Here is a 56,673-nt window from a genome sequence, read left to right on the forward strand (position 1 = left end):
CAGTACATGGCGGCGTACCAGACCGTCTTCGAGCGGACCTCGACCGAGCACGCGCCCTGGTTCGTCGTGCCCGCCGACCACAAGTGGTACGCCCGCCTCGCCGTCCAGAACCTGCTGCTCGAGGCACTCGAGGACATCAACCCGCAGTGGCCGAAGGCGACGTTCGACGTCGAAGCCGAGAAGCGGCGCCTCGCGGCCACCTGATCCGCTGACGGATCCCCACCGAACGCCTCCCTGCCGAACCGTCGGGGCGTACGGTGGGCCGCCCTTCACTCAGGCGAGGGCGTCGACGATCGGACGGAACTTCACCCGCGTCTCGAGCAGCTCCTTGTCGGGATTGCTCTGGGCGACGATCCCGGCGCCCGCGTGGGCGACGACCGGGATCGTCGCGCTGTAGGTCGCGAGGTTGCGCGGCGGCGGCCCGCCGATCTGCGCGCAGCGCAGGGCGATGGCCCACTCGCCGTTGCCGTCGCCGTCGACCCAGCCCACCGGGCCCGCGTACCGGCCCCGGTCGAAGGGCTCGAGCCGGCGGATCAGGTCCAGCGCAGCCTCCGTGGGAGTCCCCGCCACCGCAGCGGTGGGGTGCAGCGCCGCGACCAGATCGAGCGCCGACGCGTGGTCGGCGAGGTCGCCCGCGAGGTCCGTCGCGAGGTGCCACAGGTTCGGGAGCTTCAGCGTGAACGGCTCGGGGTCGGCGCGCAGGTGGCGGACGTGGGGGCCCAGCGTCGCGAGCACGCTCTGCACCGCGTAGCGGTGCTCGTCGAGGTCTTTGCCGCTGTGCGCGAGGGTGGTGGATGCCTCGGTGTCGTCGTGCGCGTCTGCACCGCGCGGGATCGTCCCGGCGAGCACCCGCGCGGTGACCACGCCGCGCGAGGCCGTCACCAGCGTCTCGGGGCTCGCGCCGATGAGCCCGTCGACCGCGAAGGTCCAGGTGTCGGGGTAGTCGTCTGCGAGGGCACGGACGAGGCGGCGCAGGTCGGCGCCGGCGGGGATGGTGCCGACGAGGTCGCGCGCCAGGACGACCTTCTCGAGCTCGCCGCGCACGATCGCGTCGACGGCCTCGCGCACGGCCGCCTGGTAGCCGGCGGGGTTGAGGGTACCGGGGCCGAGCGTGGCCGACCAGTACGGGCCGTACGGCGTGGGCTCGACCGCCGGGTCGGGGCGCGAGACGTGCGTCTGGCGGATGCGCGTGACCCACGACCGCCCGCGATGGCGGCCGATGACCGCCTGCGGGATGGTGAGGAGGCTGGTCGCCGCCGACCGCTCATCGAAGACGAGCGTCCCGAACGCGACGAGGCCGGTGCCGGGAAGACCCACCGGGTCGTCGATCTCCGCTGTCGCCGCGAGGTGCCGCCAGTGGTCGGCCGGCGACCGCAGGGTGGCCGCATCGACCCCGAGCGGGACGCGGGGGTCGCGCCGATAGCCCCCTACGCTGCCGATGCCGACGATGCCGTCGCCGCGGCGCAGCCAGGCGAGCGGCTCGTCGGGAGAGGCGTAGGCGAGGAGGTCGTCGACGTGCTCGATCTCGCGGGTCTCGACCACCAGCTCAGGCGGGCGGTGCGAAGATGTCACCACTCCAGCCTAGCTTTCGGCGGATCTTCCGCCGCCCCGTGGGTGGGAGCGCATCCCCGTGCCGCGAGGTCGGCCACCGTGGAGGAGGGGGTGGCCGGAAGGCGCTGATACAGCCCTACACTGGGGCGGATGCCGACCCCGATGCAGCGCGCAGACCGCCCGAATCCCACCCGCCCCGAGCCCGGAGCCCCGCTCCAGTTCCGCTGGCGCAAGTGGGACGGCGGTCCGCACTGGGTCAACGACTGCATCTACCTGGGCAGCGACCGCTGGGGCGACTGGGTGGGCCAGCCGTCCGGCTGGCGCAACGTGCGCCCGGGGCTCGAGTTCGTCGCCGACGGCCCCAACGTCACCCTCATCCCGCCGAGCGGCGACTACGCGATGACCGTCCACGGCGCCCCGCGACGCGTGCGCGTGTACATCGACCTCGCATGGGACGTCCGGTGGGACGGCCACGAGCCCCGCGGCGTCGACATGGACCTCGATGTCGTCAAGGCGATCGACGGGCGCGGGCTGTTCATCGACGACCGCGACGAGTGGGACGAGCACAGGGTCGCATACGGCTACCCGCTCGACCTCGTCGACCGGCTCGAAGCGCTCGCCGTCGACCTCGAGCGGCGCGTCGCCGCCGCGGAGGCGCCGTTCGACGACGCGACCCCGAATGCCTGGCTCGCCCGTCTGGCCGCCTACGACGGCGTGGCGCCGCCGCCGCCCGTCTCCTTCGCGGGCGCGGGCGACGCCGGCCCCGGCACAGGCGGATCCGCCGCCTAGACTCGAAGCCGTGGCATCCCACCCCTCCGATCACGAGCCGAACCGCGCCGACCTGCACAAGGACCCGTCGCGCGTGAGCGGCATGTTCGACCAGGTCGCGGCCGGCTACGACCGCACCAACACCGTGTTGAGCATGGGCAATGACCGATTCTGGCGCGCCGCGACCACCCGCGCCGTGAACCCCCGCCCCGGCCAGCGCATCCTCGATCTCGCCGCGGGCACGGGCGCCTCGAGCGTCGCCCTTGCGGGCCGGGGCGCCTCGGTCGTCGCCGCCGACTTCTCGCCGGGGATGATCGCTGAGGGCAAGCGCCGGCACCGCAGCATCCGCAGTCTCTCCTTCGTGCGGGCCGACGCGACCGACCTGCCCTTCGGCGACGACGAGTTCGACGCGGTGACGATGTCGTTCGGGTTGCGCAATGTGAACGAGCCGAAGAAGGCGCTCAGCGAGCTGCTGCGCGTCACGAAGCCCGGCGGCCGCCTCGTGGTGTGCGAGTTCTCGCACCCGCCCTCGAAGGCGTTCAACGGCCTGTATCGCTTCTACAACGACCGCGTGCTGCCGGTCGTCGCGAAGACGGTGAGCTCGAACGCCGAGGCGTACGACTACCTGAACGAGTCGATCCGCGACTGGCCCGATCAGCGCACGCTGTCGACGTGGATCCGCCAGGCGGGTTGGACCGACGTCGCCCACCGCAACCTGTCGATGGGCATCGTCGCGCTGCACCGTGCCACGAAACCCCAGGCCTAGCGGCCCCCGCCGCGCCACGGACCGTGACGAAACGCGCCCCCGGTAGGCTGGACGGGTGACACCGACAGCGCCGGGCTCGCATATCGCGGGCAAGCTGGGCCTCACCGACCGCATCTTCGCGGGCGCGCGATCGCGCGGCCTGCTCAAGACCGTCGAAGCGGGGCTCAAGCGCGTCGACAGCGCGCTCGAGCGCGAGCTGCGGGTGGCGGACACGCTCGCCGACGCGACCAGTCGCTACCTCTACGACGCCGGCGGCAAGCGCATCCGCCCGATGCTGGCGCTCCTGACCGCCCAGCTCGGTGGCGGCGCGACGGACGAGGTGATCGACGCCGCGACCGCGCTCGAGATGACGCATCTGGGCTCGCTCTACCACGACGACGTGATGGATGCTGCCGACAAGCGCCGCGGCGTCCCCAGCGCACACGCCGTGTGGGGCAACAGCATCGCGATCCTCACGGGCGACCTGCTGTTCTCGCGGGCGAGTCAGATCATGGCGCGACACGGCGACGAAGCCATCCAGCTGCAGGCCGACACGTTCGAGCGGCTCGTGCTGGGGCAGATGCACGAGACCGTCGGGCCACAGGACGACGACGACCGCGTCGCGTTCTACCTCCAGGTGCTCTCCGACAAGACGGGCTCGCTCATCGCGGCGGCCGCGCAGTCGGGCATCGTCTTCTCGAACGGGCCCAAGGAGTTCGAGCAGCCGATGGTGACGTTCGGCGAGAAGGCCGGCGTCGCGTTCCAGCTGCTCGATGACGTCATCGACCTGTCGGCCGATCCGGACGAGACCGGCAAGGTGCCCGGCACCGACCTGCGCGCGGGCGTGCCCACCATGCCGTACCTCGTGCTCGGACAGCGGACGGATGCTGCGTCCCTCGAGCTGCGCGAACGCATCGATGACGGTGTCGCACGCATCGCCGACGGCGCCGACCCGGCGATCCTCGACGAGCCGCTCGCGCTGCTGCGCGACCACGAGGCCACCCAGGCGACCCTGGACCTCGCGAACGCGTGGTCGACCGAGGCGATCGAGGCACTCGCGCCGCTGCCAGACGGCGCGGTGCGGGAGGCCCTCACCCGGTTCGCCCAGGCCGTCGCCGACCGCTCCAGCTGACAACGCCCACCCCTCGCCTTCCGTACCCCGCTCGTTGAGCGAGCGAGGAACGAGCGAGTCGAAACGCCCGAAAGGACCCTCATGACCAAGCTCCGGCTGGCGATCGTCGGCGCAGGACCGGCAGGCATCTACGCCGCCGACATCCTGCTGAAGGCCGAGCGCAAGTTCGACGTGTCGATCGACCTGTTCGAGCAGCTGCCCGCACCGTACGGGCTCGTCCGCTACGGCGTCGCCCCCGACCACCCGCGCATCAAGGGCATCATCACGGCGCTGCGCGAGGTGCTCGACCGCGGCGACATCCGCATCTTCGGCAACGTCCGCTTCGGCGAGGACATCACCCTCGAAGACCTCAAGCACCACTACAACGCGGTGATCTTCGCCACCGGCGCCATCCGCGACACCGACCTCGACATCCCCGGCATCGACGCCGTCGGATCCTACGGCGCGGCCGACTTCGTGAGCTGGTTCGACGGGCATCCCGATGTGCCCCGCGAGTGGCCGCTGGACGCGGCATCCGTCGCCGTCATCGGCAACGGCAACGTCGCCCTCGATGTGTCGCGCATGCTGGCCAAGCACGCCGAGGACCTGCTGCCGACCGAGATCCCCGACAACGTGCACCAGGGCCTCGTCGCGTCGAAAGTGACCGACGTGCACGTCTTCGGCCGTCGCGGTCCCGCGAACGTCAAGTTCACGCCGCTCGAGCTGCGCGAGCTCGGCGAGCTGCGCGACGTCGACATGGTCGTCTACGACGAGGACTTCGACTACGACGACGCGGCCCGCGCCGCCATCGCGAGCAACAAGCAGGTCATGGTGATCGACCGCGTGCTGCAGTCGTGGCGCAAGCGCGACTCGGTCAACAACAACGGCGGTACCGCATCGCGCCGCCTGCACCTGCACTTCTACGCCAAGCCTCTCGAAGTGAAGACGGATGCCGAGGGCCGTGTGTCCGCCCTCGTCTACGAGCGCACGCGCCCCGACGGGGAGGGCGGCGTGGTCGGGACCGGCGAGCTGCGCGAGGTGCCCATCCAGGCGGTGTACCGCGCCGTCGGATACTTCGGGTCGCCGTTGCCCGGCGTGCCGTTCGACAAGCGGCACGGCGTCATCCCGAACCGCGAGGGCCAGGTGCTCAGCAAGGACTCGAACCAGCGCGTCAACGGCGTGTACGCCACCGGCTGGATCAAGCGCGGACCGGTGGGCCTCATCGGCCACACCAAGTCCGACGCGATGGAGACGGTGCGCCACCTCATCAACGATCAGGGCACGTGGTGGCAGCCGGCTGATCCGTCGGAGGCGGCCATCCCGGCCCTGCTCGCCGAGCGCGGCGTCGCCTGGACCGACCTGGACGGCTGGCACCGCCTCGACGAGCACGAGATGGCGCTCGGCGCACCCCACGAGCGGGCGCGCATCAAGGTCGTTCCCCGCGACGAGATGGTGACGATCTCCCGGGGCGAGTGACCGCTCGCCCCTAGGCTGAGGGGCATGGCCGGGCCATCCCTCATGTGGGTCCCCGACATCCTCGGGAAGCCGTTCGAGCAGCTGACGCTGCCGCTCGGCCTGGACGGCGAGCACGGGCCGCTCGTGGCGACGCTGGTGCGCAGCGTCCCGAATCCGTTGCTCACGCTGTTCGCACCGCTGCGCGATGTCGACGTGCTCTATGTGCACGGCTGGTCCGACTACTTCTTCCAGCGCGACCTCGCACGCTTCTGGACGGCTCGCGGTGCCCGGTTCTACGCCCTCGACCTGCGCCGCTACGGCCGGAGCCTTCGGGACGGGCAGACGCCCGGGTACATCGACTCCCTCGAGGACTACGACCTCGACATCGCGGTGGCGCTGCACGCGATGGGACACGCGGTGGGGGCGGCCGGACAAGGCCGGCCGGCCGCACCGGACACCCGCTCCGAAGGCCGCAGGCTCGTCCTCATGGGCCACTCCACAGGCGGTCTCACGCTCACGCTCTGGGCCGCCCGGCACCCCGGCGCCGCGCACGCGGTCGTGCTCAACAGTCCGTGGCTCGAGCTGCAGCTCGGCACCCTCGGGCGCCAGGCCCTGGCCCCGCTGGTGGACATGCGGGCGAGACTCGACCCGCGCGGCACGCAGCCCGCGGTCGACTTCGGGTTCTACACGCGGGCTCAGGACGAGATCGGCACGCTGCCCGAGGACGAGCACCGGGGGATCTGGCGGCCCGACCGCGGATTCCCGACCGCTCCGGGGTGGCTGTCGGCCGTGATGGGCGGACACCGCCGGGTCGCGGCCGGTGTCGACGTGGGATGCCCGGTGCTCGTGCTGCTGTCGGCCGGTTCGACGACGCCGCTGTCGTGGCGGGAGTCCATGACGTCGACGGACTCCGTGCTGGTGGTCGACGACATCGCCCGTGCGTCGACCCGGATCGGGGAGCTCGTGACGATCGCCCGCGTCGACGGTGCGATCCACGACGTCTTCCTCTCGCGCCCGAGGGCTCGCGCGATCGCGTACTATGCTCTCGACCGATGGGCTCGCGCGTATGTGGTGCCGGATGGAAATGTCCCCCGAAGAGGGGACAGCGCTCTTGTAGACAGTCGGGTTAAGCTGTAGGGGAGATGTCCCCAGCATCTCAGGGAAGGCCCTCCCCAAGAATCCTTCCCATCCGTCGTCACGCGCCGCTAACCGGGGGGTTGGTGATGCGAGAGCAGACGACGACAGGCCCCGGGTGTCCCCAGCACCCGGGGCCTTTATCGTTCGCGAGGCCTCATGGTCCCGGGGCCGGCCGGTCACTTCGCGCGTCGTGCGAGCACGCGCATGAGGGAGACGTAGGTCGTGAGCGACAGGACGTAGCCGACCAGGTACACGACGAGCTCCTGCGCGAGGAACCGGCTGTAGTCGAGCGCTCCGCCGGTGACGGCCGGCGCGCTCTGGCTCATCAGGTACGCCGCGGTCTGGCCCGCGGCGAGGATGGCTAGCAGCGCCAGCACGGTGAGGAGCGCGAGCCAGATGCGGCTGCGCCACACCCGAGCGGTCGCGGCCATCGCCGTCGAGGAGGTCCAGTCCGGCACCTCGGGGTCGAGCCGCCCGTTCACCCTCGGGACGAGGATGATCGCCGCGATGAATGCGGCGTTGAGGACCGCGGTGCCCACGCCCGCGGCGGAGCCCCCGTCGACGTCGCCGCGGACGAGCGCGGGGACGAGGAGGACGACCAGCACCGGCAGCGTCGCGACGACGGCCGACAACACGGCCCGGAGGAAGCGCATGGCCCGAGTGTAGGGTCAGTTTCCACCGCGACTGAGGAGCAACGACGATGCCCATCACCCCGACGTCCGCCGACGCCATGACGACCCTCCGCCGGCGCACGAGTGAGAAGTGGGGCGCCTACCCCGACGATGTGCTGCCGATGTTCGTCGCGGAGATGGACTTCCCGCTCGCGCCGGCGATCAAGCGGGCCTTGCACGAGGCGATCGACCTCGGCGACACCGGGTACGTCAATCCCGTCGACCCGGGGGCCCGGAAGGCATTCCGTGAATTCGCCGCCGCCGCGTGGGGATGGGAGCCGGATCCCGAGCGGATGGGCATCACGACCGACGTGAGCGTGGTGATCGTGGAGTCGCTGCGCCGACTGATCGAACCCGGCGACGGCGTCGTGATCACGCCCCCGATCTATCCTCCGTTCTACGAGCTCGTGCCGGAGGGAGGCGGGGTGGTGGTCGAGGTGCCGCTGCGCGACGACGGATCCTCGTACGCGCTCGATCTCGAGGGCATCGAGCGCGCGCTGGCTGCGGGCGCGAAGGGCGTGCTCCTGTGCAGCCCGCACAACCCGGTCGGGCTGGTGCACGAGCGAGGGACGCTCGAACAGCTCTCCCGCATCGTGGCCGAGCATGACGGATTCGTCATCTCCGACGAGATCCACGCACCGCTCACTCATCACGGGGTGAAGTTCACCCCGTACCTCACCGTCTCCGACGAGGCCCGGACGCACGGCATCGCCGCCGAGTCGGGCAGCAAGGCCTTCAACCTCGCGGGGCTGAAGACGGCGCTGTTCGTGTCGGAGGCGGACCGCATGACTGATCTCATCCGCTCGCTGCCGGAGGAGGTCACCTTCCGGGCCGGTCAGTTCGGGCTGATCGCGACACGCGAGGGATTCGCCCACAGCCGGGACTGGCTCGACGGCACGGTCGCCGCCGTGCAGGCCAACGCCGACCATCTCCAAGCCGAACTCGATGCGCATCTGCCTGCGGTGCGGCTTCGCCGGCCGTCGGCAAGCTATCTGGCGTGGCTGGACATGTCCGCCCTGGGCTGGGGAGACGACCCCGCCGTCATCGCCGAACAGCACGCGCGGGTGGCGCTCTCGAGCGGGCCGAGGTTCGGCCGGCAGGGCGCGGGGTACGCGCGGATGAACCTCGCCTGCTCGCCTGACACGATCACCGAGGCGGTCCGTCGGCTGGCCGCCACATGACCGCCGACTGGGTTAGGCTGGCGATGTGCCCGAGCCCGACGACCGTCCCCGCGTGTCCGCCACGCGCATCGGCATCTGGGTGATCGTCGGAGCCATCGCTCTCTACATGATCATCACGGGCGTGGTAGGCGCCCTTAGTTCCGGCGGCTGACGCGGATCACCGCGCCGGCGGACGCGGCGGGACGTCGCTCAGACCGGTGAGGAACCGGACGATCCCTTCCGCGGTCCCGTGAAGCTCCGGCCCTTGTCCCAGCCGCCAGTCCCCGTCCACCGCCACGACGGTGTGCCCGGAGATCGCCGCCCGCCGGTCGAACGGGGCTGTGGTGGACGCGAACATGGCGACGGCACCGAGTGTCAGTAGCGCGATCTCGGCATGCTGGCCCACGGCGTCGGCGAGACGCAGCGCGGCCTCGACCACACGCTCGAGCTCGGCGATCCTGCGCCGATCGCCCGTTTCGATCGCGTCGGCCAGTTCAGGGAGCGCGTCGGCGGAGTCGGCGGGCGGCGCGGGAAGGTGCAGACCCGCGTTGGCGGCGAAGGTCCGCGCGCGGGCATCGCGCTCACCTTCGGGCGTCGACATGGTCAGACGGTGCGCCTCGCGCACGACGGCGGCGATCTCCGCGCGACGGTCACCGGTGACATTTTCTTCATTCCCCGGCTGGCGCTGGCTGAGAGGGAGATACTTCGAGAAATCCATCGATGCCCTCCTTGGCATGTGACGATGTGACGATCCAGTCGCCTGACGAACGGCTCATGTGACTGTCACATCCCCATTCTGGGCTTCGAGCCCATTTTTGTGCCAGTCTGTGTGTGACCGTACACATACCTCGACGGAACTGAGATGAGCGACGACGTCAACGGCCGCCGGCCGAGCATCCGGGATGTCGCGCGCCTGGCCGACGTGTCGTACCAGACCGTGTCCCGCGTGCTCAACGATCACCCCAGTGTGCGCCCTGAGACGCGGGATCGCGTCACCCAGGTGATGGCCGAGCTCAACTACCGGCCGAACCAAGCGGCGCGCGCCCTGGTGACCAGCAGATCCCAGACGATCGGCATTCTCGCGGCGTCGAGCTCGATGTACGGGCCCGCCTCGAGCATCGCTGCGATCGAGGCGGCTGCCCGGATGCGCGGTTACTGGGTGAGCACGGCGAACATCGACGCGTCCGACCCCGGATCCATTCCGGAGGGTCTCGCACACCTCAGAGCGCAGTCGATCGAGGGCCTTGTCGTCATCGCACCGCAGGTGCGGGTGGTTCGCGCCCTCGCCGCGCAGGCCCTCGACATCCCGTACGTCACACTCCAGTCGACCGATCTCGATGTCGACCACATGCTCTCCGTCGACCAGGTCGCCGGCGCACGAATGGCAACGAAACACCTGATCAGCCTGGGACATAGGGGTATCTACCACCTCGCCGGTCCGCAGGACTGGATCGAGGCCGAGGCGCGGATGAGCGGCTTCCTCGATGAGCTCAGCGCCAGCGACGTGCCGACGACGGCACCGATCCTGGGGGACTGGACTGCCGAGTTCGGCTACTACGCCGGGCGCGAGCTGCTGCGGGTGCGGGACTTCACGGCCGTCTTCTCGTCGAACGATCAGATGGCGCTGGGCTTCATCCATGCCGCGCGCGACGAGGGCCTGGACATCCCGAGGGACATCAGCGTCGTCGGATTCGACGACATTCCCGAAGCGGCCCATTTCTGGCCGCCGCTGACCACCGTGCGGCAGGACTTCGCCGAACTCGGTCGTCGCTGCGTGGAGCTGCTGCTGGGGCCGGCCGACGATCTCGAGTCGCCGAGCCCGTCGACGATCACCCCCGAGCTCATCGTGCGCGGATCGACCGCGCCGGCGGCGTGACGATCCTGTCGTTACGAACTCGAGACAATTCGGGATTGACATATCGAGCGGCTTGGTGGCTATAGTTCTTCGATGTGAACGGTCACACGCCGATCACAACCGATAGAGGCTCATTCCAACGAGGGAGACGACGTGACGCACGGCACCGACGCCGAGCTCCGCGAGAGGTACGTGAGCGGGGTGCGCACCGAGGTGGCGATCGCCCGCACACGTTCGGACGTCGCAGCCGCTCACGCTGAGCTCGTCAGCGCGGGTGCCATCCATGCCGCCGGCGGAGCCGTCTCCGGGCGCATCCCCGGAGCCGACCTGTTCGTCGTCACTCCCGCGGGGATCCGCGTGCAGGACGTGGCCCCAGAGAATCTCGTCCTGTGCGACTTCGACGGAGAAGTGATCGCCGGCACGCCCGGAAGCAAAGGCCGACCCAGCCCTCAGGCCGCCACTCACGCTCAGGTGTACGCGAACTCGCCCAGCGTCGGCGGCATCGTTTCGAGCGCTGCTCCATACACCTCGGCCTGGGCAGTCCGCGGTGAGTCGATTCCCTGTGCCCTCGCGACGATCGCCGAGGAGTTCGGCGGCCCCATTCCCGTCGCCTCCGAGGCAGGGTCACGCGACACCGCCGACCGTGCGCTCGCCGGCGCACTCGACGACGGACGCCCGCCCGTGGTGCTCGTGCCCGCACGCGGTGCCATCGCCGTCGGCTCCGACGCCGACGATGCGGCCAGAGTCGCCTCCTTCACCGAAGAGGTCGCCCGCATCGTCCACCTCGCCCGCGACCACGGTGCCGTCGTCGCACTGTCACAGGACGAGATCGAGCGACTCTACGAGTCGCATCGCGCGCCGGCGGCCGCCCCCGCGGATCCCGGCCTGCCGGCCCTCCGCTCCCGCACCTCCCCTTCCACAACTGAAAAACGCTCCAAGACGAAGACGTCAACGTCACGATGAAAGGAATCACAGTGAAAGCGAAGAAGTTGGTGTTTGCCGCGATTGCGGCGGGCGCACTCCTCCTGTCGGGCTGCGCAGGCGGTGCCGCCGGCGACGGCGGCAGCGGCGGCGGCGACGGCGGCCTGATCGGCGTCGCGATGCCCACCAAGAGCTCCGAGCGGTGGATCGCCGACGGCAACGCCGTCAAGGCCGCGCTCGAGGACGAGGGCTACAGCGTCGACCTGCAGTACGCGGAGGACGACATCCCCACGCAGGTCTCGCAGATCGAGAACATGATCACCAAGGGCGCCGAGGCGCTGATCGTCGCCTCGATCGACGGCACCACGCTGTCGGAGGTGCTTCAGACCGCCGCCGATGCCGACATCCCGGTCATCGCCTACGACCGCCTCATCAAGGGCACCGAGAACGTCGACTACTACGCGACGTTCGACAACTTCCTCGTCGGCCAGCAGCAGGCGTGGACCGTCCTCAACGGCCTCGGCCTGACCGACCTCGAGGGCAACCCCACCGAGGGCGCGCCCGAGGGTCCGTTCAACATCGAGCTGTTCGCCGGCTCGCTGGACGACAACAACGCGTTCTTCTTCTTCGACGGCGCGATGGACGTCCTGCAGCCCTACATCGACGAAGGCACGCTGGTCGTGAAGTCGGGTCAGACCGACATCGAGCAGGTCGCCACTCTCCGCTGGGACGGCGAGACCGCGCAGAGCCGCATGGAGGACATCCTCACGGCGAACTACTCCGATGGCACCGAGGTGGACGCCGTTCTGTCGCCCTACGACGGCATCTCGCGCGGCATCATCTCGGCCCTCACCGACGCCGGCTACTCGGTCGGCGAGGACTGGCCGATCATCTCGGGTCAGGACGCCGAGGTCGACTCGGTCAAGGCGATCCTCTCGGGCGAGCAGTACGCCACGATCTTCAAGGACACGCGTGAGCTCGCCAAGGTCGCGGCCGGCATGGCGGTCGCGCTGCTCAACGACGAAGAGCCCGAGGTCAACGACACCGAGACGTACGACAACGACGTGAAGGTCGTCCCGTCGTACCTGCTCGCGCCGGTCCCCGTCATCAAGGACAACGTCGAAGCGGCGCTCGTCGACACCGGCTACTGGACCAAGGAGGACCTCGGCCTCTGAGCCGGGGCATCCGGTCCGCACCGAGACTCGGCGGCGGCGGAGGAATCGCACCCCCGCCGTCGCCGACACCACCACCCCTGTCAGCCTTACGAGGAAGTCGGCGAACGTGACGAACACGATTCTCGAGATGCGCGGCATCACCAAGACCTTTCCCGGCGTCAAGGCCCTCTCGAACGTCAACTTCGAGGTGCAGCGCGGCGAGATCCACGCGATCTGCGGCGAGAACGGCGCCGGCAAGTCCACACTCATGAAAGTGCTCTCGGGTGTGTACCCGCACGGCACGTACGACGGTCAGATCATCTACGCCGGCGAAGAGGTCGAGTTCAAGAACCTCAACGACAGCGAGGCGAAGGGCATCGTCATCATCCACCAGGAGCTCGCGCTGAGCCCCTACCTCTCGATCGCCGAGAACATCTTCCTCAACAACGAGCGCAAGACCGGCGGCCTGATCGACTGGAACAAGACGAACTTCGAGGCGGGCGAGCTGCTCAAGCGCGTCGGCCTCCGCGACAACCCGACGACGAGCATCAATCAGATCGGCGTCGGCAAGCAGCAGCTCGTGGAGATCGCGAAAGCACTGTCGAAGGAGGTCAAGCTCCTCATCCTCGACGAGCCGACGGCCGCCCTCAACGACGAGGACTCCGACCACCTGCTGGAGCTCATCCTGAGCCTGCGCGAGCAGGGGATCACGTCGATCATCATCAGCCACAAGCTGAACGAGATCAAGAAGGTCGCGGACACGGTGACCGTGATCCGCGACGGCAAGACGATCGAGACGATCGCGAAGCTCGACGTCACCGAGGACCGCATCATCAAGGACATGGTGGGCCGCGACCTCGAGCACCGCTATCCCGACCACGAGCCGCAGATCGGCGAGGAGCTCCTGCGGGTCGAGGACTGGACGGCACATCACCCGCAGGACCCTTCGCGCGTCGTCGTCGACAACGTCTCACTCTCCGTCCGGGCCGGCGAGATCGTCGGCATCGCCGGGCTCATGGGCGCCGGCCGCACCGAGTTCGCGATGAGCCTCTTCGGCCACTCGTACGGCAGCCGCATCTCGGGCAAGGTCTTCATGCGCGGCAAGGAGATCAAGACCCGCACGGTCGCGGAGGCGATCGAGAACGGCCTCGCCTACGCGACCGAGGATCGCAAGACCTTCGGCCTCAACCTCATCGAGGACATCAAGCGGAACATCTCGATGGCGTCGCTGGACCAGCTCACCAAGGGCGGCCTGGTCGATGACAACGAAGAGTTCAAGATCGCGAACGACTTCCGCAAGAGCATGAACATCAAAGCGCCGAACGTGCTCGTCAAGACCGGCAAGCTGTCGGGCGGCAACCAGCAGAAGGTCGTGCTCTCGAAGTGGATCTACTCGAACCCCGACGTGCTGATCCTCGATGAGCCCACGCGCGGCATCGACGTCGGCGCGAAGTACGAGATCTACACGATCATCAACAAGCTCGCAGCATCCGGAAAGGGGATCATCGTGATCTCGTCCGAGCTGCCCGAGCTCCTCGGCATCTCGGACCGCGTGTACGCCCTCTCGGAGGGACGCATCACCGGCGAACTGCCCATCGAAGAGGCGACGCCCGAGTCGGTCCTCAAGCTCATGACCATGGAGAAGCCGCGCTGAGCGGCCCAGCAGGAGACGCAGACATGTCAGACACCATGACCAACTCCGGCACCGCCGTCGGATCGAACATCAACCCGCCCGAGAACAAGTTCACGAGCTGGCTGAGCCACGTCCTCAGCGACCTCGGCAAGAACGGCATCTTCATCGCGCTCATCGCCGTCGTGGCGCTGTTCGCGATCCTCACCAACGGCATCATCCTGCGGCCGCAGAACATCTCGAACCTGGTCGTGCAGAACGGGTACATCCTCGTCCTCGCGATCGGCATGGTGATGGTCATCATCGCCGGCCACATCGACCTCTCGGTGGGCTCGGTCGCTGCGTTCGTGGGCGCCTGCTCGGGTGTCTTCGCCGTGCAGTGGGGCCTGCCGTGGTGGCTCGCCGTGCTCCTGTCGCTCGCCATCGGCGCCCTGGTCGGTGCATGGCAGGGCTTCTGGGTGGCGTTCGCAGGAATTCCGGCGTTCATCGTGACGCTCGCGGGCATGCTCATCTTCCGCGGTCTCGCCCTCGTGGTGCTCGGCAACCAGAACATCGGCTCGTTCCCCACGGAGTACCGCGCGCTCGGCAACGGCTTCCTCACCGGCGTCTTCGGCGAGAGCGACCCGGATGTCTTCACGCTCCTCATCGGTGCCGTCGCGATCGTCGCCCTCATCGTGCAGCAGGTGCGCACCCGTGCCGGGCGTCAGAAGTACGGCCAGGAGGTCGAGCCGCTCACCTGGTTCGTCGTCAAGCTCGTGCTCGTGGCGGCGGTCATCGGCTGGTTCACGTGGGCGCTGGCCTCGTACAAGGGCATCCCCGTCACGCTGATCATCCTCGCGATCCTGATCCTCGTGTACGGCGTGGTCATGAACCGCACCGTGTTCGGACGCCACATCTACGCCATCGGCGGCAACCGCCACGCCGCCGAGCTCTCGGGCATCAAGACCCGCCGCGTCGACTTCTGGCTCTTCGTCAACATGGGCTTCCTCGCAGCTCTCGCCGGCCTGATCTTCACGGCACGCCTGAACCTCGCCGGCCCGAAGGCCGGTGACGGCTTCGAGCTCGAGGCGATCTCCGCCGCGTTCATCGGCGGCGCCGCCGTCCAGGGCGGCGTCGGCACGATCGGCGGCGCGATCATCGGTGGTCTGATCATCGGCGTCCTGAACAACGGCATGTCGATCATGGGCATCGGCATCGAGTGGCAGCAGGCCGTGAAGGGTCTTGTGCTCCTCCTGGCCGTTGCGTTCGACGTCTACAACAAGCGCCGCTCCGGCGTCTGATCCACGCTTCGGCCCGGTGCGCCTCACGGCGCACCGGGCCGAACGCATGTCCGCCTCCGCGGACTGAAACCAGGCCCCCGAGGCGGGGTGCGCGTCAGCGGTAGTTGACGAACGGCATCGGGTGGATTGAGTGGAGTGGGGTGCGGGGGAGATCCGCGGAATTCCGCGGATCTGCGGTTGGACGCGGATGCCGGCGTGAGTGGTGGAACGGGGATTCTGCGGACTTTGTGCGGACTCACTTCACCTCCTGAGAGGTGTGGAATCTCCGTCGGGCATGTGGCGGTGCCGCGACAGTTGTCCTGCGACCGGGCGCGCCGCATGCGTCCGCCCCCGGAGCGGCGGGAGCAGTTCCGGGGGCGGACGCGGGGAGCGGTGCTGGTGTTCAGTCCTCGCCGAGTCCCGCTGCCGAGATGGGCTCTTCGCCCTCGGCCTCGAGCTGCTTGTTCAGGAGGGTGAGGTCGAAGAGTCCCTCGATGGAGCCGTCCTTCTGGGTGCCGGCCTGGATGCCGTTGTCGACGAGTGTCTCGAACGTGTCGGCGTGCGGGTCGACGGAGAACGTCACGTGCTCGAGTGCCCGGGTGATGACGGCGTCGGCGAGCGGCTTGCCGGTCTCCTTCTCGATGGCGCCGTTGATCACGGCCGGCGCCTCGTCGGGGTTGTCCGCGATCCAGTTGACGGCCGCCTCGTGGCCCTTCAGCAGGTCGGCCACGACATCCGGGTGCTCGTCGAGGAACTCCTTGCGCACCAGCAGCACCGTCGTCGGGAAGGCGCCGTCCTCCCAGAGGTCGGCCTCGTCCTGCAGCACGTGCGCGCCGGCGTCGATGACCAGGCGCGACACCCACGGTTCGGGCAGCCAGGCGCCGTCGAGCTGGCCGTCCTGGAACAGCGTCAGCGTCTGCGCGTTCTCGGTCGGGGTGATCTGCACGTCGCCGCCGCCGGAGGTGTCGGTCTCGAACCCCTCATCGGCCAGCCACACCCGCGCCGCGACGTCCTGCGTGTTGCCCAGCTGCGGCGTCGCGATCGTGGTGCCCTCCAGGTCGGCCGGGGTGTCGATGCCGTCGCGGACCACCAGCGCGGCACCGCCGGTGGCCGCACCGGCGATGATGCGGGCGGACTCGCCGCCGGACTGGATGAAGGTGTTGATGGACGGGTTCGGGCCGATGTAGGTCGCATCGATCGCGCCCGCCGAGAGCGCCTCGATCGCGGCCGGGCCGGCGTTGAAGACCTGGGTGGTGACCTCGACGTCGCCGAGCGCGTCCGCGAACAGGCCCTCTTCCAGGCCGACCAGCGCCGGCGCGTGGGTGACGTTCGCGAAGTACCCCAGCCGGAGCTCGCCCACCGATGGGCCGGCGTCTGCTGCGGCGGGGGTCTCGGTGGGCGCTCCGGCGGCGGAGGCACAGCCTGCCATCATGGCGGCGACGAGTCCGAGAGAGGTGATTGCTGTCGCGGTGCGTAGTTTGTTCACGGTGTCGCCTTCGGTCGGCATTACTCGGGTTGGGGGGAATTGCGCCGTCGCGCACCATTGGGCAGCGGTTCGCGTCGCCGGGTCAGGACCCTACAGGGACCCACCGGCGACAGTAGAAGCGTCCATGCCGTCGACCTAGCCGGTCGTCAAACCGAGAAACCGAGCGTCATCATCTGTCACCCGAGTTGCATTCGGTATTCGGAGGCAGTCGTGGCTCCAGCGCGGTCGATCTTCACGCTGGGCCCGATTCGGACTGGGCGATTCTTGGACCGACGACGGGTGAGGTGCCACGGAAGCGAGCTGGCGCGGCTCCTCTTGTTCCTATGTGACGTCGCGCGTCGCCCTATCGCGGCGTATTTCGTCGGAACGTTTCACTCGGTCAGCCGCCCGACCAGCATGACCGTATGGTCACCCCACTCATCTCGGCGACCGAGCTCGCCGATCTCATCCGCGGCGGCACACCGCCGCGCATCCTCGACGTGCGCTGGCGTCTCGATCGACCCGAGGGTCGGCCCGATTACCTCGACGGGCACCTGCCGGGGGCGGTGTACGTCGACCTGGACCACGAGCTCGCGCGCCGCGGCGATCCGCGGGAGGGGCGGCATCCGCTGCCGCCGCGCGAGCAGCTGCAGGCCGCCGCGCGGCGGTGGGGAATTCGCGCCGGGGATACGGTCGTCGCATACGACGACGTGCACTCGGTCGCGGCCGCCCGCGCCTGGTGGGTGCTGACACGATCCGGAGTCGCCGACGTGCGCGTGCTCGACGGCGGTCTTCGCGGCTGGCTCGCCGAACGATTGCCCCTCGAGACCGGCGACGTGCTGCCGCGGCCGCCGGGAGACATCGTGCTCGACGAGATCACCGAGGGCGTGGCCGACATCGACGGCGTCGAGGAATGGCCCGACCACGGCCTGCTGCTCGACGTGCGCGCGCCCGAGCGGTATCGCGGCGACAGCGAACCGCTTGACCCGGTCGGCGGGCATATCCCGGGCGCCGTGAACTTGCCGACGACCGTGCACCTGTCGGCCGGGAAGTTCCGCTCGGCGGACGAGATCCGCGCGGAGTTCGCCGCCGCAGGCGTGCGAGATGGTGTCGCCGTGGCGGCATATTGCGGCTCGGGCATCGCGGCGACCCACACGGCCCTCGCCGGCGTGATCGCCGGCGTCGATGTGGTGGTCTATCCCGGCTCGTGGAGCCAATGGTCCCGCTCCCGCGGCCGGCTGGTCGCCGTCGGCCCGGCGCCCTCGCTCGACGTGGTGCCTCTATGACCGCCCCGGTCATCGTCGGTGATGGGTCCGCACCCTAGGGGACCTCGTCACGATGCAGCCGTCCGGTCGCACGCCACCCACCCGTAGACGGCCGTCCGAATCCCGGGGCGCAGCGTCCGTCTGGGCGGGACACCGACCAGGACGCGCCTGATCCATCAGTGACCTGCGAGGTACGGCCCCGGCCGGGGTCACAGAGGCGCACGTCCGAACGAGAAGACCGTCCGGCGCCGGAGCGCGAACCCAAGTCGCTCATACGCCCTGATCGCATTCACGTTCGACGCTGCCGCGTGCATCAGGGCTCGGTCGCCGCGCTGCTGGATATGGAAGGCCACGTCGAGGACGAGCCGAGATGCCAGACCCTGGCGCCGATAAGCACTGTCGGTCGAGACGGCACTGATCTCGGTCCAGCCTTCCGGGTGCAGTCGCTCGCCGGCCATCGCGACCAAGCGACCCTCCCGGCGGATGCCGACATACCGGCCCAGCTCATGGGTGCGGGGCCGGAAGGGGCCCGGCTGGTTCCGTTCGACGATGGCCAGCATGTCGGCGACGTCGTCCGGCCCCAGGACGACGGCCTCGGCATCCGGACGCGGACGCAGCGCGTCGGTCTCGACGAGCTGCACCCCCTCGCCGCCGCCCAGGTCCTCCCAGCCGGCCGGGAACGGGCGTTCGGCGGCGGATAGTCCGACGGGCGCACCAGGACCGACGAGATCGCGCAGTGCGTCCCAGACATCGGGGTCGGACCACGTGCGCACTGCCACGAACGGTGCGACGTCCTCGGGGTACCGCCGGACCAGATCGTTCCCCTCCGCGAAGCCGGCGTGCGGGCCGGTCAGTGAATGCCACGCGGGGTTGTCGAGCACCGTGGCGTCCGCGTGCGGGGCGAGGGCGCCCCCCGGCTTGTCACCGGCGGAAGCTGTCGCGCCGTCGGTGGAGGCGAGGACTGTGTCTGACATGCGTCAAGCGTGCGCGACCGGCGCCGACGTCGCCAAATGCCGGCGTCATCGCACGCAACGGGCACGAGCATCGTTGGGCACCGCGCCATCTATGACGCCGCGCGACCCCGCCGATGGAGGCATTCAGGGGACGCGGTCTATGGTCAGGCACGGCGGAATCGCAGCAGTGGCAGCGAAGTCGCCCGAACGAGCCCCGTAACCGAGGAGACTCCCGTGCCCAGCCAGTTGGAAGACGAGGCGCTGCAGTTCGTCCGCGACCTCATCCGCATCGAGACGGTGAACACCGGGGTGGCGGCCACCATCGGCGACGGCGAGACACGCGCCGCCATCTGGGTGCAGGAGCGTCTCGCCGAGGTGGGCATCGCGTCGGAGCTCGTCGAGTCGCGTCCCGGACGGGGGTCGCTCATCGCTCGCATCCCAGGAACTGATCCGGATGCCGGAGCCCTGTTGGTTCACGCGCACCTCGACGTCGTGCCGGTCGAGGAGAAGGACTGGACTCACCCGCCCTTCGGCGCCGACATCGAGGACGGCTACCTCTACGGCCGCGGCGCCGTCGACATGAAAAACTACGCGGGCACGATCCTGGCCGTGGCGCGTCACTTCGCGCGCGAAGGGATCGTGCCGCGGCGGGACCTGGTGTTGGCATTCCTCGCAGACGAGGAGAGCGGCGGGGTGTGGGGCGCCGGGTGGCTCGTCGAGAACCGCCCCGAGCTGTTCGCCGGCGTCACCGAGGCGCTGAGCGAGGTGGGCGGGTTCTCCGTGCCGCTGTACGCCGACCCCGCCGACGAACGCCGCGCGTACCTGGTGGCCACGAGCGAGAAGGGTGTCGCATGGTCGACGCTGCGCGCCCGCGGCCACGCCGCCCACGGCTCCCGCCCCACCGACGACAATAGTGTGGTCCGACTCGCCCGGGCCGTGGCGGCCGTCGGCGAGCACCGGTTCCCGGTCGTGCGCACGCCCGCGCTGCAGCGCTTCCTCGACGTCTTCGGAGCGGCCCGTGGGCTCGCGTTCACCGACGAGTCGCTCGCTGACGACCTCGAGAGCCTCGGGTTCGTGTCGTCACTCGTCGGCGCGACGACGCGCAACACCGCGACCCCGACGGTGCTCGACGCCGGCGACAAGACGAACATCATCCCGGCGGAGGCGTCGGCGCGCCTCGACATCCGCATCCTTCCCAAACAAGACGACGCCCTCCGTGACGGGCTGCGGGAGCTCGTGGGCGACGACATCGACATCCGGGAGGGCCGCTGGTGGTCGGCGACCGAGGCGCCCGTCGATGCGCCGATCATTGACGTGCTGCAGGACGCGATCTCCATCGAGGACCCTGATGGCGTGGTGGTGCCCTACCTGCTGCCGGCGAGCACCGACAACAAGCACTTCGCGAAGCTCGGCATCCATGGCTACGGGTTCGTGCCGCTGCACGTGCCTCGAGACTTCGACGTGTTCGCCCAGTTCCACGCCGCCGACGAGCGGATCCCCGTCGACGCGCTGCACTTCTCGGCGCGCGTCACCCAACGGATTCTTCGCACCGCCTAGAACGACGGATGCTTCGGCCCTTCCGTGCGGCGAGGGCCGAAGCATCCGTCATTCCGGCGTCGCGATGGTCACTCGGCGCCCGGGGCCTCCGCGGTCGGGCCGCCAGACTCCTTCCACGCGGGGAAGCCGCCGTCGACATGCGCGACGTTCGTGAAGCCCTTCGCGCGGAGCTGCTCGGCGACGGGGCCGGAGCCATTGATCGTGCCGCACACGATGACGATGTCCTGGTCCCAGTCCGTGATCTCGGCGAACTTCTCCGGCGAGTCGATGAGGAACTGCGCGTCGAGGTTGTTGCGGTCGCCGCGGATGGAGCCGGGGATCACGCCGTCGCGCGCCCGGCCGGCGTCGCTGCGAACATCGACGACGAGCGCTCCCGCCGCGGCGCGTCCGGCGGCCTCTTCGGCGGTGATGAGCGGTGCGTCGAACGTGGGCTCGGCCGCGGTGTCGGTGGTGTCGGTCATGGCGGGTGATCCTTTCGGACGGACGGATGTCGGGACGGACGGATGCCGCTCCTCGGCGTCACGCTAAGGGCTCACCGCTGGCGACGGCGCACGGCGTTGTCATACGGCGCCACGATCCGTCATACGCGGATCCGGGATCGTACGGTACCCGCCGGTTCGACGTGATGAGGAGAAGGGAATGCGATCGGCGGGTCAGGCCGCGAGCTCCGCGCGCTCGCCCAGCGCGGGGAGCCCGAGGTTCTCGCGCAGCGTCGATCCCACGTACTCGGTGGGGTAGACGCCGCGCTCCTGCAACTCTGGGATGAGCCCGTCGACGATGTCGTCGAGCCCTTCGGGCACGAGGTACGGCGAGACGTTGAACCCGTCGACCGCCCCCGCGTCTACGTACTGCACGATGCGATCGGCGATCAACGAATAGCCGCCGACGAAGGTGCGCAGCGACGACCGCTTGATGACGAAGTCGCGGATCGAGAGGCCCTCGGCGGCCGCGCTCTCGCGCCACTCGCGCGCCGTCTCGAGCGCGCGACGGCCCTGGAAGAGCGACCCGCGTTGGCCGTCGACCTCATCGACCACCGGGTCGATGTCGGGAAGCGGCCCGTCGGCGTCGTACTCCGACAGGTCGCGGCCCCAGATCGGCTCGAGGAATCGGATCGCGGTCTGCGGCGACACCTGCGCGCGCGTGACCCAATCGGCCTTCTCGCGGGCCTCGCTGTCGGTGGCGGCGAGGATGAACTGAGCCCCCGGGAAGAACTTGAGCTCGCCCACAGCACGCCCATGGGCGGGAAGGCGACGGCGTAGGTCGGCCGCGAACGAGATCGCGTCCTCCAGGCCCGGGTGCGCTGAGAAGATGACGTCGGCACTGGATGCCGCGAACTCTCGGCCCTCGTCGGAGTCCCCTGCCTGGAACAGCACCGGCCGTCCCTGCGCGCTCGGCGGCAGCGGCGCCGGTCCTTGGAACGAGACCAGCTGATCGGCGACTGACACCGGCGTACCGACCCCGTCGGCGCCGGCGTCCCACAGCCGCTGCGCGGCGGCGACGAACTGGGCCGCCCGGCGGTAGCGGTCGGCGTGCTCCAGGTACCCGCCGCGGCGGAAGTTCGCGCCGGTCCACGCGTTGTCGGTCGTGACGATGTTCCACCCGGCGCGGCCCTCGCTCAACAGATCGAGCGAGTTCAAGCGCTTCGCCAGGTCGTACGGGTCGTTGTAGGTCGTGTTCTGCGTCGCGACGAGGCCGATGCGCTCAGTGACGGCCGCCAGCGCCGCGAGCTGCGTCTGCGCGTCGGGACGACCGGCGATGTCGAGGTCGTGGATGCGGCCGAAGTGCTCGCGCAGACGCAGACCCTCGCCGAGGAAGAAGGCTGAGAACAGGCCGCGCTCCGCGGTCTGCGCGATGCGGCGGAAAGACTCGAAGTCGTACTGCGAGCCGCTGCGGTCGCTCGACCAGATGGTGCCGAAGTTGACCCCCTGGAAGAACACACCGAACTGGATACGGCGGGACGTGCTCATGCGAACTCCTTCACGGCGGTGGTGGCGTAGCGGCTCACGCTGCCTTCGAGGCCGAGGGCATCGCGTAGGGCCTCGCCCGCCCGCGGCGAACGGAAGCCGATCCGCTTTCGCAGCGCCGGCAGCACTGCGCGCCCAACCTCTTCGAGATCGACGTCAAGCTCTGCGACGTGCAGACGTACACCGTCGACGGATGCTGCCAGCCCGGCGATCAGGGCGACCAGACCGTCCGCGTCGCCCGCGTAGCGGAGGCGCCCGGCGTCCGTCCAGCCGCCGATGGCGTCGAGCCGCCGAGCCGCGGACACGCCGCGCGCGTCAAGCACCACCTCGACCTCCGCCCACACGAGCGGCGCATCCGCGGCACGCGCCCGGGATGCAGCATCCGTGATCTCCGCCAGGTCGGCACCCGTGACCAGCACGACGTCCGCACCCGCCGTGCCGGCCGGCGCCACCACGACCAGCTGCCCCTGCGGGGGCCGGGGCGTGATGAGCGGACCCTTCACCGAGAAGCTCTCGCCCTCGAAGTCGACGTAGTGGAGCTTGTCGGCGTCGAGGTAGCGGCCGCTCGCTGCGTCCTGGATGACAGCGTCGTCCTCCCACGAGTCCCACAGCCGTCGAGCGACCTCGATCACGTCGTCGCGCTCGCTGCGGAGATCGTCGTCCGAGAGCGCCCCACGACCGTAGGCGGCGGCCTCGCGCGCGGTCCCGGAGGCCGCGGCGATCCAGCCCGCGCGCCCGTTCGAGGCCCAGTCGAGGCTCGCAAGCTGCGTCGCGACGTGGAACGGCTCGCTGAAGACGACGTGCGCGACCGGCACGAGCCCGATGGCCGACGTGAGCGGAGCGAGGAACGCGGCGCGCTGCACGGCATCGAGCCGCGCGACCGCATCGGCGACCGGCAGCGGCGAGTCGTCGAGCGTCACGGCGGTGAAGCCGAAGCGCTCGGCGGTCGCGCCGCGGGTGGCGAGGCGCCGCGGGGAGAGGGCGGCGGAAACAGGCGAAGCCGCCGGGTGGGCGCCGTCGGCGTCCAGCTCGAGGGCGACCGCGAACGGGGTGTCGGACATGCGAGCCAAGCTAGGTCCCCGCCGGCGCACGGGGGCCTGCGTGCGTCGGCGGATTCCGCCGTGTGACGTTGCGTGTCAGATCGTCACAATCCGTGTCGTTCGACGGCGCCCTCGGCTCGGCGATCAGGCCTTCACCGGCCTACCGTCCTCGTACCGGCGCACCTCCCGCAGCCTGAACCTCCGCGCCGCCGACCGAGGAGCACCTCATGACCGACACACTTCCGCGCACCGCCGGCGCTGCAGAGGCCGCGACGCCGCCGTCCGCGGCGGCGTCGTCGTCGCGCGTCGACCTCGGCGATGTTCCTGTCGTCCACACCCGGCACTGGTTCCGGTGGTCGATCGGCATCGTCGTGCTGTTCGTGGTGGCGCAGTTCGCGTGGTCGCTCGTTACCAACGAGAACTACGAGTGGGATGTCTTCGCTCACTACTTCCTGTCGGAGCCGGTGCTGCAGGGCGTGGGCCTCACCCTGCTGCTGACGGCGATCTCGGCATCCATCGGCTCCTTCCTCGGCACGCTGCTGGCACTGGCCCGCCTGGCCAAGTCCCCGCTCCTCAACTCGGCGGCGTGGCTGTTCATCTGGTTCTTCCGCTCGGTGCCGCTCGTGGTGCAGATCATTGTCTGGTACAACCTCGGGTACCTGTACCCGACCCTCGGCCTCGGCACCCCGTTCACGACCGACTTCTGGATCGTCGAGTTCCCGACCGTGCAGCTGATCAGCGCCTTCGCCGCAGCGATCCTCGGCCTCAGCCTCAACCAGGCTGCCTACTCGGCGGAGATCATCCGCGGCGGGCTGTTGTCGGTCGACCAGGGGCAGCTCGAGGCGGCTGCAGCTCTCGGCATCCCGCCCCGCCGACGCCTGACGCGGATCATCTTGCCGCAGGCGATGCGCTCGATCGTGCCCAACGCGACCAACGAGGTGATCGGCCTGGTCAAGGGCGCGTCCGTGGTCTTCGTCATCGCACTGCCCGAGGTGTTCTACGCCGTGCAGGTCATCTACAACCGCAACAGCCGCGTGATCCCGCTGCTGCTCGTCGCGGTGGTCTGGTACACGATCATCACCACGGCGCTGAGCATCGCGCAGTACTACATCGAGCGGCACTACGCCCGCGGCACCGTGCGCGTGCTGCCGCCGACGCCGCTGCAGAAAGCCCGTCACTGGGTGGCCCTGCAGTGGGCCCGTCTCGGCGACGCCGAATCCGCACCCCCTCACTTGGCGGGATCGGATGCTGCGCCCCTGCCCGCTGCGGCACAGCAGAGTTCCGGCAACGACGCGACCTTCGGAGACCGCTGATGAGCATCGACACCTTCACCACCGACACCGACACCGACACCGCCACGCGTGGGCTCGTCGAGATCCACAACGTCCACAAGAGCTACGGCGGCGTCGAGGTGCTGCGCGGCATCGACCTGACTGTCGAGCCGGGCGAGGTCGTGGCGATCCTCGGGCCGAGCGGCTCGGGCAAGTCGACCCTGCTGCGCACGATCAACCACCTCGAGAGCGTCGACCGCGGCTCGGTCACGGTCGACGGCCAGCTGATCGGCTACGAGCTGCGCGGCGACAAGCTCTACGAGCTGCGCGAGCGTGAGGTGCTGGAGCGCCGCACGCAGATCGGCATCGTCTTCCAGAACTTCAATCTCTTCCCGCACCTGACCGCGCTCGAGAACGTCACCGAGGCGCCGGTCGCGCTCGGCCGGCTCTCCAAGGACGACGCCCGAGAGCTCGCCCTCGGCCTTCTCGACCGCGTCGGGCTGGCCGACAAGGCCGAGCACTACCCCCGGCAGCTGTCGGGCGGACAGCAGCAGCGCGTCGCGATCGCGCGCGCCCTCGCCCTCAAGCCCAAGGTGATCCTCTTCGACGAGCCGACCAGCGCGCTCGACCCGGAGCTCGTGGGCGAGGTCCTCGACGTCATCCGCGACCTCGCGCAGCTCGGCACGACCCTCGTCATCGTCACGCACGAGGTCGGATTCGCCCGCGAGGTCGCCGACCGGGTCGTCTTCCTCGACGGCGGCCGCGTCATCGAGCAGGGCCCGCCCGCCGAGGTCCTCGTCACACCGGAGCACCCCCGCGTCCAGGACTTCCTCGCGAAGGTCCTGGCCTGAAACCGAGCTCTCGCACGTCGAGCACTCACCCGAGAAAAGGAAGCAATCACATGGCACTGAGCAAGAAGCAGGGCATCGCGATCGGTGTCGGCGCCGTCGCGGTGGCCGCGATCGTCGGCGGCATCGTCTGGGGCGTCACCCAGAACCAGCCCGCCGAGGCGGCCGCACCGGCCGAGCTCACCGAGGCGAACGTCGCGACCGACGAGATCCAGTGGGTCCGTCTCGACGAGCCCGTCGCCGAGGCTGTCGAGGCGCTCGATGCGAGCGGCTTCGAGCCGGTCGAGCCGGGCAAGCTCACTGTGGCGCATTCCGCCTACGTCCCGCCGCTGGGCTACATCCCCGAGGGCGAGACGAACCCCGCCGGCACCGAGCCGAACATCGGCGCGCTGATCGCCGACGCGCTCGGCCTCGAGTACAACCCGGTGGTGGTTGCGTGGGCGGACTGGCCGCTCGGCATCCAGTCGGGCAAGTACGACCTCATCACGTCGAACGTCACCGTCACCGAGGAGCGCAAGGAGCTGTACGACTTCGCGAGCTACCGCGAGGACCTGCTCGGCTTCTATGTGAAGAGCGACAGCGACATCGAGAAGATCGAGGAGGCCGCCGACATCACCGGCCTCAAGATCGCGGTCGGCTCGGGCACGAACCAGGAGCAGGTGCTGCTGGCCTGGAACGAGGAGCTCGAGGCCGCGGGCGAGGAGCCCGCCGAGCTGCAGTACTTCGACGACAACGCCGCCACCGTGCTGGCGCTGCAGTCGGGCCGCATCGACGCCACCTTCGGCCCGAACGCGACGTCGGCGTGGGCCGCGCGTGAGACCGGCGACACCAAGCTCGTCGGCCTCGTGCCCGGCGGCTGGCCGCTGACAGCGAACATCGCCGCCGCCACGGCCAAGGGCAACGGCCTCATCGAGCCCGTCAACATCGCGCTCAACGCCCTCATCGAGAACGGGCAGTACGACGAGGTCCTGAAGATCTGGGACCTCCAGTCGGAGCGCGTCGAGACCAGCGAGATCAACCCCGCCGGACTGCCCAAGTCCTGATCGCACGACCCCGGCCGGGCCCGCTAGAGCGGGCCCGGCCTCTTTCCCTTTGCGCACACCCAGGAGCTCCTCATGTCCCGCGTCCCCCTCTCCGTCCTCGACCTGTCCCCGTTCGGAGCGGGGCAGACGGCCGCGGACGGGCTGCGCGCCTCGATCGCGCTCGCCCGACACACCGAGCGGCTGGGCTACCACCGCTACTGGCTCGCCGAGCATCACTTCAATCCGGGCCTGTCGGGGTCCGCGCCGCACGTCCTGCTCGCGGCGATCGCCGCTGCGACCGAGCGCATCGGCATCGGCACGGCGGCGACCATCATCGGCAACTACTCGCCCGTGCAGGTGGCCGAAGCCGCGGGCGTCGTGGCCGCGCTGCACCCCGGACGCCTCGACCTCGGAATCGGCCGCTCCGGCAATCGCAGCACGGTGCAGCATCCGCCGATGGAGGATTCGGCCGAGCAGCGGGTGGTGGACGGGCTGCTCCTGCCGCCTCAGCGGCCCCTCGCTTTCGACTCCGAGCGATTCGTCGTCCAGGCGCGCCTGCTCGGGCGCACCGACGACGCCGACCGGTTCGAGCAGGATGTGGCCGACATCCTCGCCTTCATCGACGGAACCTACGCCTCCCCGGAGAAGGTGACGATCCACGCCACTCCCGCCGAGGGAGCGGACATCACCGTCTGGATCCACGGTTCGACGGCCGGGCCGAGCGCCCGGCTCGCCGGCCAACTCGGATTGCCGTTCGGCGCCAACTACCACGTCGCCCCCGCCTTCATCCTCGACGCCGTCGCCGAGTACCGTGCGTCGTTCCGCCCTGGCCGCATCGCAGCGCCGCACGTGATCGTGTCGGTGGACGTGGTCGTCGCGGATACCGATGCCGAAGCCCGCCGGCTCGCCGCGGGTTACGGTCGATGGGTGCACAGCATCCGCGCCGGCCAAGGGGCCGTCCCTTTCCCGTCGCCGCTCGACGCCAGCGTCAACCCGCTCTCCCACGAAGAGTTCGAGGTCGTGCGCGACCGCGTCGAGACGCAATTCGTCGGCTCGACCGACAGCGTCGTCGAGCGGCTGGAGACGCTGCAGCGCGTCACGGGCGCCGACGAGCTGCTCGTCACCACGATCACGCACGACCCCGATGACCGCGAACGCTCGTACGCGCTCCTCGCTGATGCGTGGGGGACCGCCGAGACGGGCGGGCGCGAGAAGCGGGCTGCCCCGGCGGAGGTGCTCGCGTGAGCGTGGGATCGGTCGCCGCGACCGACGACGGGGCCGTGGCTGCGGCATCCGTCCCCGCTGACATCACCATCCGCCTGGTGCGCACCGAGGAGTACCAGCGCGCCGGCGAGGTGACCGCACAGGCGTACCTGTCGAGCTACGGGAAGCTCTCCGACGAGTACGTCGCCTCGCTTCGCGATGTCGCGAGCCGCGTGCGCGGGGGCGACGTGTGGGTGGCGGTCGAGCCGAGCGGCGAGGTCCTCGGGACGGTGTGGATCGCGCGTCCGAACCGGCCGCTCGCGGAGGTCGCCCGACCCGGTGAGACGGACTTCCGGCAACTCGCCGTGGCCCCTGCCGCCCGCGGCCGAGGCATCGGCGAGGCGCTCACCCGCCACGTCATCGACCTCGCGCGCGAGCGTGGTTCGCACCGCATCGTAATGAACAGCGGTCCCGAGATGACCGGCGCCCACGCGCTCTACGCGAAGCTGGGCTTCGAGCGGCTGCCGGAGCGCGAGGGTGCGTGGGAAGTGCAGCCCGGCCGCTGGATCGAGCTGTACACGTTCGGCTACGACCTGGCACCCGAGCCCGCGGACACGCCACCGGCCGAACGTGCGTGGACGCTCGAGACCGTCCCGTGGGACGACCCGCGCGCCGAGGCCCTGCGCTCCGAGATGGACGGCGAGATTGCGCCTCGCTACGCGGATCGGCTGGCCCATGCTGCACCCGTCGCCGAGGAAGCGCAGCGTGCGTTCGCGGTCGACCCCGGCACCATCGTCGCAACAGTGCTCGCCGTCGACGAGTCTGGTGCGGCCGTCGGTCACGCGGCGCTGCGGGATCTCGTCCACGACGGCACGCGCGACCTGGAGGTGAAGCGCGTGTTCGTGAAGCCGCGCGCACGCGGCACGGGGGTGAGCCGGGCACTGATGAGCGAGCTCGAGCGCATCGCGCAGGATCGCGGCGCGGGCCGCCTGATCCTGCAGACCGGTGACCGTCAGCACGATGCGGTGGTCCTCTACGAGCGGATCGGATACCGCCCGATCCCGATCTTCGAGCCGTACAAGGCGTTCCCCTTCTCGCAGTGCTTCGCGAAGGAGCTCGCTCCGTCGGAGTGAGGCGGGAGCCGATGCTCACGTCCGGGTGGTGCTCCGCGAGCTGTCCAGCAGGGGCACCGCCGCTTCAGCGCGTGTGCCCGCCCGCCGGAACACAGGGTCTGCAGACGCGACCAGGGCGACCGCAGAGCCCACCGCACACGTCACCAGCGCAGCCTGCAAGGTCGCGGCGGTCGAGATGCCCGACGAGGTGAGGAGGATGCCGGTGGCCAGGGCGACCAGGAACGTCGCCGCCAATCGCTGAGTGAGCTGAAGGAACGAGGCGGCGACCCCGTGCAGCTCGGCCGGCGCGAACGAGAGCGTGGTGGCGCGGACCACGGGTTCCACGAGGCCGCCGCCGATTCCGAGCCCGATCTGGGCTGCCGCGGCGACCACGAACAGCACCCCGTTCGGCAGCAGCGGCGCCGCGACCGCCAGGCCCGCGAACAGGGCGGCCTGCAGTCCCAGCCCCAGCGCCACCGTCGCGGACGACCCGATCCGCCCGACCACACGCAGACTGAACAGCGAGCCGCCGAGCCGCGCCAGGGCCCCGGGCGCGAACACCAGGGCGATCGCCAGCGCCGAGAGCGCCGGAGACTGCAGGAAATACAGGGTGACCGCCGATCCGGCAGCCATCCCGCTGCCGAACCACAGCAGGGCGACCACGTTGCCCACCACGAAGCCGCGCGATCGCACCAACGCCGGCGCGAACAGCGGGAGCCGCCCGCGTCGGGCGTACCGCTTCTCCCACAGCACGAGCGCCAGCCCGAGCAGCACGGCCGCCCCGGCCACGGCCAGCCCCGACCGTCCCGACAGGCCCGGCTCCACCACCGGCAGGGTCAGGGCCACGACGACCAGGCACAGCAGCACGATCCCGGGCAGATCGATCCAGACCCGCCCGGACGCGGCCGAGGCGCGGGGGCCCGGCATCCCTCGCCATCCGAGCACGACAGCCGCGATGACGAGCGGAAGCGGCGTCAGCAGCACCACGCGCCAGGCGGTGTCGGCGGGAAGGGCCCCGAGGAGGAGCGCGGCGAGAACCGGGCCCAGCACCCCGGCAAGACCGCCGACGGCCGTGTACGCGGCGAGAGAACGCAGCCGCGACGCGCCCGTGTAGAGGTCCTGGATCGCGCCGAGCACCTGCGCGCTGATGACGCCGGCACCGAGGCCCTGGACGAATCGCGCCGCCACGAGCACGACGATCGTGGGGGCGGCGACCGCCGCCACGCCGCCGACGAGGAAGATCCCGAGGCCGACGAGGAACAGCAACCGGCGACCGTAGACGTCGCCGAGCCTCCCCGAGGGGATGAGGCCGAGCCCGAAGGTGAGCGAGAACGACGCGAGCAGCCATTGCACCCCCGCCGTGGACCCGCCGAGCGACGAGCTCACCGCGGGCGCCGCGTAGGTGATGACGGTGGCATCGAAGAGCGTGGCGAAGCCAGCGGCCAGGCACGCCCAGAGCGCGGGCCGCGTCCGGGACCCCCGGACGGCGCCCGCGCCCTCAATCGTCACGAGGCCCCCGGACTCACGCCGCGGCGAGCTCGAGCGATCGCCGGCCGAGGGGGTCGGCATCCGTCCACAGCGCCGTCGGGAACTCCCGCCGCAGCACCGGGGCGACCTCGAGGGCGAAGCGCTCCAGGATCTCCAGCTGGCGTTCGAACGGCACCGTCGTGGGCAGGCTGATCGACTGCAGATCGTGTTCGAGCCGGCCGTGGAAGCGTGCGATCTTGTCGATCACCTGCTGCGGCGTGCCGACGAGCGCGGGCCCCTCGGCGACAGCGTGCTCGATGTCGCGGAACGGGGTGTTGTTGCCGGGCACGTTGGTGGCCGCGACGATCGCGTTATACACCGGGCCGTACTGGGCGATGGCCTCCTGCGTGGTGTCGGCGATGAACAGCGCCCCGGATCCCGCGGCGACGAACGCGGCCGCCGGGTCGTGACCGTGCCGCGCGTACTCCGAGCGGTAGTGGTCGACGAGCACGCCGTAGTTCTCGAGCGGCTGGATCGCGTTCGCGCTGAACAGCGGGTCGCCGAAGCGGGCGGCCAGGCCCGCCGAGAACAGCGTCGTCGCCGAGCCGTGCCACACCCGCGGCGCACCGTCGAACGGGCGTGGCAGGGTCGTGACGCCCGTGAGCGGCCGCGTGAACTCCGTTCCGGGCCACGTCACGTCCTCCTCACGCCACAGGGTGCGCAGCAGCTCGTACTTCTCCGCGAGCAGCTCCCACTGATCGTCGATGTCGAGCCCGAACAGCGGGAACTGCGCCACCTCGTTGCCCTTGCCGATCGTGAGGTCGAGCCGCCCGCCCGACAGCTGGTCGATCGTCGCGTAGTCCTCAGCGACGCGCACCGGATCCAGCACCGAGAGCACCGTGACGCCGGAATTGAGACGGATGCGGCGGGTCCGGGCCGCGATCGCGCTGAGCAGCACCGTCGGCGACGAGGAGAGGAAATGGCCGGCATGGCGCTCGCCGATGGCGATGGCATCCACTCCCAGCTCTTCGGCGCGGATCGCCTGCTGCAGGGTCTCGGCGAAGCGCTCCGCCGGCGAGACCTGGCGGCCCGTGATCGGATCGGCGCGGTAGGGGACGATGTCGAGCAGCTGGAACCTCATGCGGCCACCCCCGGTGCCACGAGCGCGGCGTTCGAGACCACGCGCGACAGCGGCTTCTTCTCGCCCGCCTCGATGCCGATCGGCAGGCGGTTGCCCGCGGGCGGCAGCGGGCAGGTCGCGAAGTCGGTGTACGCGCAGGGCAGGTTGACGGCGCGGTTGAAGTCGATCGTCGTCCAGCCGTCGGCATCCGGCGCATCCACCCCCACCGAGCGGTTCGCGGCGTAGGTGGTGAGCCCGCTCGTCGCGTCGGTGAACAGCACGAGCAGGTCGCCCGGCGCCCTGCCGGCGAACGCGATGAGCGTGAACTCCTCGCCGCGCCACGAGAACTCCAGCACGCCCGGGGCGTCGTACACGTGGGTGAGGCCGTCCACCGCGGCGCCGACCTCGGTCGGGATCGGCGCCTCGAAGGGGCGGAAGCGGGCCGCGACCCGCCAGCGCGGGTTCGGCACGTACGTCGGGGTGCCCGCGTACTCCGCGAGGAACGGGTGGTCGGCCCGGCGCGGGCGCAGGATCGTATGACCGCCGCGGACCGCGATCTCGACCGCCCCGGCGACCTCGCCGTCGGTGAACGTCGGGGTGACGCTGCCACGTTCGGCGATCTCGCCGAACGCGTGCGTGCCCGTGATCGCCCGGCCGTCGAGGGTCAGGCTCTCGCCCTCGGCGAGCTCGACGACCACGCCGTCGGCGCTCAGCCGCCAGGTGCCGGGAGCGCCGGGCACGGTGACCGGGCCGCCGCCGAGCCAGTGCAGACCGGTGATCGCGAGGAAGCCGAGGGAGTCGGCGCGCCGCGTCTCGTGCGTGCGGTGCCAGTCCTCCCAGTCGCGCCCGAACTGCGCGCGGTCGACATCGGTGTTGAGGGTGGTGGTCATGGGTGCTCCTCGTGGGTACAGCCGGATGGCGGATGCCGCGAACTCAGGCCGCGGTTGGGTTTACAGACTTCGCAGATACGCGCGGAGCTCGCAGAGATCCGGCGGTCCGGTGCGAGAAGGGCGCGACCCTGCGAAGTCTGTGAAGCCGGGAGGACACTTCATACCGCGGCCTCCTCGGGAGTGCGGGTGCTGGTCGCGGTGCTCGTGTCGGCGTGGAACGTGCGCACGGCGTGGTCGAGTGTGTCGACCGTGAGGGCGATCGAGTCGAGGTCGATGCGCTCGTCGTTGCCGTGGAACAGGCGGCGGAAGGTGCCGTAGTCCCAGCGCTCGCTGAGCACGCCGAAGCCGTAGGCCGGGATGCCGCGGCGACGGTAGAACCGGCCGTCGGTGCCGCCCACCCCGAGCATCGGCAGGAGCTCCGCCGTCGGGTAAGCGCGGCGCACGGCGCTGCCGAGGGCGTCGAACAGGGGAGTGTCGATCGGCGAGGCCGTCGACTCGCCGAACCAGTCGCCCTCGATCTCGATGTGCTCGATGAGGTCGCCGAGCGCGTCGCGGATGAGCCCCTCGACGTCCTCCCGGGTGACATCGGGTAGGACGCGAATGTCGAGCTGCACCGTCGCCGTGCCCGGAATGACGTTGCCCTTCTCGCCGGCGCGGACGATAGTCGGCGAGATCGTCGTGTGCGTCGAGGCGTGCGCGAACCCGCCGAGGCTACCGAGGTGTGGCAGGCCGTCGTAGAACCGCGCGGGGTCGGTCAGGGCGGTGCGGGTCGCGGGTTCGAGGTCGAGTGCCTCGGCGTACGCGCGCCATTGCGGCGTGATGACTGTCGTGCCGCGGTGCCGTGCGAGGCGGGTCACCGCCTCGGCCGCGATGACGGCGGCATTGCGGGATCCCCAGGGGGCCGAGCCGTGGCCCGGCGCACCGGTCACGCGCAGCAGCCGTCCGGCGCCTCCCTTTTCGCCGACCATGACGCCGAGGTGCGGCCGTGCGCCGGCGTGGGCGCCGCCGGACTCGGTCAGCACGTAGTCGGCGTCGATGAGGTCGAGACGATGCTCGGTGAGCCAGCCCACACCGAAGCGGCTGCCGTTCTCCTCGTCGGCGACGGCGGCGAAGATGAGGTCGCCGCGCGGACGGAAGCCGCCCGTCGCGATGGCCCGGGTCACGACGGCGTAGGCGGCGGTGAGGTTGAGCATGTCGATCGCGCCCCGGCCCCACAGCACGCCGTCGACGATCTCGCCCGCGAACGGATCACGTGACCAGCCCGCCGGCTCGACCGGCACGACGTCGGTGTGGCCGACGAGGGCGAGCGACGGCGCGGTCGGATCCGTGCCCTCGATGCGGATGATGAGCGAGGCGCGGCCCGGATGCGGCTCCACCACCACGCCTTCGACCCCCGACCCCTCGAAGAACCCCTGAAGCGCGCGCACCTGCAGGTGCTCGTGGCCTGAGTCGGGCGTGCCGTCGTTGACGGCCGCGTTGCGGATCAGCTCCTGCAGCAGCTCGGTCGTCTGCAGCGCCAGCGAGCCCTGGGCGCTCATGCCGCGGCCCCTTCCGCGAGCACCGGGGGCGACAGGGTCGACCCCGGAATCGCCTCGATCAGCCGTCGCGTGTACTCCTCGCGCGGCGTACGGAGCACCTGCGCGGTCTTGCCCTGCTCGACGACCCTGCCCTGCTGCATCACCGCCACGCGGTCGGAGATCTCGCGGACAACCGCGAGATCGTGGCTGATGAACAGGTACGACACCCCCGAGTCGCGCTGCACCGTCGCGAGCAGGTCGAGGATCTGGGCCTGCACCGAGACATCGAGCGCCGACACGGCCTCGTCGAGCACGACGAGGTCGGGCCGCAGCGCGAGCGCGCGCGCGATCGCAACCCGCTGCCGCTGGCCGCCCGAGAGCTCGGCCGGGCGCCGCGACGCGGTCCCCGCCGGCAGCGCCACCTGGTCGATCAGCTCCCGCACGCGGCGCGCCCGCTCGGCCTTGTCGACGCCGTACGCCCGCAGCGGCTCGTCGATCACCTCGGCGATCGTGAACCGCGGGTCGAGCGAGGCGAACGGGCTCTGATAGACGAGCTGGAACCGCCGGCGCAGTGCGCGCAGCTCCTCGCGGCCCGCGGCGACCAGGTCCTCGCCGTCGAAACGGATGCTGCCCGCCGACGGCTTCTCGAGGCGCAGCGCCAGTCGCGCCGTCGTGCTCTTGCCCGAACCCGACTCGCCCACGATCGCGAGCGTCTCGCCGCGGTCCACGCGGAACGACACGTCGTCGACCGCGACGAGCTTCCCGCGTCCCGGAAGAGAGAATTCCTTGCGCAGACCCGTGACCTCGAGGAGCGCCCGGTTGGCGTCACCCTGTTCCGTCCGAAGCGGTCGCTCGGCGACGCGCACCGTCTCGCCGCGGAGCCCGGGTGCCGCGGCGATGAGCGCGCGGGTATACGCATGCTGGGGGCTCTCCAGCACCTGGCGCGCGGTCCCCGTCTCGACGATCTCGCCGTTCTGCATCACGATGATGCGGTCGGCGCGGTCGGCGGCGACGCCGAGGTCGTGGGTGATGAGCAGCACGGCGGTGCCGAGCGTCGACGCCAGCGTGTCGATGTGGTCGAGGATCTGCTTCTGCACCGTGACGTCGAGGGCGCTGGTTGGCTCGTCCGCGATCACGAGCTGCGGCTCGGCCGCCAGTGCCGTCGCGATGAGCGCGCGCTGCTTCATTCCGCCCGAGAACTGGTGCGGGAACTGCTTGGCGCGGGCTTCGGGCTCGCCGATGCCGGCGAGGCGCAGCAGCTCGACGGCCCGCGCATCGGCGCCTCGGCGCGTGGCGAGCCCGTGGATGACGAGCGGCTCCGCGACCTGGCGACCCACGCGCTTGACGGGGTTGAGGCTCGTGGTCGGGTCCTGCGGGATCAAGCCGATCGCCCGGCCACGCACGTCCCGCCAGGCGCGGCGCGAGAGCCCGGTGAGGTCGGTGCCGTCGAAGACGATCGAGCCGGCGTCGACGGAGGCGTTGGAGGCGAGCAGGTGGATGACGGCGTGCGCCGTGGTGCTCTTGCCCGAGCCCGACTCGCCCACGATCGCGACGACCTCCCCGCGGTCGACGGTGAAGCTCACGTCGCGGACGGCCGGGCTCGGCCGCCCGCCCAGCGTGTATGAGACCGACAGGTTCGAGACTTCCAGGAGCGCGGTCATCGGATTCCTCCATTGCGTTCGAGGGCGCGCGAGATCCGGTTGGCCGACAGCACGACGGCGACGATCACGAGGCCCGGCAGCGTCGTGAGCCACCACGCCACGGCGAGGTAGTCGCGTCCGCCCGCGACGAGCGAGCCCCACTCGGGCGTGGGCGGTGGCGCGCCGAAGCCGAGGAACGACAGTGACGAGATCGCGAGCACCATGACTCCGAACTCGAGGGCGGCCAGCGCCACGACCGGGCCGGACGCGTTGGGCAGCACGTGACGGCGCAGCACGGTGTACCAGCGCACGCCCGAGACGCGGGCGGCCTCGACGTAGACGGCGGTGGCGATCTGCAGCACCTCGGCGCGCATGACCCGGGAGAAGGATGCGATGCTCGCGAGTCCGACCGCGATCGCGACGTTGAGCGTGCCGAAGCCGAGCGCGGTGATGAGCGCCAGCGACAGGAGCAGGCTCGGGATCGCGAGCAGCACGTCCATGAAGCGCATGATCGCGTCGTCCACGAACCCGCGGAGGAAGCCGGCCAGCAGGCCGAACAGCGACCCGACCGCGAGGCCCACGATCACCGCCACCGAGGTCGCGGCCAGCGACGTCGACGCCCCATAGACCACGCGGGCGAAGAGATCGCGACCGAGGTTGTCGGTCCCGAAGATGTGCTCGGGGCTCGGCGGAAGCAGCCGATCCTGAGGGACTCCCACGTTGGGGTCCCAGGCCGTGAACCACGAAGGCACCACCGCCCACAGGGTCACGAGGGTGAGCACGAGGATCGACGCGACCAGGGTCGGCTGCTTCAGCAGCGCGACGACCGGCTTCAGCGCAGAGCGGCGGGTGGCGGCGTCCGTTCGCTCTTCCTCGAGGGTCGCTGCGTGCGGGCTGCCCGACGGATCCGCGTTGGGATGGACGATCGACTCGACGAACGGGTCGTGCGGCTCGAGGGTGCGCACGGGCGGGGAGAGCACGTTCTCGACGGTCATGGCGGCTCCTGTCAGGCGGCGACGAACGCCGTGCGGGCGAGCGTGATGCGGCGGTCGATGAGGGGGTACACGAGGTCGACGACGAGGTTCGCGACCACGAAGACGAGGGCGGCGAACACGACCACGGCCTGCACGACGGGGACGTCGCGGTTGTTGACGGCGGTGACGACGAGGCGGCCGATGCCGAGGCGCGAGAACACGGTCTCGGTGACGACGGCGCCCGAGAGCAGGCCGCCGATGAGCACGCCGACCATCGTGAGAGACGGGATCGCCGCGTTGCGGAACGCGTGGCCGAGCTGCACGCGGCGCTCGCTCGCCCCCTTCGCCCGCACGATCTCGACGTACGGCTGGGCGAGAGTCGAGCGGAGACTGCGTGACAGCAGCTGCGCGATGAACGCGCCCGAGGGGATCGCGATCGTGATCGCCGGCAGCACGAGGCTCTCGAAGCCCTCGTTGCCCATCGACGGGAACAGCCGCAGGCGGAACGAGAACGCCTGCAGCAGCAGGAGTCCGATCCAGAACACCGGGATCGAGACGCCCAGCGGCGGCAGCGACGACAGCAGGTTGCGCAGCCACTGGGCCCGGGCGAGCGACGCCGACAGCGCAAGGACGATGCCGAAGACCACCGACAGCACGAACGCGAACGCGGTCAGCGCGAGCGTCGGGGGCAGTGACTCGAGGAGCAGATCGGATGCCGGGCGCCCGGTCTGCGTCGACACCCCGAAGTCCCCGGTGAGCGCCTTGCCCAGGGCGACGAGGTACTGCTCCCACAGCGGGCGGTCGAGCCCGAGCTCGCTGCGCAGCTGCGCGACGAGCTCGGGATCAACGGCCTCCTGGTCGCCGCCGCCTGCGAACAGGGTCGCGGCGTCTCCCGGCAGGAGGTACAGGATGAGGAACGAGATCGTGTACGCGGCCCACAGGACGATCACGCCCTGCCCGATCCTCCGGGCGATGTATCGACCCCACATGATCTCGTCCCTCATCCCTTTCGGTGTGCCCGTGCGGGCTTACTCGGCGATCCAGGCGTCGTAGAAGTCCAGGCGGCTGGACGCCTCGAACGTCAGACCCTGCACCTTCGACGCGGCCGTGATCGTGGTCGACAGCTGGTAGATCGGGATCGAGTACCCGCCCGTGATCAGGAGCTCCGCCGCCTCGTCGACGACCTTCTGACGCTCTGCCGGGTCGATGATCGCGGCCTGCTCGTCGAGCAGCTCGTCGATCTCGGCGGGCTCGGTGCGCTTCGTGGCGTTGTTGGTGCCGTCGACCGAGAAGACCGTGCGCAGCACGTCGGGATCGGCCCGCGTCAGGTTGCCGTACGAGAAGTCGTACGTGCCGTCGGCGTTCGCGGCGGTCACGTCGGCGATGCTCGCGAAGGTCAGCTGCAGGTCGACGCCGATCTGGCGCAGCTGCTGCTGCACGAGCTCGAGCACCTCCTTCGGCGACTGCCAGTACGTCACGTGGAAGCTGAGCTTCTCGCCGTCCTTCTCGCGGATGCCGTCATCGCCCTCGGTCCAGCCCGACTCCTCGAGCAGGTCGGCCGCGGCCTCGGGGTCGTACTCGAGCACGTCGCTCAGGTCGGTGAAGTACGGCGTCGACGAGGCGAGCGGCGACACGGCGGGCAGGTCGTCGGGGCCGAGGAGGGTCGCCGTGATCTGCTCGCGGTCGATGCCCTTCTGGATCGCGAGGCGCACGTTCTCGTCGGCGAGCTTCTCGGTCGACTGGTTGGCGTACAGGTTGTAGACCGAGCCCGGGTTGGCGCGGTTGAGCGACCAGAAGTCATCACCCTCGAAGAGCACGGCGTCGGCCGTCGCGATGCCGGTGGTCGCGTCGATCTGACCCGACTGCAGGCTGCCGGTGCGGTTGCCCGACTCGGGCACGACCTTGTACGTGATGGTGTCGAGGTACGCCTCGCCGGTGTGGCCGGCGGTCGACGGGCCCCACTCATAGCCCTCGCGGCGCTCGAGCACGGCGCCCTCGTTCGGCGTGTAGCTCTGCACCGAGAACGGACCCGAGCCGACGAAGTTCCCGAGGCAGCGGTCGGCCTGGCTCACCGCCGCGGTGGCGGGCGAGAGAAGGCCGAGGGTGAACGTCGACGTCGCCTGCAGGAACTGCGCGTTGGGCTCCGAGAAGTTGATCGTGACGGTCTGATCGTCGACGACATCGATGCTCTCGAGGTCGGCGAGGTAGGACGAGCCGAGGGTCGCCTTGGCGCCCAGCGCTTGGATGGCCTCGAAATTCGTCTTGACGGATGCCGCGTCGATGGGCTCGCCGTCGGCGTAGGCGGGGCCGTCCTGCAGTGTGAACGTGAAGCTCGTGGCGTCGTCGTTCACCTCGAAGTCCGAGGCCAGCCACGGCAGGATCTCGCCGGTCTCGGGGTCCTGGATCGTGAGCGACGCGACGGTCTGACGCGCGATGGCGATGGCGTCGTTGTTGCCGACCTGCTGGGGGTCGATGCACTGGCTGTCGACCGAGATCGCGAAGGTCAGGTTGCCGCCCGTGACGGGCTCCGCCTCGGCGGATGCGGTCGGGGCGGGGTCGCCGGCGCCGGTCGCGCACGCGGTCAGCGTGAGCGCGACGACGCCGATCGCCGCGAGCGCGGCGGTGCGGGGTCGGGTGAACGACATGGTGTCTCCAGAAGCTGTGGCGGGAAGTCGCGGCGGGGATGCCGGCTCGTGACCTCAGCGTCTCTGAAGTGCGGCGCCGACCCCGAGGGCGCGTGTCACACGCCGTGAAGGTCGGTTGCGCGCGGTCACACGCCGTCACGCGGCGTCACACAGAGGTGCCGGAGAGGTGGGCGTCGAGCTACGGCGCGACGGGCACGGCGAGGTCGAGGCGGGCCGCGATGGCACCGGCGACCGCGTCGGTCTGCCGCAGCGACAAGGAGTTCGCCGCGGGCCGGGTGAACGCGCCGGCCTCGGTCTGGGACGTGAACGGCCCGATGGCGAAGATCGTGTCGTGCCCGGAGCCGTCGGGTCGCAGCACGCGCCCGTCCTCGGCGACCCGCACGCGGCCGAGCGAGCCGTCGTAGTCCTCATCGGCGACCCGCAGCTCGGTGCCGTGCACGGTCGCGAGCTCACGCAGTGCAACATTCGTGCTGAGTGCGGCATCGGTGGCCGGAAGCCACGCGTCGACGAGCGCTCCGGCGATCGTCTCGCCGGGAACGCGGGCGCTGGCTGCCGCGAACCCCCGTGGCCCGACGGTGACCGTGAGGTCGGGGCCGAGGAAGCGCACCACCCCCGCATCGGCGAGGGCGAGCAGTTCCTCGAGCCGATGCGGCGGCGGTCCGCTCGCCAGGTAGCTGAAGAAGGTGTGCCAGCGGACCGGCAGCGTGTGTGCGCGCGAGCGCGCGTTCCAGCGCTCCTTCGGGATCTCCGACAGCGCCATGAACGACAGGAGCGCCGCCATGAAGACACCCTGGGCGGGGCTGCGCTCCTGGTTCGTGCGCAGCTGCAGGTCGTCCGCGATGTGGGCGCGCACCTGGCGGTGCGCCTCGTCGGTGTCCGCGAATTCCGCGCCGGCGAATGGGCGATCGAATGCGGCCACGTCGAACCGGTCCAGGGGATCGGGCACGACCGCGGCGATGGCGTCACGAAGCGCCGGGTCGTCCCACGCGTGCGTCCGCAGCACCCGCCGGAAGTCGTCCCAGGTGGTGGCCACCCGTTCCGGATGGCCGGTGAACAGCTCGCGGTAGTGGCCGTGCAGCAGTTCGCCGGCGATGAGCGGCCAGGCATCGCGGTCGAAGTCGAGGGGCCGTCCCGCGCGCTGCAGGTCGGTGATCGCCTCGGGCGTGAGCACCTCGCGCAGCGGCGCGTCGCCCTGCAGCGTCGAGGTCACCTTGGAGCGGTATGGCACGCCGCGGCGCGAGCCGAGGTGCAGCCGGGGCTCGCGTCCCGACGCCAGGTAGCGGAGGGCGCTGTCGCCGTCCCGGTCGAACTGGCCGCCGCGTCCCTGGGTGAGGAGCACCACGAGATCGACGGCCGCGAGGCCCATTCCGCGCACGATGACGTCCTCCTGCTCCGGCAGCACGGACAGGTCCGCATCCGCGGTGAACGCCGGGCCCACGTATACGAGCCCCTCGCGCAGCGCGGCCGCCGCAAGCGCTGCAGACGCCTGATCGGGCTCCCGCTCGGTGTGGCCCAGGCAGTAAGCCACAGCATCCGTCACGATTTCGCGACCGCTCGCGAGCGAAACGCGGTGCCGCCCCGACGGCGCCGGCCGCACCGACGTCACCGTGTCCGTGTGCAGACGGATCGTCACACCCTCTGGCGCGCTCGCCGCAGTGCGGCGGAAGAACCAGTCGAGGTAATGACTGTGGAGGCGCCGCGTCGGGAAGCCTTCGGGCGCGAGCGTGCGTGCCTCGGCGGCCGACAGTTCGTCGAGCTCGACCTCTGGCAGCTCGCCCGCGCGCCAGAGCTCGAGCCACTCGCTCAGCGAGGGACCAGGGCGCACCGGTCCGTCGATGGTGCAGCTGTCGTCGGTGAACACCGTGACGTCGCTCGCCATCGAGTTGAGTTTCAGCAGTGGCGACTGCGCGTGGCGCCAGATGCGGCCGGCACCGGGAGGGTGCGGGTCGACGAGGTCGATGTCGAGCTGGGTGTGGCCGTCTGCGCGCGCCAGCACGCGTTCCAGGAGCATGGCGGCCCGGGGGCCCGCTCCGACGAACAGCAGGCGCGCGCGATCGCTCATCGCGCAGCGAGTGCCGGTGCGGGGTGCGGTACCGGGAGGCCGAGCAGGTCGCGGAGCGTCGCGCCCTCGTCGTATGAACGGCGATACGAGCCGCGTTCCTGCAGCAGCGGCACGACGCGCTCGGCGAACTCGTCGAGGCCGTGTGGAGTCAGGTGCCCGACGATCGTGAAGCCGTCGGTCGCGCGCTCCTGCACGAAGCGATCGATCTCGGCCGCGATGCGCGCGGGCGTGCCGACGAAGGTGTGCTGCGCGGTGAGGCGGATGACCAGCTCGCGGATGCTGAGCCCCTCGGCCTCGGACAGCTCGCGCAGCTTCGCGATGCGTGCCCGCACCGCCGCGTGCCGGTTCGCCCAGCCCCGCGCCGTCTCGCTGCCGGTGTCGGGCTCGACGTCGGGCAGCGGCCCGTCCGGGTCGTAGCCCGAGAGGTCGCGGCCCCAGACCTGCTCGACGTAGGTGAGCGCGACCTCGGGACGCACCTGCTGCAGCGCGATCCCGCGTGAGCGCTCGCGGGCCTCCTCGTCGGTGTCCCCGATCGCGAAGGTCGCGGCGGGGAGGATCTTGAGCGAGTCCTCCTGGCGGCCGTACTGGGCGAGCCGCCCCTTGACGTCGTCGTAGAACTCCCGGGCGTCCTCGAACTCCTGATGCAGCGAGAAGATGACCTCGGCGTGCTCGGCGCCGAACGCGCGGCCGTCGGCCGAGTCGCCGGCCTGCACGATCACCGGGCGGCCCTGCGGCGAGCGGGGCACGTCGAACAGCGCGTCGACGTCGAACTGCGCGCCGCGGTGGCGCACGCGTGCGGGCACGCAGTCGTCGAGGAACACGCCGGTCGCGGCATCCGCCCGCACGCCGTCTTCAGGCCAGGAGTCCCAGAGCTCCTTGGCGAGCTGTGCGAACTCACGCGCCCGCTCGTAACGATCGGCGTGGTCGAGGTAGCCGCCGCGGCGGAAGTTGGCGCCGTGGAAGGCGTCGGAGCTCGTCACCGCGTTCCAGCCGGCACGGCCGCCCGACAGGTGGTCGAGGGTCGCCAGCTGCCGCGCGAGCTCGTACGGCTCGTTGAACGTCGTGTTGAGCGTGCCGACGACCCCGACGTGCTCGGTGATAGCGGCGACCGCGGCGAGGATCGACAACGTGTTCGGGCGGCCCAGCACGTCGAGCTCGTGGATTCGGCCTTTGTGCTCGCGCAGGCGCAGTCCCTCGGCGAGGAAGACGTAGTCGAACAGCCCGCGCTCGGCGGTCGCGGCGAAGTGCTCGAACGACGCGAAGTCGATCTGGCTGCCCGCGGTCGGGTCGGTCCAGACGGTGGTGCTGTTGACGCCGGGGAAGTGGGCGGCGAGGTGGATCTGACGGATGCTGCGGCTCACAGCGCGACCTTCTCTCGGACGTAGCGGCTCTCGGGGCGGGCGAGGTCGAGGCGCGCACGCAGCGTGCCGGCGCCGTCGTCCTCGCGCAGCGTGCGGGTGGAGCGCAGCAGCGGCACGACCTTCTCGGCGATCGCCACGACGTCGGCGGGCTGGCGGGCGGGCCGCAGGCGCACCCCGTCGACACCGGCGGCGGCCAGTTCACGCACCGCGTCGGCGACGTCGCCGGGTGTGCCCACGACGATGTGCGCGTCGGAGGTGAGCGGCGCGCCGTCCCACTCATCGAGGCGCTCGGCCGCGCTGCGTGCAGCCGGCTCGGTGTCTTCGATCAGCACGAGGAGGTCGGCGTAGACCCGCAGGCGTTCGTCGCCCGTGCGCAGATCGTCGGCCGCGGCATCCAGTTCCGCGCGGATGGCGTCCAGCTCGAAGCCGGGGCGGCCGCCTGCCTCGTGGGGCGTGGTGAAGACGAGGTCGGCATGCGCCGCGGCGAGCCGGTAGGGCACCGTCTGGTGCGCGAGGACCGTGAGCAGTGGCCGTCCCTGCGGCGACCGCGGCACGATCGATGCCCCGGTGACCGCGAAGAACTCGCCTTCGAACTCGATGTTGTGCACCCGGTCGGCGTCGAGGAAGCGGCCCGTCGCGGCATCCCGGATGATGGCGTCGTCCTGCCAGGAGTCCCACAGCCGCGACAGGACGTCGGCGAACTCACCGGCCTCGCGGAACGCCGCGAGGATCTCGGGGGAGTCCTCGACCCGGCCGGAGGCGGGGATCGCGTCGACGCCCGCGGCGCGGCGCCCGAAGTTCGCCCGCTCCGCGGCGGAAGCTCCCGCGACCAGGCGCACGCCGGCGCGGCCGCGGCTGGCGAAGTCGAGAGTCTGGATGCCCGTCGCGACATGGAACGGCTCGGTGTGCGCCGTCGTCACGGTGGGTACGAGACCGATCCGGCGTGTCAGCGGTGCGACGAAGGAAGCGATCAGGACGGCGTCGAGGCGGCCGCGGACACGGTCACGCCGCAGGCCCTCGAGCGGCTCGAAGCGGTCAGTCAGCGACAACGCGTCCTCGATCGTCGCCAGCGCGACTCCGCTGTCATCGGCGGTGCGGAGCAGATCGCGCCAGTAGGCACGCGAGGCCAGCTCGTGGGGACGCGCGGTGGACTCGCGCCAGGCGGCGGGATGCCAGCCGGTGCGCTCGAAGGCGATGGCGATGTGCACCTGTTCGGTCACGGTCGTTCTTTCCTCTAGCTCGGGTTCGGATGATGGATCGCGGACGTCAGCCCACGCGGGAGTGGTCGCCCAGCCGGTGCCAGCCGCGGTTGTGATAGACCAGCGCACCACCTCCGGCGTCGGACTCCTCCCGGGCGATGTGCGCCTGCACCGCATGTGCGGCGATGACCGTCGAGCCGCCGGCATCCATGCGACTGACTACGGCGCACCGCACCCACGCCCGCACCCCGCGGAAGACCGGCTCGCCGGTGGGCAGCGGCGCCCACGACTCGGAGTCGGCGAAGCGGTCGACGCCGCTCGTTGCTCCCAGGCGCGCGAGATCGATATCGTCGGCGTCCAGCAGATGCACGACCACGGAGTCGGCCGCGAGGATCGTCGGCGTCGACGACGAGATCGACGACAGCGAGAACACCAGCAGGGGCGGATCGGCGCTGACCGACGACACGGACGACGCGGTGAACGCGACCGGACCGCCGGGGCCGGTCGCCGTGATGACGGCGACGCCGCTGGGGTGCCCACGGAACAGCGTGCGAAACTCCAGCGGGGAGATCGCGCCGCAGATCGAACGCGTCGCGGGATGCTGATCGGTCGCGGAGGCACTGGGGAGAGCGGTCATGGCACGACGGTAGGCGCGGCTCCCCGGCCAGGATGGGGTCGGCACGAAACACGAGGAAACGCGCCGTCATACGGCGGCGCCTGGCGTCATCGAAGGTGCTGATCGCGTCGCGATCGGCTTGCATGGGGGCATGTCGAGCATCGTCGTTCTTGTGGGGAACCCTCAGCCCTCGTCACGCACGCGCCTGGTGGCCGAGGAGGTCGCCGAGCGGATCGCCGCGCGCTCCGGAACTCGGGTGGCGGACACGATCGACCTGGCCGACGTCGCATCGCTCCTCTTCCGCTTCCCCGACGACACCATCGACGAGCTGCGGCGCCGGGTGACGGCGGCCGATCTCGTGGTCGTCGCAAGCCCGACGTACAAGGCGACCTACACGGGGCTGCTCAAGGCCTTCCTGGACCGCTTCACGGCGGGCGAGCTGAACGGCGTGACCGCGGTTCCGCTGCTCACCATCGGCGTGCCCACGCACGCGCTCGCCGTCGAGCACGGCCTGCGTCCGCTGCTGATCGAACTCGGAGCGTCCACGCCGACGCGAGGCATCGCGTTTCCCGCGTCCGAGACCGACCGCCGCGCAGAGGTCGTCGAGGGGTGGCTACACACGGAATGGCCCGCGCTGGAGCGCGTGCTGGGTGCGGACGCCTCCGTCGCACGTTGACGGCCGGGGGGAGTTCAGGGTGGCGCGGGCGGTGGGGGCTGACCCCATGATGACGGATGCTGCGTCCCACGCCGCGACGAACACTACGCTCGATCTGCCCGCCTGCCTGCCATGGCTGGAGCGGACCTGGGCCGAGTCGTTCCCCGAGCTGTCCCGCCCCGTCACCCCGGTGCGACCCCCCGAGCCCCGGCTTCTCGCACTGGGAGAGGAGGTCGCGCGCGACATCGATCTCGACCCTGCATACCTCGGCTCCGCCGAAGGCGTACGCTTCCTCACCGGCGAGTCGTTCCATGAGGGCCGGCCGCCCGTTGCGCAGCTGTACGCCGGGCACCAGTGGGGCGTCTTCAAGCCGGTCCTAGGTGTGATGTCCAGGCAGGTTGTTGATCCTGCTGATGGGTGGGGCTCCGATTGCGGAGTGTCGCCTGTGGTGATTGTAGAAGTGGATCCAGCCGGGCAGGGCGTCGCGGCGTTCGGTCTCTGACGGGTAGAACTTCGCGTAGGCCCATCCGTCGGCCAGCGTGCGGTGGAAGCGCTCGATCTTGCCGTTGGTCTGCGGGCGGTACGGGCGGGTGCGCTTGTGTCTGATGCCGAGGTCGGCGCAGGCGTCTCGCCAGGCAAGGGACCGGTAGCAGGAGCCGTTGTCGGAAAGGACGCGCTCGACGGTCACGCCGTGATCGGCGAAGAACGCGATCGCGCGGGTGAGGACGCCGACGGCAGTCTCGGCTCGCTCGTCGTCGTGCTCTTCGACATAAGCCACCCGCGAGTTGTCGTCGACGACGGTGTGGAAGAACCCGGTGCCGGTCCTCGGCTTGTGGTCCTTGCCGCGCGGCAGTCCTGGCGTCTCGAGCTTGTTCCGGGCGCCCTGCTGCCGTCCGACGAACCGGTGCCCGCCGCCGTCGGGGATGCGACCGAACTTGGTGACATCGACGTGGATCAGTGCGCCGGGATGGTCGTGCTCATAACGGCGGATCGGCTCCCCGGTGACCCGGTCGATCGCGGAGAGGCGGTTGAGGCCGCAACGCACCAGAACCGCGTGAACGGTCGACGGAGCCAGACCGAGCTCACCGGCGATCTGGACCGGGCCCAGCCGACGCCGCCAGCGGGCCTTCACGATCTTCTTCACAACCGGCGACGGCGTCTTCGCAGGCATCGAGCGGGGGCGGCTCGACCGATCCGACATCCCCGCCGGCCCCTCGGATCGGAATCTGGCCGCCCACTTCCGGGCTGTCACGGTCGAGACCATGAACATCTTCGCTGCCACCTGCAGTGGCCACCCCTCGTCGACGATAAGGCGCGCGAGGCGCAGTCGGGCACGGGGAGTCAGAGCAGCGTTAGCGTGGGACACGAGGGCCTCCTGCGTTCGTGAAGCGGTTGAACTAGACAGCTCCACTTCACAACCGGGAGGCCTTCGCTACTCAGCTACTCCGGGCGTGTCCCGAAACAACGTCCCTGGACATCACACCTAGGCGACGGGCGCGCGGCGCTTCTCGGGGAGCGTCGCGACAGCCGCGGTCGCCTTCGCGATGTGCACCTCAAGGGCATCGGGCCGACGCCGCTCTCGCGCGTTGATGGGTACGCGGTTGTGGGCCCGATGCTGCGCGAATTCTTGATGGGCGAGGCCATGCACGCCCTGGGAGTTCCCACGACCCGCATGCTCGCGGTGGTCGCCACGGGCAGACCCCGAGAACTCGACGGCTCCCTCCTGCCCGGAGCTGTTCTTGCGCGAACGGCATCCGGTCACGTGCGGTTCGGCTCGTTCGAGTACGTGCGCGCCCAGGAAGACCTGGCGCTGCTGCGCCGGCTCGCCGACCACGTGATCACGCGACATTATCCGCAGGCGGCCGAGGCGCGGCATCCGTATCGGGCACTGCTGGAGGGGGTCGTCGGTGCGGTCGCCGCGCTCACGGCGCACTGGATGCGCATCGGCTTCGTGCACGGCGTGCTCAGCACCGACAACGTGCTCGTGGGCGCCGAGACCGTCGACTACGGGCCCTGCGCCTTCCTCGACGCGTATGAGCCGGGCGCGTACTTCAGCTCGATCGACCGGTTCGGGCGCTACGCGTACGACAGGCAGCCGTCGATCATGCAGTGGAATCTGGAGCGACTCGGCGAAGCGCTGTCGCCGCTGCTCGCTGATGAGACGACAGCGGGGGAGGCGCTCGCTGCCGAGATCGTCGCCGGCTTCGATGCGCAGTACCAGCGACGCTGGGCGGAGGCCTTCCGCACGAAGCTGGGCCTGCATACGGGGGTTAGCGCGGCCGACGCGGCCCCGCTCGCCCACGACGCGCTCACTCTGCTCGCCGAGCACAAGGTGGACTTCACGGGATTCTGGCGGGATCTCGCGACGGCGGCCGAGGGCGATGAACGAGCTGTTCGAGATCGATTCCTCGGACCGCTACCAGAGCTCGATGCCTGGCTGGTGCAGTGGCGCGCGCTTGCGCCCGATGCCGCGACGATGCGCGCGGTGAATCCCCACTACATCGCCCGGAACCACATCGTCGAAGGGGCACTGCAGGCGGCGAACGCGGGCGACCTCGCTCCCTTCGAGCAGCTCGTCAAGCTGCTAGGCAACCCCTACACCGAGCGGCCGGGTAGCGAATACCTGCGGTTCGCGCGGCCGGCCCCGTCAGGCACTCCACCGCACCGCACGTTCTGCGGCACCTGAATAGGCCCGTCGTTCCTATCGCTGGTCGGCACCCGGGGGATCCCGTCCGGTGCCGACGATCCACGACCGGAGTACTGCTGGGCCACGAGATAGTCGCGCCGAGGCAAGAGAAGTTCGGAATCGAGGCAAGAGAAGTTCGGAAGCTAGTCGAGAGAAGTATGGAATAGAAGTAGGGAATGCACGCAGGCACCAACGGTGATTGCTAGTGGTGAATGACTAGCAATGGCAGTAGCCTGACGGCATGAGGGGTGGGCTCGAGCGGTGGAAGCGGGGCGGTTATTCTCGCGGTGTTCGACAGGCGATTGCCTACGCGTTCGATGGTGTCTGCGACGCGCACCTGCAGGAGACGTACAGCGTCGACGCGCTCGAGGCGTACAGCGAAGCCGCCCATGACTCGGCCGTCACGCGTTTCATCGCCGAGGGCGGCGAGCTCCGTGCGGACGAGTTGCCGCCGAGCGCATTACGAACGTGGCTGACCGGCCACGACCCCGTGACGGGTGAGGAGCGCGGGAGGCCACAGCTGCGTGCGGAGGCAGATCTGCTGCTGGATGGCACGCTGAATCACCCAAAGTCGTACAGCATCGCCGCGCTGCTGCACTCGGAGTTGGCGGCCGAGTTCGAGGCGTTGCAGGACCGCATCCGCGACCGCACGATCATGCTGTGGCAGCGCGAGTTGAACGCCCGCCGGGGACACGGCGGCCTCATCCGCGAGTCGATCGCCCGCCTCGAGGTGGTGGAACTGCAACACCGCCGCTCCCGCGCGCTGGACCCGCATATCCACCGGCACTTGTGGCTGAACGTGAAGGTCAAGGGTGAGGACGGCAGGTGGTCCAACGTTGATTCACGGGTGGCGATGAAGTTCCATACCGTCGTCAACGCCGAAGGCGAACTCGCTGCGCGGACCGACCCTCAGTGGATCGCGGCGCTTGCCCGCCACGGCTACACGATCCGTCCTGACGGGGAGATCGCGGAGCTCGCATCGGCGGTGGCCCCGCTGTCCCGGCGGTCGGCGCAGATCGAGGCGAACCGTAGCCGGCTGATCGCCGCATGGCAGTCGGCGCACGGTGGGTCGCGCCCGAGCGTGGAGGTGCTGGCGCAGATCGACCGGCGGGCGTGGGCGGTGTCCCGGCCGAACAAGCCCGCACTGGTCTTCTCCGACCCGCAGGACGAGTACACGAAGACCCTGCTGTCGGCGATCCCGCGTCCGGAATCGCGCATCCCCACCGAACTCGCTCGCACCGCGTGAGAACTGGAGTCTGGAATGACCCTCGACACGCTGCCCGCACTCGACCGCCGCACCGCGCTGCTGAGCGCGTTCACCGCTCCGAAGGGCTTCGGCGACCAGACGCTCCGCGAGCGCCGAGCCGATGCGATCGAGCTGCTCGGCGGCATCCCGGATCCCGCCGCGCTGCCCGCGCGCGAGCTCGCCGAGGCGACCGCTCGTGTGCTGTCACAACCCGGACTGCCGGCACTGCAGTACTCGCGGACGGAGGGTATTCCGGCGCTGCGGGAGTGGATCGCGGCCCGCGAGCGCGTGCCGGTCTCGCGCATCGTCCTGACCAACGGCGGCTTCCACGGGCTCGCGCTCGCGATCCAGACGACCGTCGAGCGCGGCGACCTCGTGGCGGTCGACAACCGATCTTCCCGCTGTTCCTGCGGGGCCTCGAGCTGTCGGCTGGGCGCACGCTTCCGGTGCGGGTGGGTGCGCACGGCATCGACATCGAGGAGCTGAGCGGGCTCCTGAAGGGCGGCGCGCGTCCGGCGGCGCTGTACACGGTGCCCGACTTCCACAACCCGACGCAGGGATCGCTGCCGCTCGAGGGCCGCCGCGAGCTGGTGCGGCTCGCGGAGCACTACGGCTTCGTCGTGTTCGCCGACAACCCCTATCGTGAGCTGCGGTTCAGCGGTCGGGCGCCGAAGGAGGAGCCGTTCAACCACTCCGAGCGCGTCATTCACATCAACACGTTCACGAAGACCCTCGGCCCCCGGACTGCGGCTGGGATGGCTCGTGCTGCCGGAGTCGCTGACGCCCGACATCGTCGCGCTGCGGAGCCGCCAGGACTCGCACTCGTCCACGTTCGTGCAGGCCGTCGTGGCCGAGCTGCTGACGCAGGATCCCGGCCTCTTCGATCGGACCCTCGACCGCGCGCGGGCGACGTACGCGTCGCGTGCCCGCACGCTCGCGGAGGCGATCGATCGGGAGGCGCCCGGTGCCTTCGACGTCGAGGTGCCCGGCGGCGGCCTGTTCCTGTGGCCGCGGCTGCGTGATGCGAGCGTCGACGCCGACCGCCTCGCCGCCGACGCGAGCGCCGAGGGCGTCGAATATCAGCGCGGCGCCTTCTTCCCCTCAGGACCCGGGACGGATGCTGCACGCCATCTGCGACTCGCCTTCGGGGACACTTCTCAGGACCAGCTCACTGAGGCCGCGGCGCGGCTGGGACGCGCGCTGCAGCGACAGCGCGCGTGACCCTCGCGCATGAAGCGCCGGTGCTCGAGCGCGTCTGGGCGGAGGCCTTCCCTCAGTGGGGGGTGTACAAGCCGATCCTCGGCGACGGTCGCGCGGCGCTTCTCGGCGAGCGCCGCGACGGGTCGGGGCGCCTGCGCGATCTGCATCTGAAGGGGATCGGCCCCACCTCGATGTCACGCGTCGACGGCTTTGCCGTCGTCGGGCCGATGCTGCGCGGCCCGGCGCGAGACAGGCATCAAGACCGGCTCGGTCACCGGGCCCGCCCCGTCACTGACCCAGACGCGATTCATCACCTTCCCCGGATCAACGGCCACGACGAGAGTCGAAGGCGCCAGCGGCGCTGGAAGCAAACATCACGGACCTCCTTACCGCCCAGCGGCGGTCAAGGCCGCGTCGTCAGCGGAACTCGCAGGCGATCACGACAGGCCATCGCCTCGACGGCCCATCCTCAGCCTGCGCTCGGCGAGGTCAATGTCGTTCATGCTCGCTCCGCTGCGCGTGCTCCACATTGACATCTCCCACGCTCCGGCCGTGGCCGGCCGCCTATCGAGCCGATGCCCACCCCACGACCTATCAGCAACGCTGTGGAGGTGCGGACGTCGTACCGTCCTCAGCCCTGCGAGTCGGCGAATGCGTCCGCGATGAACTTCTCCACGTCCGACTCCCGCGAGCACCGCCTCCCGGCGATCATTGCGGACTTCGGTGCCGACCCGGTGTGCAGCATCCACCTCAGCTGCGCCGGAGTCCGCCGGAGGCGCTCGGCTACCTCGTCGAGGAACAGAATGCGATCCATCTCGTCACCCGCCTTGCTAGTTGAGGTCAACTGGAGAACTTAGTGAACCAGAATCTCTAGTCGCTCACAATAGCCATGCGTAGTAGTATCCGAGCATGGCGACAGACGAACAGATCGGTGCGAACCTCATCCGGATCAGAAACGGGTTGAGTCAGAAAGATCTCGCCGACGCTATGCGCGCGCGAGGTTTCAAGTGGTCCCAAGCCACTGTGTGGTCGGTCGAGAAGGGTGAGCGACCGTTGCGCCTCACCGAAGCGGAAGGACTCGGCGTTGTGCTGCGGATCAATCCGGATCTGCTCCTCGCGACACCCGAAGAGCTCGACCTCCACGCCGACGTGGTCGACTTCGCCAACCTGCTCGACGAGATCGCCGAACTCGCCGGTGTGGCATTCGATGCACAACTGAGGCTCGCCCGCGCGATCGACGACCGACCCGAGTCCGAGTGGCCCAAAGATTCGCTCACCATCGTGACCCGAAATGCGATCGACGCCGCGCTGGACGGGCTCGCCCGCGCCGAGGCGAACCATCGCGGCATCAGCGAAGCGGGTGGGTGGTTGAACAGAACCCATGCCGCCTCCAGCGTCCACACCGACGCCTTCCTCGCGCGCGTCCGCGAGGTGATCGAGGAGGCCAACCGCGACCGCGGCGACCGGGCGGAGGAAGACGAAGGGATCGATCAAGCAGAGAACTGACGGCGTCTGGCGCGCCCGCTACCGCGACGACGCCGGACGGGAGCACGCCCGTCACTTCACTCTCAAGCGCGATGCGCAACGGTGGCTCGACGAAGTCGCGGCCGCCGTCGTCACCGGGCAGTATGTCGACCCCAAAGCGGGACGAATCACCTGGGATGAATGGGCGACCAGGTGGATGGAGCGACAGTCCTGGGCGGTGGGCACCCACGAGGCGGCGGCCGTCGCGGTGCAGAGCGTCCCGTGGCGCGATGGCCCGATCGCCGGCGTGAAGTCGTCGCATGTACAGGCGTGGGTTGCCGCGGAGTCGAAGCGCGGACTGGCGGCATCCACTATCAAGACGCGCCTCAACTATGTGCAGATGTCGTTCCGCGCCGCCGTCGCCGATAAGGTCATCGCCTCGAGCCCGGCCGTGGGCGTCAAGGCCCCGCGCGGTCGGAAGGCGGAAGCCGCCATGCGGATCATGTCCGCAGAGGAAGTCGATGCCGCGCTCGAGGCGGCCGGAGACTTCCGCGGCTTCGTCGAGGTCTGCGTCTTCGCGGGACTCCGACTCGGCGAGGCGGCCGGACTGCAGCTGCGCGACGTGAACTTCCTCGGACGCTCGGTCACCGTCGCCCGGCAGGTGCAGGGCGCGACGAACACGACCGCTCAGATCGTGCCGCCCAAGTACGAGTCCGAGCGCACGGTCTACGTCCCCGACGAGCTCATGGCGTCACTCGCCGCGCACGTCCAGCGTCAGCACGTCATCGATCACGACGAGCAGCTTTTCGTCACCCCGCTCGGTCGGCTCTGGCATCGCAACAACGCCGCGGGGGAGTGGCGCCGTATCCGCGAAGCCGCCGGGCTCTCCGACGAGGTCACGCTGCACACGCTGCGCCACACCTTCGCGTCGAACCTGATCGCGCAGGGCTGCGATGTCGTCACCGTGCAGCGCGCCCTCGGGCACTCGACGCCCTCAATCACGCTGAACGTCTACAGCCACCTCTGGCCGTCCGCGGAGGACAAGACCCGGTCCGCAACCTCGTCGTTCATGACAGAGGTCCGCAATTCTGCGGACTCTGTGCGGACTGAAACCAAAAAACCCCAGGTCAGGGGCTCGCGTCAGCGGTAGTTGACGAACTGGAGGTCGACGTCGAGGTCGGACGCCTTCAGCAGGCGCTGGACCTCCTGCAGGTCATCGCGGGACTTCGACTGGACGCGCAGCTCGTCGCCCTGGATCTGCGATTTGACGCCCTTGGGGCCCTCGTCGCGGATGATCTTCGAGATCTTCTTCGCGTTCTCCGACGAGATGCCGTCCTTGATCGTCGAGACGATCCGGTACTCCTTGCCGCTCGCGAAGGGCTCGCCCGAGTCCAGGCTCTTCAGTGAGATGCCGCGCTTGATGAGCTTAGACTGGAAGACGTCGAGCACGGCCTTCGCGCGCTCCTCGGTGCTCGCCTTGATGAGCACGGACTCGCCGCTCCACTCGACCGAGGCGCCGGTGCCCTTGAAGTCGTAGCGCTGCTCGATCTCTTTGCGCGCCTGGTTGAGGGCGTTCTCCGCCTCCTGGTGGTCGACCTTGCTGACGATGTCGAACGAAGAATCTGCCATGCCGGAAGTCTACCGACGGCTGCCCTCCGGCGACGAGGGAGGATGCCGCGCCCCGGCGTTCCGGCCGGGACGACGCTTGGCGACGGGTGCAAGCGATTCCAAACTGGAGCAAGGTCACGGCCAGATATCGATTGCAGCCCGTCAGGTTGCCGGATTCCATGCGGTGGTGCAGAATGTAAGCGCTTGCAGTATTGCGAGTCCACTGACGGTCTTCTGCAATCACGTGAAGGTCGGCACCACACCAGCACTCAAGAGAGGCACCCACCAATGAAGGTGAACAAGAGGAGCATCGCGGCTTTCGGCGCGATCGCCGCTGTTTCCGCGCTGACCCTCGTCGGCTGCGCGAGCGGAGGCGACTCGGACTCGGGCGACGAGGGCGAGTCGGCGGGCGAGATCACGGTCTGGGTCGACGCCGACCGTGCCGCCGTCCTGGAGGATGCGGCGAAGGACTTCACCGCTGACACCGGCGTGAAGGTCAAGCTCGTCCAGAAGGAGTTCGGCGAGATCCGCGACCAGTTCGTGCAGCAGGTCCCCACCGGCAAGGGCCCCGACATCGCGGTGGGCGCGCACGACTGGCTGGGCACGCTCGTCACCAACGGCGTCGTCGCACCGGTCGAACTCGGCGACACCGCAGGAGACTACGAGCAGGTCGCCATCGACGCGTGGAGCTACGAGGGCAAGGTCTACGGCGTCCCGTACGCGATCGAGAACATCGGCCTGCTGCGCAACACCGACCTCGCCCCCAAGGCGCCCGCCACCTACGACGACATGATCGCCATGGGCACGGCGGCCGGCACCGAGTACAAGTTCCTCGTGGGCCTCGACCCCGAGGCGGCCGACCCCTACCACCTGTACCCGTTCCAGACGTCGTTCGGCGCTCCGGTCTTCGGCACCTCGGCCGACGGCAGTTACAACCCCGAGGACCTGCAGATCGGCAACGCCGGTGGGCAGGCTTTCGCCACGTGGCTCGCCTCGCAGGGCGCGACCGGCACCGGTGTGCTCAACACCAACATCAACGGTGACCTCGCCCGCGAGAACTTCGTCGCCGGCAAGTCGCCGTTCTACCTCACCGGCCCGTGGAACGTCCCCGCGGCCGAGGAGGCCGGCCTCAACCTCGCCGTCGACCCGATCCCGTCGGCCGGCGGCCAGGCCGCACAGCCGTTCGCGGGCGTTCAGGGCTTCTTCCTGAGCTCCGAGAGCGAGAACTCGCTCGCCGCCACCGAGTTCCTCGTGAACTACATCGGCAGCGAAGAGGTTCAGACGGCGCTCTATGAGGTCGGCGGCCGCACCCCGGCGCTGACCGCGGCCTACGAGGCTGCTGTCGCGAACGACCCGATCACCGCAGGCTTCGGTGCCGTGGGCGCGGACGCGGTGCCGATGCCGAGCATCCCCGAGATGGGCTCGGTGTGGGAGTACTGGGGTGTCACCGAGACGGCCATCATCAACGGCACCGGCGGCTCGCCGGTCGACCTGTGGAACAAGATGGCGTCCGACATCCAGGCCGCGATCCAGTAATCAGGCACGTTCGGGGCGGCGTCCGCGAGGACGCCGCCCCGGCACCGCATTCCCGCAGTTCCGGAAAGAGGAGCCGATGACGACCCCCACCATTGACCGCGACGCCGCGGTCGAGACGCCCCCGAGCAAGAAGTCCAAGCGCGCGGCGCGCCTCGCCGAGCAGGCCGGGGCCGGATGGAAGCTGCTCATCTTCAAGGTCGTCGCCCTCGGCATCATCGACGCCCTCGCCCTGTACGCCGCTCTGGTGCTCTTCCAGACCGACCAGCTGGTCGCCGCGATCGCGGTGCTCGCCGTCACCGGCATCGCCAACTGGGTGTACCTCAGCCGAGGCAATCTCCCCGCCAAATATTTGATCCCCGGGCTGATCTTCCTGCTGATCTTCCAGATCTTCGTCGCCGGGTACACCGCGTACATCGCGTTCACCAACTACGGCACCGGTCACAACAGCACTAAGGAGAGCGCGGTCAACGCGCTCATGCTCTCGGCGCAGGAGCGCGTGCCCGACTCGCCTGCGTACGAGCTCACCGTCGTCGAGCGCCTCGGCGAGTTCTCGTTCCTGGTCACCGACCCCGACGGCGATGTCGAGCTCGGGGGCGTCGAGCGCCCGCTCGAGCCGGTGAACGACGCCGAGATGGACGGCGGCAAGGCCGTCGCGGTCCCCGGCTACAACACCCTCAACTTCTCGCAGATCGTCGCCAACCAGGAGGCCATCGCCGACATGGCGGTGCCGATCAGCGACGACCCGAACGACGGATCGCTCCGCACGCCCGACGGCTCGGTCGCGTACGTCTACCTCTCCAGTCTCGAATACGACGAGGCCGCGGGCACGATGACCGACACCCGGACGGGCACGGTGTACTCCGACATCGGCACCGGCGCGTTCACGGCCCCCGATGGCACCGAGCTCATGCCCGGCTGGCAGATCACGGTCGGCTTCGACAACTTCGTGCGGGCCTTCACCGAGGAGTCCATCCGCGCGCCGTTCTTCTCGGTGCTGCTGTGGACCTTCGTCTTCGCGTTCTTCTCGGTCTTCACGTGCTTCGCGCTCGGGCTCTTCCTCGCGATCGTGTTCAACGACCCGCGCATGAAGTCCAAGAAGTACTACCGACTGCTCATGATCCTTCCGTACGCCTTCCCCGGGTTCCTCTCGGCACTGGTGTGGGCGGGCATGATGAACCAGGAGTTCGGCTTCATCAACGTGGTCCTCCTGGGCGGGGCCGACATCCCCTGGCTCACCAACGAGTGGCTGGCGAAGTTCAGCATCCTGCTCGTGAACCTGTGGCTCGGCTTCCCCTACATGTTCCTCATCTGCACCGGCGCGCTGCAGTCCATCCCCGACGACGTGCAGGAGGCGGCGAAGGTCGACGGCGCGAGCGCCTGGCAGATCTTCCGCAGCATCAAGCTGCCGCTGCTGTTCGTCGCCGTGGCGCCCCTGCTGATCGCGTCGTTCGCGTACAACTTCAATAACTTCACGCTCATCTACATGCTGACCGGTGGCGGGCCGCGTGACGTGACCGCCGACGTGAACGTCGGTGCGACCGACATCCTCATCACGATGGTCTACAAGGTCGCGTTCGTCGGTTCGAAGGCCGACTACGGCCTCGCGAGCGCGTTCTCGATCATCATCTTCCTGCTTGTCGCGACCATCTCGGTGATCGCCTTCCGACGCA

The 56,673-nt window shown here is 69.9% G+C and carries 51 protein-coding genes and 2 pseudogenes (2 of these 53 running past the window's edge); 30 read left to right on the plus strand and 23 right to left on the minus strand.

Annotated elements, in window-relative coordinates; genetic code table 11:
* Positions 1-204: the 3' end of a PPK2 family polyphosphate kinase gene (locus MRBLWH7_RS18390; RefSeq protein WP_341997134.1), read on the plus strand. It extends 660 nt beyond the left edge of the window; 204 of the gene's 864 nt are visible here — the last part of the coding sequence; the start codon falls outside the window, past its left edge; it ends in the stop codon at positions 202-204.
* A 69-nt stretch (positions 205-273) separates the two neighbouring features.
* On the opposite strand, the gene MRBLWH7_RS18395 is transcribed toward MRBLWH7_RS18390, so the two are convergent.
* Positions 274-1,572, minus strand: a complete 1,299-nt coding sequence (locus tag MRBLWH7_RS18395; RefSeq protein WP_341997137.1) for a chorismate-binding protein — start codon at positions 1,570-1,572, stop codon at positions 274-276.
* Positions 1,573-1,701: 129 nt separating this feature from the next.
* On the opposite strand from MRBLWH7_RS18395, the gene MRBLWH7_RS18400 reads away from it, so the two are divergent.
* From MRBLWH7_RS18400 to MRBLWH7_RS18420, 5 genes are all read left to right on the plus strand, one after another.
* Positions 1,702-2,340, plus strand: a complete 639-nt coding sequence (locus MRBLWH7_RS18400; protein ID WP_341997138.1) for a DUF402 domain-containing protein — start codon at positions 1,702-1,704, stop codon at positions 2,338-2,340.
* A 10-nt stretch (positions 2,341-2,350) separates the two neighbouring features.
* The gene (locus MRBLWH7_RS18405; protein WP_341997140.1) at positions 2,351-3,085 is read left to right on the plus strand and encodes a demethylmenaquinone methyltransferase; all 735 of its coding nucleotides are present in this window, start codon (positions 2,351-2,353) and stop codon (positions 3,083-3,085) included.
* Between the two features lie 55 nt (positions 3,086-3,140).
* Positions 3,141-4,196 (plus strand): polyprenyl synthetase family protein, encoded by a 1,056-nt coding sequence (locus MRBLWH7_RS18410; protein ID WP_341997142.1) that lies wholly within the window; start codon positions 3,141-3,143, stop codon positions 4,194-4,196.
* An 81-nt stretch (positions 4,197-4,277) separates the two neighbouring features.
* Positions 4,278-5,651, plus strand: a complete 1,374-nt coding sequence (locus MRBLWH7_RS18415) for an FAD-dependent oxidoreductase (RefSeq protein ID WP_341997144.1) — start codon at positions 4,278-4,280, stop codon at positions 5,649-5,651.
* A gap of 24 nt (positions 5,652-5,675) precedes the next feature.
* Positions 5,676-6,767 carry an alpha/beta hydrolase gene (locus MRBLWH7_RS18420; protein WP_341997146.1) on the plus strand — a complete coding sequence of 364 codons (1,092 nt, stop codon included), beginning with the start codon at positions 5,676-5,678 and terminating at the stop codon, positions 6,765-6,767.
* A 176-nt stretch (positions 6,768-6,943) separates the two neighbouring features.
* Here MRBLWH7_RS18420 and MRBLWH7_RS18425 read toward each other — a convergent pair whose 3' ends face one another.
* A complete protein-coding gene (locus MRBLWH7_RS18425) occupies positions 6,944-7,420 on the minus strand; it encodes a hypothetical protein (protein ID WP_341997148.1) in 477 nt (158 codons plus the stop codon).
* Positions 7,421-7,467: 47 nt separating this feature from the next.
* Between MRBLWH7_RS18425 and MRBLWH7_RS18430 the strand changes: the two genes are divergently transcribed.
* Both MRBLWH7_RS18430 and MRBLWH7_RS18435 read left to right on the plus strand, forming a co-directional pair.
* Entirely contained in the window at positions 7,468-8,619 is a 1,152-nt protein-coding gene (locus MRBLWH7_RS18430) for an aminotransferase class I/II-fold pyridoxal phosphate-dependent enzyme (RefSeq protein WP_341997150.1), read from the plus strand.
* A 25-nt stretch (positions 8,620-8,644) separates the two neighbouring features.
* Positions 8,645-8,770, plus strand: a complete 126-nt coding sequence (locus MRBLWH7_RS18435) for a hypothetical protein (RefSeq protein WP_341997152.1) — start codon at positions 8,645-8,647, stop codon at positions 8,768-8,770.
* Between the two features lie 6 nt (positions 8,771-8,776).
* On the opposite strand, the gene MRBLWH7_RS18440 is transcribed toward MRBLWH7_RS18435, so the two are convergent.
* A complete protein-coding gene (locus MRBLWH7_RS18440; RefSeq protein WP_341997154.1) occupies positions 8,777-9,316 on the minus strand; it encodes a hypothetical protein in 540 nt (179 codons plus the stop codon).
* Positions 9,317-9,460: 144 nt separating this feature from the next.
* Here MRBLWH7_RS18440 and MRBLWH7_RS18445 point away from each other — a divergent pair, with 144 nt between their 5' ends.
* The 5 genes from MRBLWH7_RS18445 to mmsB all read left to right on the plus strand — a co-directional run bounded on the left by MRBLWH7_RS18445 (position 9,461) and on the right by mmsB (position 15,438).
* Positions 9,461-10,474, plus strand: a complete 1,014-nt coding sequence (locus MRBLWH7_RS18445) for a LacI family DNA-binding transcriptional regulator (RefSeq protein ID WP_341997156.1) — start codon at positions 9,461-9,463, stop codon at positions 10,472-10,474.
* 132 nt (positions 10,475-10,606) lie between these two features.
* Positions 10,607-11,416 (plus strand): class II aldolase/adducin family protein, encoded by an 810-nt coding sequence (locus tag MRBLWH7_RS18450; protein WP_341997158.1) that lies wholly within the window; start codon positions 10,607-10,609, stop codon positions 11,414-11,416.
* 11 nt (positions 11,417-11,427) lie between these two features.
* On the plus strand, positions 11,428-12,549 hold the full coding sequence (gene chvE, locus MRBLWH7_RS18455) for a multiple monosaccharide ABC transporter substrate-binding protein (RefSeq protein WP_341997160.1): 1,122 nt from the start codon (positions 11,428-11,430) through the stop codon (positions 12,547-12,549).
* A gap of 106 nt (positions 12,550-12,655) precedes the next feature.
* Positions 12,656-14,182, plus strand: coding sequence for a multiple monosaccharide ABC transporter ATP-binding protein (gene mmsA, locus MRBLWH7_RS18460; protein WP_341997162.1), 1,527 nt, complete (start codon positions 12,656-12,658; stop codon positions 14,180-14,182).
* 23 nt (positions 14,183-14,205) lie between these two features.
* Positions 14,206-15,438, plus strand: a complete 1,233-nt coding sequence (gene mmsB / locus MRBLWH7_RS18465) for a multiple monosaccharide ABC transporter permease (RefSeq protein ID WP_341997164.1) — start codon at positions 14,206-14,208, stop codon at positions 15,436-15,438.
* A 382-nt stretch (positions 15,439-15,820) separates the two neighbouring features.
* On the opposite strand, the gene MRBLWH7_RS18470 is transcribed toward mmsB, so the two are convergent.
* A complete protein-coding gene (locus tag MRBLWH7_RS18470; RefSeq protein WP_341997166.1) occupies positions 15,821-16,903 on the minus strand; it encodes an ABC transporter substrate-binding protein in 1,083 nt (360 codons plus the stop codon).
* Positions 16,904-17,307: 404 nt separating this feature from the next.
* On the opposite strand from MRBLWH7_RS18470, the gene MRBLWH7_RS18475 reads away from it, so the two are divergent.
* A complete protein-coding gene (locus MRBLWH7_RS18475) occupies positions 17,308-18,168 on the plus strand; it encodes a sulfurtransferase (protein ID WP_341997168.1) in 861 nt (286 codons plus the stop codon).
* A gap of 188 nt (positions 18,169-18,356) precedes the next feature.
* Here the strand turns inward: MRBLWH7_RS18475 and MRBLWH7_RS18480 are convergent, their stop codons facing one another.
* Positions 18,357-19,121 (minus strand): GNAT family N-acetyltransferase, encoded by a 765-nt coding sequence (locus MRBLWH7_RS18480; protein WP_341997170.1) that lies wholly within the window; start codon positions 19,119-19,121, stop codon positions 18,357-18,359.
* Positions 19,122-19,334: 213 nt separating this feature from the next.
* On the opposite strand from MRBLWH7_RS18480, the gene MRBLWH7_RS18485 reads away from it, so the two are divergent.
* Entirely contained in the window at positions 19,335-20,657 is a 1,323-nt protein-coding gene (locus tag MRBLWH7_RS18485; protein WP_341997172.1) for a M20/M25/M40 family metallo-hydrolase, read from the plus strand.
* A gap of 68 nt (positions 20,658-20,725) precedes the next feature.
* Here the strand turns inward: MRBLWH7_RS18485 and MRBLWH7_RS18490 are convergent, their stop codons facing one another.
* From MRBLWH7_RS18490 to MRBLWH7_RS18500, 3 genes are all read right to left on the minus strand, one after another.
* Positions 20,726-21,118 carry a rhodanese-like domain-containing protein gene (locus tag MRBLWH7_RS18490; RefSeq protein WP_341997173.1) on the minus strand — a complete coding sequence of 131 codons (393 nt, stop codon included), beginning with the start codon at positions 21,116-21,118 and terminating at the stop codon, positions 20,726-20,728.
* Positions 21,119-21,310: 192 nt separating this feature from the next.
* Positions 21,311-22,624 (minus strand): NtaA/DmoA family FMN-dependent monooxygenase, encoded by a 1,314-nt coding sequence (locus MRBLWH7_RS18495; protein ID WP_341997175.1) that lies wholly within the window; start codon positions 22,622-22,624, stop codon positions 21,311-21,313.
* The gene (locus MRBLWH7_RS18500; RefSeq protein ID WP_341997177.1) at positions 22,621-23,682 is read right to left on the minus strand and encodes an LLM class flavin-dependent oxidoreductase; all 1,062 of its coding nucleotides are present in this window, start codon (positions 23,680-23,682) and stop codon (positions 22,621-22,623) included. The genes MRBLWH7_RS18495 and MRBLWH7_RS18500 overlap by 4 nt, the downstream gene beginning before the upstream one ends.
* A 206-nt stretch (positions 23,683-23,888) precedes the next feature.
* Here MRBLWH7_RS18500 and MRBLWH7_RS18505 point away from each other — a divergent pair, with 206 nt between their 5' ends.
* From MRBLWH7_RS18505 to MRBLWH7_RS18525, 5 genes are all read left to right on the plus strand, one after another.
* Positions 23,889-24,974, plus strand: coding sequence for an amino acid ABC transporter permease (locus MRBLWH7_RS18505; protein ID WP_341997179.1), 1,086 nt, complete (start codon positions 23,889-23,891; stop codon positions 24,972-24,974).
* Complete coding sequence (locus MRBLWH7_RS18510; RefSeq protein ID WP_341997180.1) at positions 24,974-25,783, plus strand: amino acid ABC transporter ATP-binding protein; 810 nt, start codon at positions 24,974-24,976, stop codon at positions 25,781-25,783. Before MRBLWH7_RS18505 ends, MRBLWH7_RS18510 begins: the two co-directional genes overlap by 1 nt.
* Before the next feature lie 50 nt (positions 25,784-25,833).
* Positions 25,834-26,823, plus strand: coding sequence for an ABC transporter substrate-binding protein (locus tag MRBLWH7_RS18515; protein ID WP_341997182.1), 990 nt, complete (start codon positions 25,834-25,836; stop codon positions 26,821-26,823).
* 72 nt (positions 26,824-26,895) lie between these two features.
* Positions 26,896-28,047, plus strand: a complete 1,152-nt coding sequence (locus tag MRBLWH7_RS18520; protein WP_341997183.1) for an LLM class flavin-dependent oxidoreductase — start codon at positions 26,896-26,898, stop codon at positions 28,045-28,047.
* Positions 28,044-29,138, plus strand: coding sequence for a GNAT family N-acetyltransferase (locus MRBLWH7_RS18525; RefSeq protein ID WP_341997184.1), 1,095 nt, complete (start codon positions 28,044-28,046; stop codon positions 29,136-29,138). Before MRBLWH7_RS18520 ends, MRBLWH7_RS18525 begins: the two co-directional genes overlap by 4 nt.
* A gap of 15 nt (positions 29,139-29,153) precedes the next feature.
* On the opposite strand, the gene MRBLWH7_RS18530 is transcribed toward MRBLWH7_RS18525, so the two are convergent.
* From MRBLWH7_RS18530 to MRBLWH7_RS18585, 12 genes are all read right to left on the minus strand, one after another.
* Positions 29,154-30,626 (minus strand): MFS transporter, encoded by a 1,473-nt coding sequence (locus MRBLWH7_RS18530; protein ID WP_341997187.1) that lies wholly within the window; start codon positions 30,624-30,626, stop codon positions 29,154-29,156.
* A gap of 13 nt (positions 30,627-30,639) precedes the next feature.
* A complete protein-coding gene (locus MRBLWH7_RS18535; RefSeq protein ID WP_341997189.1) occupies positions 30,640-31,725 on the minus strand; it encodes an LLM class flavin-dependent oxidoreductase in 1,086 nt (361 codons plus the stop codon).
* Complete coding sequence (locus tag MRBLWH7_RS18540; protein ID WP_341997192.1) at positions 31,722-32,594, minus strand: DUF1684 domain-containing protein; 873 nt, start codon at positions 32,592-32,594, stop codon at positions 31,722-31,724. Before MRBLWH7_RS18540 ends, MRBLWH7_RS18535 begins: the two co-directional genes overlap by 4 nt.
* A 158-nt stretch (positions 32,595-32,752) precedes the next feature.
* The gene (locus tag MRBLWH7_RS18545; protein WP_341997194.1) at positions 32,753-34,132 is read right to left on the minus strand and encodes a M20/M25/M40 family metallo-hydrolase; all 1,380 of its coding nucleotides are present in this window, start codon (positions 34,130-34,132) and stop codon (positions 32,753-32,755) included.
* Positions 34,129-35,772 carry an ABC transporter ATP-binding protein gene (locus MRBLWH7_RS18550; RefSeq protein ID WP_341997196.1) on the minus strand — a complete coding sequence of 548 codons (1,644 nt, stop codon included), beginning with the start codon at positions 35,770-35,772 and terminating at the stop codon, positions 34,129-34,131. Before MRBLWH7_RS18550 ends, MRBLWH7_RS18545 begins: the two co-directional genes overlap by 4 nt.
* Complete coding sequence (locus tag MRBLWH7_RS18555; protein ID WP_341997197.1) at positions 35,769-36,746, minus strand: ABC transporter permease; 978 nt, start codon at positions 36,744-36,746, stop codon at positions 35,769-35,771. Before MRBLWH7_RS18555 ends, MRBLWH7_RS18550 begins: the two co-directional genes overlap by 4 nt.
* An 11-nt stretch (positions 36,747-36,757) precedes the next feature.
* The gene (locus MRBLWH7_RS18560) at positions 36,758-37,729 is read right to left on the minus strand and encodes an ABC transporter permease (protein ID WP_341997199.1); all 972 of its coding nucleotides are present in this window, start codon (positions 37,727-37,729) and stop codon (positions 36,758-36,760) included.
* A gap of 24 nt (positions 37,730-37,753) precedes the next feature.
* Complete coding sequence (locus MRBLWH7_RS18565) at positions 37,754-39,370, minus strand: ABC transporter substrate-binding protein (protein ID WP_341997202.1); 1,617 nt, start codon at positions 39,368-39,370, stop codon at positions 37,754-37,756.
* Positions 39,371-39,548: 178 nt separating this feature from the next.
* Positions 39,549-41,432: an FAD/NAD(P)-binding protein gene (locus MRBLWH7_RS18570; protein WP_341997204.1), complete on the minus strand. Its 1,884-nt coding sequence runs from the start codon at positions 41,430-41,432 to the stop codon at positions 39,549-39,551.
* Positions 41,429-42,793, minus strand: a complete 1,365-nt coding sequence (locus MRBLWH7_RS18575) for an NtaA/DmoA family FMN-dependent monooxygenase (RefSeq protein WP_341997206.1) — start codon at positions 42,791-42,793, stop codon at positions 41,429-41,431. Before MRBLWH7_RS18575 ends, MRBLWH7_RS18570 begins: the two co-directional genes overlap by 4 nt.
* Positions 42,790-44,013 (minus strand): LLM class flavin-dependent oxidoreductase, encoded by a 1,224-nt coding sequence (locus MRBLWH7_RS18580; protein WP_341997208.1) that lies wholly within the window; start codon positions 44,011-44,013, stop codon positions 42,790-42,792. Before MRBLWH7_RS18580 ends, MRBLWH7_RS18575 begins: the two co-directional genes overlap by 4 nt.
* 46 nt (positions 44,014-44,059) lie before the next feature.
* The gene (locus MRBLWH7_RS18585) at positions 44,060-44,629 is read right to left on the minus strand and encodes a flavin reductase family protein (RefSeq protein WP_341997210.1); all 570 of its coding nucleotides are present in this window, start codon (positions 44,627-44,629) and stop codon (positions 44,060-44,062) included.
* A 130-nt stretch (positions 44,630-44,759) separates the two neighbouring features.
* Between MRBLWH7_RS18585 and MRBLWH7_RS18590 the strand changes: the two genes are divergently transcribed.
* Entirely contained in the window at positions 44,760-45,284 is a 525-nt protein-coding gene (locus MRBLWH7_RS18590; RefSeq protein ID WP_341997211.1) for an NAD(P)H-dependent oxidoreductase, read from the plus strand.
* A 355-nt stretch (positions 45,285-45,639) separates the two neighbouring features.
* Here the strand turns inward: MRBLWH7_RS18590 and MRBLWH7_RS18595 are convergent, their stop codons facing one another.
* On the minus strand, positions 45,640-46,629 hold the full coding sequence (locus MRBLWH7_RS18595; RefSeq protein ID WP_341994898.1) for an IS481 family transposase: 990 nt from the start codon (positions 46,627-46,629) through the stop codon (positions 45,640-45,642).
* 117 nt (positions 46,630-46,746) lie between these two features.
* Between MRBLWH7_RS18595 and MRBLWH7_RS18600 the strand changes: the two are divergent.
* From MRBLWH7_RS18600 to MRBLWH7_RS18620, 5 genes and pseudogenes are all read left to right on the plus strand, one after another.
* A pseudogene (locus MRBLWH7_RS18600) lies at positions 46,747-47,949 on the plus strand (protein adenylyltransferase SelO family protein); the annotation flags it as partial.
* A 241-nt stretch (positions 47,950-48,190) separates the two neighbouring features.
* Positions 48,191-49,195: a relaxase domain-containing protein gene (locus MRBLWH7_RS18605; protein ID WP_341997213.1), complete on the plus strand. Its 1,005-nt coding sequence runs from the start codon at positions 48,191-48,193 to the stop codon at positions 49,193-49,195.
* A gap of 15 nt (positions 49,196-49,210) precedes the next feature.
* Positions 49,211-49,681: a hypothetical protein gene (locus MRBLWH7_RS18610; protein ID WP_341997215.1), complete on the plus strand. Its 471-nt coding sequence runs from the start codon at positions 49,211-49,213 to the stop codon at positions 49,679-49,681.
* Between the two features lie 156 nt (positions 49,682-49,837).
* Positions 49,838-50,416 (plus strand): aminotransferase class I/II-fold pyridoxal phosphate-dependent enzyme, encoded by a 579-nt coding sequence (locus MRBLWH7_RS18615; protein ID WP_341997217.1) that lies wholly within the window; start codon positions 49,838-49,840, stop codon positions 50,414-50,416.
* A gap of 38 nt (positions 50,417-50,454) precedes the next feature.
* Positions 50,455-50,631 (plus strand): annotated as a pseudogene (locus MRBLWH7_RS18620) (protein adenylyltransferase SelO family protein); the annotation flags it as partial.
* A gap of 395 nt (positions 50,632-51,026) precedes the next feature.
* Here the strand turns inward: MRBLWH7_RS18620 and MRBLWH7_RS18625 are convergent.
* Positions 51,027-51,209, minus strand: a complete 183-nt coding sequence (locus MRBLWH7_RS18625; protein ID WP_341997219.1) for a DNA-binding protein — start codon at positions 51,207-51,209, stop codon at positions 51,027-51,029.
* A 95-nt stretch (positions 51,210-51,304) separates the two neighbouring features.
* Between MRBLWH7_RS18625 and MRBLWH7_RS18630 the strand changes: the two genes are divergently transcribed.
* Together MRBLWH7_RS18630 and MRBLWH7_RS18635 are read left to right on the plus strand one after the other, a co-directional pair.
* Entirely contained in the window at positions 51,305-51,901 is a 597-nt protein-coding gene (locus MRBLWH7_RS18630) for a hypothetical protein (RefSeq protein ID WP_341997221.1), read from the plus strand.
* A 175-nt stretch (positions 51,902-52,076) separates the two neighbouring features.
* The gene (locus MRBLWH7_RS18635; RefSeq protein ID WP_341997223.1) at positions 52,077-53,009 is read left to right on the plus strand and encodes a site-specific integrase; all 933 of its coding nucleotides are present in this window, start codon (positions 52,077-52,079) and stop codon (positions 53,007-53,009) included.
* Here MRBLWH7_RS18635 and MRBLWH7_RS18640 read toward each other — a convergent pair.
* Positions 53,000-53,488, minus strand: a complete 489-nt coding sequence (locus tag MRBLWH7_RS18640) for a YajQ family cyclic di-GMP-binding protein (protein WP_056368939.1) — start codon at positions 53,486-53,488, stop codon at positions 53,000-53,002. The genes MRBLWH7_RS18635 and MRBLWH7_RS18640 overlap by 10 nt on opposite strands.
* A gap of 267 nt (positions 53,489-53,755) precedes the next feature.
* On the opposite strand from MRBLWH7_RS18640, the gene MRBLWH7_RS18645 reads away from it, so the two are divergent.
* Positions 53,756-55,003, plus strand: a complete 1,248-nt coding sequence (locus tag MRBLWH7_RS18645) for a maltose ABC transporter substrate-binding protein (protein WP_341997227.1) — start codon at positions 53,756-53,758, stop codon at positions 55,001-55,003.
* 76 nt (positions 55,004-55,079) lie between these two features.
* Positions 55,080-56,673, plus strand: the 5' portion of a protein-coding gene (locus tag MRBLWH7_RS18650; RefSeq protein WP_341997229.1) for an ABC transporter permease subunit. Its footprint extends 26 nt past the window's final position; the window shows 1,594 of its 1,620 coding nt (coding positions 1-1,594); its start codon is at positions 55,080-55,082; the stop codon falls past the right edge of the window.

The sequence above is a fragment of the Microbacterium sp. LWH7-1.2 genome (genome assembly GCF_038397755.1).
Classification (GTDB): Bacteria; Actinomycetota; Actinomycetes; order Actinomycetales; family Microbacteriaceae; genus Microbacterium.

Excerpts from the sequence above, each read along its gene's own strand:
- MRBLWH7_RS18400 (WP_341997138.1), top strand. The coding sequence starts at position 1,702 with ATGCCGACCCCGATGCAGCGCGCAGACCGCCCGAATCCCACCCGCCCC.
- MRBLWH7_RS18415 (WP_341997144.1), top strand. The coding sequence starts at position 4,278 with ATGACCAAGCTCCGGCTGGCGATCGTCGGCGCAGGACCGGCAGGCATC.
- MRBLWH7_RS18420 (WP_341997146.1), top strand. The coding sequence starts at position 5,676 with ATGGCCGGGCCATCCCTCATGTGGGTCCCCGACATCCTCGGGAAGCCG.
- MRBLWH7_RS18425 (WP_341997148.1), bottom strand. The coding sequence starts at position 7,420 with ATGCGCTTCCTCCGGGCCGTGTTGTCGGCCGTCGTCGCGACGCTGCCG.
- MRBLWH7_RS18430 (WP_341997150.1), top strand. The coding sequence starts at position 7,468 with ATGCCCATCACCCCGACGTCCGCCGACGCCATGACGACCCTCCGCCGG.
- MRBLWH7_RS18440 (WP_341997154.1), bottom strand. The coding sequence starts at position 9,316 with ATGGATTTCTCGAAGTATCTCCCTCTCAGCCAGCGCCAGCCGGGGAAT.
- MRBLWH7_RS18445 (WP_341997156.1), top strand. The coding sequence starts at position 9,461 with ATGAGCGACGACGTCAACGGCCGCCGGCCGAGCATCCGGGATGTCGCG.
- mmsB (WP_341997164.1), top strand. The coding sequence starts at position 14,206 with ATGTCAGACACCATGACCAACTCCGGCACCGCCGTCGGATCGAACATC.
- MRBLWH7_RS18475 (WP_341997168.1), top strand. The coding sequence starts at position 17,308 with ATGGTCACCCCACTCATCTCGGCGACCGAGCTCGCCGATCTCATCCGC.
- MRBLWH7_RS18480 (WP_341997170.1), bottom strand. The coding sequence starts at position 19,121 with ATGTCAGACACAGTCCTCGCCTCCACCGACGGCGCGACAGCTTCCGCC.
- MRBLWH7_RS18490 (WP_341997173.1), bottom strand. The coding sequence starts at position 21,118 with ATGACCGACACCACCGACACCGCGGCCGAGCCCACGTTCGACGCACCG.
- MRBLWH7_RS18495 (WP_341997175.1), bottom strand. The coding sequence starts at position 22,624 with ATGAGCACGTCCCGCCGTATCCAGTTCGGTGTGTTCTTCCAGGGGGTC.
- MRBLWH7_RS18500 (WP_341997177.1), bottom strand. The coding sequence starts at position 23,682 with ATGTCCGACACCCCGTTCGCGGTCGCCCTCGAGCTGGACGCCGACGGC.
- MRBLWH7_RS18505 (WP_341997179.1), top strand. The coding sequence starts at position 23,889 with ATGACCGACACACTTCCGCGCACCGCCGGCGCTGCAGAGGCCGCGACG.
- MRBLWH7_RS18510 (WP_341997180.1), top strand. The coding sequence starts at position 24,974 with ATGAGCATCGACACCTTCACCACCGACACCGACACCGACACCGCCACG.
- MRBLWH7_RS18515 (WP_341997182.1), top strand. The coding sequence starts at position 25,834 with ATGGCACTGAGCAAGAAGCAGGGCATCGCGATCGGTGTCGGCGCCGTC.
- MRBLWH7_RS18520 (WP_341997183.1), top strand. The coding sequence starts at position 26,896 with ATGTCCCGCGTCCCCCTCTCCGTCCTCGACCTGTCCCCGTTCGGAGCG.
- MRBLWH7_RS18535 (WP_341997189.1), bottom strand. The coding sequence starts at position 31,725 with ATGAGGTTCCAGCTGCTCGACATCGTCCCCTACCGCGCCGATCCGATC.
- MRBLWH7_RS18540 (WP_341997192.1), bottom strand. The coding sequence starts at position 32,594 with ATGACCACCACCCTCAACACCGATGTCGACCGCGCGCAGTTCGGGCGC.
- MRBLWH7_RS18545 (WP_341997194.1), bottom strand. The coding sequence starts at position 34,132 with ATGAGCGCCCAGGGCTCGCTGGCGCTGCAGACGACCGAGCTGCTGCAG.
- MRBLWH7_RS18550 (WP_341997196.1), bottom strand. The coding sequence starts at position 35,772 with ATGACCGCGCTCCTGGAAGTCTCGAACCTGTCGGTCTCATACACGCTG.
- MRBLWH7_RS18555 (WP_341997197.1), bottom strand. The coding sequence starts at position 36,746 with ATGACCGTCGAGAACGTGCTCTCCCCGCCCGTGCGCACCCTCGAGCCG.
- MRBLWH7_RS18560 (WP_341997199.1), bottom strand. The coding sequence starts at position 37,729 with ATGAGGGACGAGATCATGTGGGGTCGATACATCGCCCGGAGGATCGGG.
- MRBLWH7_RS18565 (WP_341997202.1), bottom strand. The coding sequence starts at position 39,370 with ATGTCGTTCACCCGACCCCGCACCGCCGCGCTCGCGGCGATCGGCGTC.
- MRBLWH7_RS18570 (WP_341997204.1), bottom strand. The coding sequence starts at position 41,432 with ATGAGCGATCGCGCGCGCCTGCTGTTCGTCGGAGCGGGCCCCCGGGCC.
- MRBLWH7_RS18585 (WP_341997210.1), bottom strand. The coding sequence starts at position 44,629 with ATGACCGCTCTCCCCAGTGCCTCCGCGACCGATCAGCATCCCGCGACG.
- MRBLWH7_RS18590 (WP_341997211.1), top strand. The coding sequence starts at position 44,760 with ATGTCGAGCATCGTCGTTCTTGTGGGGAACCCTCAGCCCTCGTCACGC.
- MRBLWH7_RS18605 (WP_341997213.1), top strand. The coding sequence starts at position 48,191 with ATGAGGGGTGGGCTCGAGCGGTGGAAGCGGGGCGGTTATTCTCGCGGT.
- MRBLWH7_RS18610 (WP_341997215.1), top strand. The coding sequence starts at position 49,211 with ATGACCCTCGACACGCTGCCCGCACTCGACCGCCGCACCGCGCTGCTG.
- MRBLWH7_RS18625 (WP_341997219.1), bottom strand. The coding sequence starts at position 51,209 with ATGGATCGCATTCTGTTCCTCGACGAGGTAGCCGAGCGCCTCCGGCGG.
- MRBLWH7_RS18630 (WP_341997221.1), top strand. The coding sequence starts at position 51,305 with ATGGCGACAGACGAACAGATCGGTGCGAACCTCATCCGGATCAGAAAC.
- MRBLWH7_RS18635 (WP_341997223.1), top strand. The coding sequence starts at position 52,077 with ATGGAGCGACAGTCCTGGGCGGTGGGCACCCACGAGGCGGCGGCCGTC.
- MRBLWH7_RS18640 (WP_056368939.1), bottom strand. The coding sequence starts at position 53,488 with ATGGCAGATTCTTCGTTCGACATCGTCAGCAAGGTCGACCACCAGGAG.
- MRBLWH7_RS18645 (WP_341997227.1), top strand. The coding sequence starts at position 53,756 with ATGAAGGTGAACAAGAGGAGCATCGCGGCTTTCGGCGCGATCGCCGCT.